Annotated in this window: 31 protein-coding genes and 3 pseudogenes; 15 read left to right on the forward strand and 19 right to left on the reverse strand. The window is 68.9% G+C overall.

Annotated elements, in window-relative coordinates:
• A partial coding sequence (locus tag MKK63_RS17650; protein ID WP_244004045.1) for a polysaccharide biosynthesis/export family protein occupies window positions 1-1,104 on the forward strand: 1,104 nt, incomplete at its 5' end.
• A gap of 135 nt (window positions 1,105-1,239) precedes the next feature.
• Here the strand turns inward: MKK63_RS17650 and MKK63_RS17655 are convergent.
• From MKK63_RS17655 to MKK63_RS17665, 3 genes are all read right to left on the reverse strand, one after another.
• A complete protein-coding gene (locus MKK63_RS17655) occupies window positions 1,240-2,607 on the reverse strand; it encodes an aminotransferase class I/II-fold pyridoxal phosphate-dependent enzyme (RefSeq protein ID WP_244004047.1) in 1,368 nt (455 codons plus the stop codon).
• Window positions 2,604-10,046 (reverse strand): type I polyketide synthase, encoded by a 7,443-nt coding sequence (locus MKK63_RS17660; RefSeq protein WP_244004049.1) that lies wholly within the window; start codon window positions 10,044-10,046, stop codon window positions 2,604-2,606. The genes MKK63_RS17655 and MKK63_RS17660 overlap by 4 nt, the downstream gene beginning before the upstream one ends.
• Window positions 10,047-10,384: 338 nt before the next feature.
• Window positions 10,385-11,728: a UDP-glucose dehydrogenase family protein gene (locus MKK63_RS17665; RefSeq protein WP_244004051.1), complete on the reverse strand. Its 1,344-nt coding sequence runs from the start codon at window positions 11,726-11,728 to the stop codon at window positions 10,385-10,387.
• A 353-nt stretch (window positions 11,729-12,081) separates the two neighbouring features.
• Between MKK63_RS17665 and argB the strand changes: the two genes are divergently transcribed.
• The 3 genes from argB (at window position 12,082) to rplS (ending at window position 14,414) form a co-directional block, all read left to right on the forward strand.
• Window positions 12,082-12,975 (forward strand): acetylglutamate kinase, encoded by an 894-nt coding sequence (argB, locus tag MKK63_RS17670; protein WP_244004053.1) that lies wholly within the window; start codon window positions 12,082-12,084, stop codon window positions 12,973-12,975.
• A gap of 151 nt (window positions 12,976-13,126) precedes the next feature.
• A complete protein-coding gene (locus MKK63_RS17675) occupies window positions 13,127-13,867 on the forward strand; it encodes a pyrimidine 5'-nucleotidase (protein WP_244004055.1) in 741 nt (246 codons plus the stop codon).
• A 145-nt stretch (window positions 13,868-14,012) separates the two neighbouring features.
• Window positions 14,013-14,414 carry a 50S ribosomal protein L19 gene (rplS, locus tag MKK63_RS17680; RefSeq protein WP_243927726.1) on the forward strand — a complete coding sequence of 134 codons (402 nt, stop codon included), beginning with the start codon at window positions 14,013-14,015 and terminating at the stop codon, window positions 14,412-14,414.
• A gap of 97 nt (window positions 14,415-14,511) precedes the next feature.
• Here rplS and MKK63_RS17685 read toward each other — a convergent pair whose 3' ends face one another.
• The 3 genes from MKK63_RS17685 to MKK63_RS17695 are packed head-to-tail and all read right to left on the reverse strand — an operon-like array spanning window position 14,512 to window position 16,553.
• Entirely contained in the window at window positions 14,512-15,288 is a 777-nt protein-coding gene (locus MKK63_RS17685; protein WP_244004058.1) for a hypothetical protein, read from the reverse strand.
• 18 nt (window positions 15,289-15,306) lie between these two features.
• Window positions 15,307-15,507 (reverse strand): hypothetical protein, encoded by a 201-nt coding sequence (locus MKK63_RS17690; protein ID WP_244004060.1) that lies wholly within the window; start codon window positions 15,505-15,507, stop codon window positions 15,307-15,309.
• Entirely contained in the window at window positions 15,504-16,553 is a 1,050-nt protein-coding gene (locus tag MKK63_RS17695) for a hydantoinase/oxoprolinase family protein (RefSeq protein ID WP_244004062.1), read from the reverse strand. Before MKK63_RS17695 ends, MKK63_RS17690 begins: the two co-directional genes overlap by 4 nt.
• 21 nt (window positions 16,554-16,574) lie before the next feature.
• Between MKK63_RS17695 and MKK63_RS17700 the strand changes: the two genes are divergently transcribed.
• Window positions 16,575-17,294, forward strand: a complete 720-nt coding sequence (locus MKK63_RS17700) for a HisA/HisF-related TIM barrel protein (RefSeq protein WP_244004064.1) — start codon at window positions 16,575-16,577, stop codon at window positions 17,292-17,294.
• A 68-nt stretch (window positions 17,295-17,362) separates the two neighbouring features.
• Window positions 17,363-17,965 carry a 3-isopropylmalate dehydratase small subunit gene (leuD, locus tag MKK63_RS17705; protein WP_244004067.1) on the forward strand — a complete coding sequence of 201 codons (603 nt, stop codon included), beginning with the start codon at window positions 17,363-17,365 and terminating at the stop codon, window positions 17,963-17,965.
• A gap of 384 nt (window positions 17,966-18,349) precedes the next feature.
• On the opposite strand, the gene MKK63_RS17710 is transcribed toward leuD, so the two are convergent.
• Window positions 18,350-20,017 (reverse strand): methyl-accepting chemotaxis protein, encoded by a 1,668-nt coding sequence (locus MKK63_RS17710; RefSeq protein ID WP_279574726.1) that lies wholly within the window; start codon window positions 20,015-20,017, stop codon window positions 18,350-18,352.
• A gap of 412 nt (window positions 20,018-20,429) precedes the next feature.
• Between MKK63_RS17710 and MKK63_RS17715 the strand changes: the two genes are divergently transcribed.
• Window positions 20,430-21,623 carry a lytic murein transglycosylase gene (locus tag MKK63_RS17715; RefSeq protein ID WP_244004071.1) on the forward strand — a complete coding sequence of 398 codons (1,194 nt, stop codon included), beginning with the start codon at window positions 20,430-20,432 and terminating at the stop codon, window positions 21,621-21,623.
• 302 nt (window positions 21,624-21,925) lie between these two features.
• Here MKK63_RS17715 and hpnH read toward each other — a convergent pair whose 3' ends face one another.
• Window positions 21,926-23,089: an adenosyl-hopene transferase HpnH gene (gene hpnH / locus MKK63_RS17720; RefSeq protein WP_243927709.1), complete on the reverse strand. Its 1,164-nt coding sequence runs from the start codon at window positions 23,087-23,089 to the stop codon at window positions 21,926-21,928.
• Between the two features lie 640 nt (window positions 23,090-23,729).
• On the opposite strand from hpnH, the gene MKK63_RS17725 reads away from it, so the two are divergent.
• Complete coding sequence (locus MKK63_RS17725) at window positions 23,730-26,396, forward strand: MMPL family transporter (protein WP_244004103.1); 2,667 nt, start codon at window positions 23,730-23,732, stop codon at window positions 26,394-26,396.
• 7 nt (window positions 26,397-26,403) lie between these two features.
• On the opposite strand, the pseudogene MKK63_RS17730 reads toward MKK63_RS17725, so the two are convergent.
• Window positions 26,404-26,886 (reverse strand): annotated as a pseudogene (locus MKK63_RS17730) (GNAT family N-acetyltransferase); the annotation flags it as partial.
• Window positions 26,887-26,911: 25 nt separating this feature from the next.
• On the opposite strand from MKK63_RS17730, the gene MKK63_RS17735 reads away from it, so the two are divergent.
• The gene (locus MKK63_RS17735) at window positions 26,912-27,178 is read left to right on the forward strand and encodes a type II toxin-antitoxin system Phd/YefM family antitoxin (RefSeq protein ID WP_244004073.1); all 267 of its coding nucleotides are present in this window, start codon (window positions 26,912-26,914) and stop codon (window positions 27,176-27,178) included.
• Window positions 27,175-27,561: a type II toxin-antitoxin system VapC family toxin gene (locus MKK63_RS17740; RefSeq protein WP_244004075.1), complete on the forward strand. Its 387-nt coding sequence runs from the start codon at window positions 27,175-27,177 to the stop codon at window positions 27,559-27,561. The genes MKK63_RS17735 and MKK63_RS17740 overlap by 4 nt, the downstream gene beginning before the upstream one ends.
• A 9-nt stretch (window positions 27,562-27,570) precedes the next feature.
• Here MKK63_RS17740 and hpnK read toward each other — a convergent pair whose 3' ends face one another.
• The 5 genes from hpnK to MKK63_RS17765 form a co-directional block, all read right to left on the reverse strand.
• Window positions 27,571-28,410, reverse strand: coding sequence for a hopanoid biosynthesis-associated protein HpnK (gene hpnK / locus MKK63_RS17745; RefSeq protein ID WP_244004105.1), 840 nt, complete (start codon window positions 28,408-28,410; stop codon window positions 27,571-27,573).
• Window positions 28,411-28,532: 122 nt separating this feature from the next.
• The gene (hpnJ, locus tag MKK63_RS17750; protein WP_244004077.1) at window positions 28,533-29,966 is read right to left on the reverse strand and encodes a hopanoid biosynthesis associated radical SAM protein HpnJ; all 1,434 of its coding nucleotides are present in this window, start codon (window positions 29,964-29,966) and stop codon (window positions 28,533-28,535) included.
• 56 nt (window positions 29,967-30,022) lie between these two features.
• Complete coding sequence (gene hpnI / locus MKK63_RS17755; RefSeq protein ID WP_244004080.1) at window positions 30,023-31,231, reverse strand: bacteriohopanetetrol glucosamine biosynthesis glycosyltransferase HpnI; 1,209 nt, start codon at window positions 31,229-31,231, stop codon at window positions 30,023-30,025.
• Between the two features lie 84 nt (window positions 31,232-31,315).
• Window positions 31,316-31,927, reverse strand: coding sequence for a phospholipid-binding protein MlaC (locus MKK63_RS17760; RefSeq protein WP_244004082.1), 612 nt, complete (start codon window positions 31,925-31,927; stop codon window positions 31,316-31,318).
• Entirely contained in the window at window positions 31,918-33,030 is a 1,113-nt protein-coding gene (locus MKK63_RS17765; protein WP_244004084.1) for an HpnL family protein, read from the reverse strand. Before MKK63_RS17765 ends, MKK63_RS17760 begins: the two co-directional genes overlap by 10 nt.
• A 210-nt stretch (window positions 33,031-33,240) precedes the next feature.
• Between MKK63_RS17765 and MKK63_RS17770 the strand changes: the two genes are divergently transcribed.
• Window positions 33,241-34,419, forward strand: coding sequence for an amidinotransferase (locus MKK63_RS17770; RefSeq protein ID WP_244004086.1), 1,179 nt, complete (start codon window positions 33,241-33,243; stop codon window positions 34,417-34,419).
• 219 nt (window positions 34,420-34,638) lie between these two features.
• On the opposite strand, the gene MKK63_RS17775 is transcribed toward MKK63_RS17770, so the two are convergent.
• From MKK63_RS17775 to MKK63_RS17785, 3 genes and pseudogenes are all read right to left on the reverse strand, one after another.
• Window positions 34,639-35,649, reverse strand: a complete 1,011-nt coding sequence (locus tag MKK63_RS17775) for an alpha/beta fold hydrolase (protein ID WP_244004088.1) — start codon at window positions 35,647-35,649, stop codon at window positions 34,639-34,641.
• Between the two features lie 124 nt (window positions 35,650-35,773).
• Window positions 35,774-36,310 (reverse strand): annotated as a pseudogene (locus MKK63_RS17780) (FkbM family methyltransferase); the annotation flags it as partial.
• A 39-nt stretch (window positions 36,311-36,349) separates the two neighbouring features.
• The gene (locus tag MKK63_RS17785) at window positions 36,350-36,559 is read right to left on the reverse strand and encodes a hypothetical protein (protein ID WP_244004090.1); all 210 of its coding nucleotides are present in this window, start codon (window positions 36,557-36,559) and stop codon (window positions 36,350-36,352) included.
• 332 nt (window positions 36,560-36,891) lie between these two features.
• Here MKK63_RS17785 and MKK63_RS17790 point away from each other — a divergent pair, with 332 nt between their 5' ends.
• Together MKK63_RS17790 and kdsA are read left to right on the forward strand one after the other, a co-directional pair.
• On the forward strand, window positions 36,892-37,383 hold the full coding sequence (locus MKK63_RS17790) for a hypothetical protein (RefSeq protein WP_244004092.1): 492 nt from the start codon (window positions 36,892-36,894) through the stop codon (window positions 37,381-37,383).
• A 9-nt stretch (window positions 37,384-37,392) separates the two neighbouring features.
• Complete coding sequence (gene kdsA, locus MKK63_RS17795) at window positions 37,393-38,247, forward strand: 3-deoxy-8-phosphooctulonate synthase (protein ID WP_244004094.1); 855 nt, start codon at window positions 37,393-37,395, stop codon at window positions 38,245-38,247.
• A 162-nt stretch (window positions 38,248-38,409) separates the two neighbouring features.
• On the opposite strand, the pseudogene MKK63_RS17800 reads toward kdsA, so the two are convergent.
• Window positions 38,410-39,081: pseudogene (locus MKK63_RS17800) on the reverse strand (class I SAM-dependent methyltransferase); the annotation flags it as partial.
• Window positions 39,082-39,409: 328 nt separating this feature from the next.
• Between MKK63_RS17800 and MKK63_RS17805 the strand changes: the two are divergent.
• Window positions 39,410-39,751: a hypothetical protein gene (locus tag MKK63_RS17805; RefSeq protein ID WP_243927689.1), complete on the forward strand. Its 342-nt coding sequence runs from the start codon at window positions 39,410-39,412 to the stop codon at window positions 39,749-39,751.
• Window positions 39,752-39,826: 75 nt separating this feature from the next.
• Here the strand turns inward: MKK63_RS17805 and queF are convergent, their stop codons facing one another.
• Window positions 39,827-40,279 (reverse strand): preQ(1) synthase, encoded by a 453-nt coding sequence (gene queF, locus MKK63_RS17810; protein WP_244004099.1) that lies wholly within the window; start codon window positions 40,277-40,279, stop codon window positions 39,827-39,829.
• A 297-nt stretch (window positions 40,280-40,576) separates the two neighbouring features.
• Between queF and eno the strand changes: the two genes are divergently transcribed.
• Window positions 40,577-41,866, forward strand: coding sequence for a phosphopyruvate hydratase (gene eno / locus MKK63_RS17815; RefSeq protein ID WP_244004101.1), 1,290 nt, complete (start codon window positions 40,577-40,579; stop codon window positions 41,864-41,866).
• The last annotated feature ends 423 nt before the right edge of the window (window positions 41,867-42,289 follow it).

Below are 42,289 nucleotides of genomic sequence, written 5' to 3' on the forward strand. Positions count from 1 at the left end.
GCGGGTCCGACGGCGAGCGCGATCCAGGCGGGCTCGGAGGTGGCTACCGCCGATGGCGGCCTGCTGGCCCGCTACGAGATCATCGACGTCAACCCCGCCGTCGTCGAGGCCCTGCGCGGTCGCCCGCTCGACAGCCTGCTCGCCTCCTTCGGCGATCACCGCCCCTCCGCCGAGCCGGTCATCGGCATCGGCGACATGGTCTCGGTCTCGATCTGGGAAGCCGGGTCCGGCGGCCTGTTCTCCGGTCCGCTGGTCGCCGACCGCTTCTCGGCCGGGTCCAAGTCCGCCCTCATCCCCGAGCAGCCGGTTGGGCGCGACGGCGCCATCTCGGTGCCCTACGCCGGCCGCATCAAGGTCGACGGCCGCAGGCCCCAGGACGTCCAGACGCTGATCGAGAGCGAGCTCGCCGGCAAGGCCATCCAGCCGCAGGTGCTCGTGTCGGTCACCCGCCCGATCAGCCAGGCCGTGACCATCACCGGCGAGGGCGCGGCCGGCGCCCGCCTGCCGCTCTCGGGCCACGGGGACCGCATCCTCGACGTCATCGCGGCCGCGGGCGGCAACCGCTCGCCGGTCTCGGAGACCTTCGTGCGGCTCTCCCGCGGGCCGGTGACCGCGACCGTGCCGCTGACCACGGTGGTGTCGAACCCCAAGGAAAACATCTACCTGCGGCCCAACGACGTGCTCACACTCGTACGCGACCCGCAGACCTTCCTGGCGGTGGGTGCGCTGGGACAAGCCACCGAGCTGCCGTTCCAGGCGGACGGGATCACGCTGGCGCAGGCGCTGGCCAAGGCGCGTGGCTTGTCGGACTTCGCCGCCGACCCGTCCGGGACGTTCATCTTCCGGTTCGAGCCGGCCAGCGTGGTGCGGCGGCTCAACCCGGGCTCGAAGCTGCTCGGCACGCCGCTGGTCCCGGTGGTCTACCGGATCGACATGCGCGACCCCAACAGCCTGTTCGTGTCCCAGGCGTTCCGGATGCGCAACCGCGACCTCGTCTACGTCTCGAACGCGCCGTTCACCGAGCTGTCGAAGGTGCTGACCGCCTTCAGCGGCGTCACCGGCCCGATCGCCTCCGTGGCCACGGCCTACGCCTACACGAAGTAGGCAAGGCGCCGGCCTCCGGGCCGGCGATCAGTCCGACAGATCCCGAACGAGAAGGGGGCGCGGATGATCTCCGCGCCCCCTTCTCGTTTTCAGCGAAGACCGATCGCGATCCGGGGCGCGCGGCCCCGGACGCATTCAGGCCCGCTTGGCCAGCAGCTGCTCGATCAGCGAGCCGCCCTTGTCGATCGCCGTCATCTCCTCGGCCACCGCGTTCACGGTGTCGCGGATCTGGTCGGCGGTATGCTCGGAGGTCAGGAAGAAGCGCAGGCGCGAGGCCCGCTCCGGCACCGCCGGGTGGATGATCGGCTGCACGTTGATGCCGCGCCGGAACAGACGGTCCGACAGGGTCACAGCCTTCAGCGAGTCGCCCACGATGATCGGCACCACCGCGAGACCCAGGCTGAAGCCGGTGTCGAGGCCGAGCTTCTTGGCGGTCGCCAGGAACAGGTTTCCGTTCTGGCGCAGGCGCTCGACCCGTTCCGGCTCGGCATGCATCACCGCAAGCGCCGCCTCGGCGGCAGCGGCGAGCGGCGGCGACATGCCGACGCTGTAGACGAAGCCGCCGGCCGAGTGCTTCAGGTACTCGATCAGCGCGATCGGGGCGCAGATATAGCCGCCGCAGGTCGAGAGCGTCTTCGACAGCGTGCCCATCCAGATGTCGACCTCCTTGGGGTCGACAACGCAATGCTCGAACAGGCCCGCGCCAGTCCGGCCGGTGACGCCGAGGCCGTGGGCCTCGTCGACCATCAGCCACGCATCGTAGCGCTTCTTGAGGGTGATCAGGCCGGCGAGGTCCGGCGCATCGCCATCCATGCTGTACAGGCCCTCGACCACGATCAGCGCCCGGCGGTGCTCGTGGCGGGTCGACTGGAGCAGGGTTTCCAGGGCGTCGAGATCGTTATGCGCGAAGGAGCGCCGCTGGGCGCCCGAGAGCTGCGCGCCGGTGACGATGCTGTTGTGGGACAGCGCATCGTGGAAGATCACGTCGCCGGCTTCGAGCAGGGCGCCGATGGTCGTCACGTTGGTGGCGTGCCCGCTCACCATCACGACGCAACCCTCGGTGTGGTAGTGCTTGGCCAGCGCCTGCTCCAGGCTGATATGACCCGGCCGCTCGCCGGCCACCACACGGCTCGCCGACGCGGAGGTGCCGTAGGCGTCGATCGCCTCGCGCGCCGCGTTGCTCACCCGCGGGTGACCGTTCAGGCCGAGGTAGTCGTACGACGAGAAGTTGGTGAAGCTCTTCTGGTCGATCCGGGTGGTCGCGCCGGCCTTGGCGTCGTGGACGCGGAAGAACGGGTTGCCCAGGCCGATCAGCTGCGCCGCCTGACGCTGGAGCTGCAATTCGCGGTAGCCCGGCAGGTTCTCGAAATTCTGCGCGGCGGACCGCCCGGCCGGGGAGGCCGCCTTGGCGGGTGCCGGGCGCGGCGTCGCGCGCCCGAGGCGGTTCGTCACGAAGCCGGCGAGCGCCGCGCGCCCGCCGTCAGGCCGTGCCGTATCGGTCATGTGTTGGTCTCTTTGATCGGGCTGGACGTCTGCTCGATGAGTTCCCGGAGCGGCGCCATCATCGCCGCATCGATCTCACCACCGATATGCTTCGAGACGAGGCTCATCGCGACACCGGCCGCCTCGTCCATGGGCGCGGAAACCGCCTGAATTAAGGACTCCGACAGCTCGTTGACGGTCATGCCCGAGGACAGGCCCGCGGGCGGCGCATCGAGGGCGAAGCGCTCCTGCAGGCTGGCGCCGAGCTCGACACCCATCAGCGAGTCGAGGCCGATCTCCGAGAGCTGGCGCACGCGGCTGATGTCGTCCTTCGGCAGGCGCAGGATCCGGGCGATGTCCTCGACGATCGCGTCCGACACGGTCTTGCGGACCGAGTCGAGGTCGCCGCCCTTGAGCAGCGCCCCGATGTTGATCGCCTGGACACCGCCGGCCTCGGCCTGCTGGTCGGAGCCCAGTTCGGCGTAGCTCGGCGAGCGCATGGTGGCCAGACGCTCGCGCGCCTTGCCCCAGTGCATCGCCGCGATGGCGATGACCGCCTCGTCGGGGGACGCACCCTGGTGCCCCAGTGCCTCGGCCATCAGGTCGAGACAGCGGCGGGCCTCCATCGGCGTGACGCCGACGCGACCGGCGAGGCCTTCCATGACCGCCTTGTTGCGGGCGAGCATGCCGACATCGCCGATCGCACCCCAGGCCACCGCCAGAGCGGGCAGGCCGCGACGGCGGCGCTGGCGGGCGAGGCCCTCCATGAAGCCGTTGGCGGCCACGTACGAGCCCTGACCGGGATTGCCGATGAAGGTCGTCGCCGAGGAGAACAGGACGAAGTAGTCGAGGCTCCGGTCGCGGGTCGCGGCGTCCAAGTGTTGAGCGCCCACCACCTTCGGACCGATCACGGCGTCGAGCGCAGCCGCGTCGATATTGGCGATCAGGCCGTCCTGAAGCACCGCCGCGGCGTGGAGCACGCCCGCGAGCTTTTTGCCGCCCTGCTCGATCCCGGCGATCAGGCGATCCACCGAGGCACGGCTGGTGATGTCGACGGCCTTGGCCTCGACGGTCACGCCCCGTGCCGTGAGTTCGGCGACGATCGCCTTGGCCTCGTCGGTGGCCGCGCCCTTGCGGCCGGCGAGCACGAGGTGTTTCGCACCCCGGTCGATCAGCCAGCGCGCCGCCTCCAGGCCGAAGCCTCCGAGGCCGCCGGTGAGCAGGTGGACGCCCGTCTCCGAGACCACGAACGGCTTAGCCGTATCCTTCATGATCGTGCCGGCCTTGGGCGGGCTGATCACGATCTTCCCGATATGGCCGGACTGCTGCATCAGCCGGAACGCGTCCGAAGTCTCGGCCGCCGTAAAGGGCTGATAGGGCAGGGGCTTCAAGCCGCCGTCGTTGAACAGGGCCATGACCTCGCGGAACATCCGCGCGCCGTCATCGCCCTGGTGCTGGATCACCTGATCGAGATCGACGCCGAAATAGCTGAGGTTCCGCCGGAACGGGCGCAGGCCAATATGGGTGTTGGCGACGTAATCGCGCTTGCCCAGCTCGACGAAGCGGCCGAACGGCCGCAGCGCGTTGAGCGAGCGCTCCATCGCCTCGCCGAACAGGCTGTTCAGCACGATGTCGACGCCGTCTCCGGTAATCGCCCGGATCTCGTCCACGAAGGCGAGGGAGCGGGAATCGAGCACATGCTCGGCGCCCAGCGCCTTGACCAACGCCCGCTTCTCGCGGGAGCCGGCCGTGGCGATCACCCGCGCACCCTTCAGCTTGGCGATCTGGAGCGCCGCCAAGCCGACGCCGCCAGCGCCACCATGGACCAGAACCCATTCGCCGCGCCGCATCCGGGCGCAGGAAACGAGTCCGTAATAGGCGGTGAGGAACGCCACCGGCACGGTGGCGGCCGCCATCGGGTCGAGGCCCGGCGGCATCGGCGCGACCACGAGGTCCGGCACCACGATGTGGGTGGCGAAGCCCGACTGGGCGAAGGCGACGACCGGATCGCCGACCTTGAAGCCCTTCACGCCCGGGCCGACCGCGGTGACGCGGCCAGCGCATTCAAGGCCGAGTCGCGGACCGGCGAAGCCGTCCTCCAGGATCTCCTCGGGGAGCATCGAGAGCGCCCAGAGCACGTCGCGGAAGTTGAGGCCGGTGGCCTCGACCGCGATCTCCATCTCGCCCTTGCCGGGGGCGCGGCGCTCGGCCGGACCCCAGACCATCTCGCTGAGACCACCGGTGTTGCTGCGCTCCAGGCGCGCGGCATCGGCCGGGATCAGATCCGCCGGATCCCGGTGCTGCGGCTTGCCGGCATGGAAGCGCACGACCTGGGTCTGCTCGTCGTCCAGCACGATCTCGGTCTCCGGAGTGCCGGAGAGGATGAGGTCACGCAGGCGCTCGGAGGCACGCTTCGACGACATCTCGGGGGAGAGGTCGATGCGGCGAACGTCAAGGTTTGGGGCCTCGTTGGCGAGCGTGCGGGAGAAGGCCCACACGCCGGCCTCGATGTTGGTGGTCTGGCCGCCGCGATCGCGGGTGGCGCCCGGCGCCACGACCCACAACCGGGTCTGGCGCGCGCCAAGGTGCTCGGTGCAGCGCTTCAGGCTGAGGCAGCGGTCGCGCAAGCGCTCGGACGCCTCGCCGCCGCGGGTGAAGGCGCCGGCCAGGAACACCACCGTGTCGGGGGTCTCCCGCTCCAGCTCCATCAGCGAGGTCTCGGAGTCGAGAATGATCGAGACATGCACGCCGCCCGCGACCAACAGGGTCGCCAGGGAGGAGGCGGTTTCGGCCGCGAACTCGTCGTCGGAGCCGATGATGAAGGCGAAGCTTTGGGCCGGGGCCGGGCCCGGGCGTACCGGGGCCTCGGCGGTCAGGAGCAGGTCGTCGCCGTTGGCGGAGGTCGACCGCTCGACCTCGACCTTGACGAGGCCGTGGGCGCTCAACGTGCGCTGCCAGCCCTCGATATCCTCCAGCCGGCCGACCGGCAGGCCGCCGACCGCCTCCTCGAACCAGCCTGAGGTCAGGCCGAACACGAGGTCGCGGAACAGGGACGATCCCGGCTCCACCGCCACCAGCAGGCCGCCGGTGGCGAGCGCCCCGGCGAGCTGGCCCGGCAGGGCCCGGTCACCACGATGCAGGCTGCCGGCCGCCAGGATCAGGTCGAAGCTGCCGGGCGCAAGTTCGTCAGCCGCCTCGATCACGGCAGCGGCGCGGCCCAGCGACAGGCGGGCACGCTCGGCCAGCCTGCGGTCGGTCTCGAACACGGTGAGCCGAGCCTCGGCCGCGGCCGCGAAGGTCGCGGTCTGGGCCGAGAGTGGGCCGAACCCGACTTGGAGCACGCGCAGCGCCCGCTCCTTGGGGAGCTGGCTCCGGCTGCGCTCGATCAGGCCGGCGACCACGTCGGCGCCGTGGCGCGCGGTGGCCGAGCGAAGCACGAAGGCGTCGATCGCTCCCTGCGGCAGGGCCGGCGCGTCGGTGAGCTTACCGGCGAGCAGACGGTCCACAAGGGCGCCGACATCGGCGATCAGCACCAGCTCGGCCGAGAGATCCGGATGGTCGCCCGCGATCCAGCGCATGATCTCGTCGGGGGCCGGCAGCGCGGAGCCGTCGCCCAACGTCCAGTTCTGGCCGGCGCGCTCGGCGAGCCCGCTGCTCTCCAGGGCGTAAAGGGCGTTCAGCAGCCAGGGGCGCAGGGCCTCGGGCACGCGCGGGTCCTGGGCCGAGACGGTCTCGCCCTGCGCCAGCCCGGCGGCGAGGCGGTAGGCCAGCGACGTCGCCCAGCCCTCCAGCAGGAGGTGCCCCGGCGACAGGGCGGCATCGGCCGGGCCCTTCGATTCGGCGGTCAGCGGTCGCAGCCGGGCGGCCACGCTCGGGCGGCGCTCCATCGGGATCGCCGTCGGCTCGGTGGCGAGTTCCGGCACCTGCGAGATCGCGAAGGCCGAGAGGTCACCGCCGGTCTTGGCGCGGAGGGCCTGGAACCGGCCCTCGCGGATCGTGGCGACGATCCCACCCTCGGCATCGAGCAGGGTGAAGTCGGCCAGGATCGAACGCTCGTTGCACCGGCGGGTCCGGATGATCGAGCGGGCGATCACGGCGCCCGGGGTCACCAGCCGGACCTCGCCGAAGCGCACCGGGATGTAGGCCTTGCCGCCATTCTCGCCGAGCAGGTCGGCGAAGAGCAGGATCAGCCCGTGGAAGCAGGCGTCGAGCCGGTTCGGCACCAGCCCGTAGCGGGTGTCGGGCTCGGCCGGCAGCAGGTCCGACACGATGGTGGCGTCGTCCAGCCGGGCGCTCATGGCGACCTGCTGGAAGCTCGGGCCGAAGGCGAGGCCGGAAGCCAGGGCCTTGGCGTAGAGCGCGTCGCCGGAGAGCACGTGCTCGCCGGCCGTGTCGAAGCTGAAACCGTTCAGGTCCGGGACCTTCGGCGCCGAGAAGGTGCCCTCGACGATCTTGGCCTGGGCGTGGAGCTGCCAGGGCGTCTGGGTCAGGCGCGGGCGGCTCAGCACCTGGATGCCGTTGCCGGAGCCCGACAGGCGCACCGCGACCTCGCGCAGCGCCTCCTCGGCAAACACCATCGGCGCCACGATCTCGAAGTCGGCGAGCACGACCTCGTCGTCGCGCATCGCTTCGCGAACGCAGGCGAGCGCCATCTCGACGAAGCCGGCGCCCGGCATGATCACCTGGCCGTCGACCTTGTGATCCTCCAGTTCGGGCACGGTCGCGGGATCGACGAAGCCGTTCCATTCCAGACCGTCGAAGGTCGTGCGGGAGCCGATCAGCGGGTGGTAGGGGCGGGCGCTCATCGCGCCGACGCCCTCGGTGGTGTCGGCGAGGCGGAACGGCCGGCGCTGCCAGGGATAGGTCGGCAGGCGCACGTCGCCCTTCGGCGCGTCGCCGAACAGCAGGGACTCGTCGACCTGCGCACCCTGGACCAGGGCGGCACTGACCGCCTTGGCGATCGGATCGCCGCCCGACGCCTTGCGGTGCATCACGCCGACCGTGGCGGTCTCGATGCCGAGCGGCTCGACCGCGTCGCCGACATGGGACATCAGGGTCGCGCGCGGGCCGACCTCGACGAACACGCGGGCGCCGCGGCGGGTGGCGTCCTGCACGGCCTCGGAGAAGCGGACCGGCTCGCGGATGTTGCGCCACCAGTAGCCGGCGCCGAAATGGGAACCGTCCAGCACCTCACCGGTGACAGTGGAGACCATCGCGGTGGTGCCGGCCTTGGCCTTCAGCCCGGCGAGGTCGCGCAGCAGCGGCTTCTCGGTCGGGTCCATCAGCCGGCCGTGGAAGGCGTAGGCGAGGTCGAGCTTGCGCCCGCGCCGGCGCTTGCGCGACAGGGCCTTCAGGGCGGCCTCGATATCGGCCACCGGCCCGGCGACCGTCACGGCCTTCGGGCTGTTGTAGGCGGCGATGTCGAGGGTCGGGAAATCCTTGAGGAAGGTCTCGACCTCCTCGGCCGGCATCAGCAGCACCGCCATGGTGCCCTGGCCGTGCGTCGTCTCCTGATGGTGGCTGCGGTAGTAGATGACCCGGACCGCATCCTCCAGGCTGAGGATCCCGGCAGCCTCGGCGGCGGCGATCTCGCCGACGCTGTGGCCCAGCACGTAGGACGGGATCAGGCCCTTGGCCTTGAGGGCGGCCGTGGAGGCGCTCTCGATCGCGAAGATCAGCGGCTGCGACACGCTGGTCAACGCGAGGCGCTCGTCGAGATCGTCGGCGTAGAGCGCGTCCTTCAGCGACCAGTCCGAATAGACCTGGAACAGGGTGTCGATCCGGTCGAAGGTCGCGCGGAAGCTCGCGTTCTCCTCGTAGGCCTCGCGGCCCATGCCGGCCCACTGGCTGCCGTTGCCCGAATAGATGAAGGCCACCTCGGCGACGCGGTCGACCGCGGTGCCGGTGAAGGCGTCCTGGGTGTCCTCGCCCTCGCCGATGGCGCGGAGCGCCGCGGCCACGTCGGTCTTGCCGTCCAGCGCGATGGCGAGGCGGGCCGGCATGCGCTCGCGGCGATGCGCGACGGCGGCCGCCACTTTCGGCACCTGAGCCGGCTCGGCCTCGAGACGCTCGGCGTAGTCCAGGGCGAGCTCGTTCAGGGCGGCCCGGGTCTGTGCCGAGAGCAACAGCACCTGGGCCTTTGGCTGCACGGTGGCGTCCACCTGCGTCGCCCAGGCCGGCGCGTCGGTGATGACCACGTGGGCGTTGGTGCCGCCGAAGCCGAAGGAGTTCACGCCCGCGAAGCGCTCGCGCGAACCGCGGCTGATCGGCATGGCCTCCTGCACGACGCGCAGGTTCAACTCGTCGAACGGGATGTCGGGATTCAGCTCCGCCGCATGCAGCGACGGCGGCACGAGATCGTGCTCCAGCGCAAGCGTCGCCTTCATCAGGCCGGCGAGGCCCGAGACCGGCTCGGTGTGGCCGATGTTGGTCTTGATCGAGCCGATCGGCAGCGGCGCCCGCCGGCCGCGGCCGAGCTTCGAGCCGATGGCCGAGGCCTCGATCGGGTCGCCCACCGGGGTACCGGTGCCGTGCGCTTCCATGAAGGCGAGGTCGTCGAGCCCGATCTCGGCCTCGCGGTAGACCTTCTCCAGCAGGGCGCCCTGAGCGTAGCCCGAGGGGAGCGAGATGCCGGTGGTGCGGCCGTCGGAGTTGATCCCCGAGGCCGACACCACGGCGCGGACCGTGGCGCCGTTGCGCCGCGCGGCCTCGGCCGATTGCAGCACGAACACCACGCCGCCCTCCGAGCGCACGTAGCCGTCGGCGTTCTTGGAGAACGCCTGGCACAGGCCGGTGCGCGAGAGCATCTGCGCGGTGGAGAAGCAGATGAAGTTGAACGGGCTCGCCAGCACGTTGACGCCGGCGACGACGGCCGTGTCGACGCGGCCCGACCGGATCGCCTGCACGGCGTTGTCGAAGGCGACGAGCGAGGACGAACAGGCCGTGTCGACCGTGAAGCTCGGACCCTTCAGGTCGAAGATGTAGGAGATGCGGTTCGAGATGATCGACAGCGTGTTGCCGGTGGCCGCGTAGGCGTCGCCCGAAGCCGCGTCGAGGATGCGCAGGTTGCCGTAATCGAGCGAGGAGGCGCCGACGAACACGCCGATATGGCTGCCGGCCACGCTCGACGGGCGCAGGCCCGCATCCTCGAGGGCTTCCCAGGTCAGCTCCAGCAGCATGCGCTGCTGCGGATCCATCTGCTCGGCCTCGCGGGGCGAGATGCCGAACACCGCCGGGTCGAACGACCATACGTCGTCGATGACGCCCGCCGACCAAGTGTAGCTCTTGCCACGCTCATGGGCGCGGGGATGCGCGAACCGCTCCAGGGAGAACCGGTCGGCCGGCACCTTGCTGACGGCGCAGCGCCCCTCGGAGAGGAGTGACCACAGCCCGTCCACACTGGGGGCCCCGGGCAGTCGGCATGCGCGTCCGACAATCGCAATATCTGTACGTTGTGTCACGTTCGGTTCGCACACGCTCGTTATCGGAAGTCGGCTCGGCTCGCGACGAGTGAGTACCCTCTCACCCCTTACTGTGGCACCATTGCGGTGTCCAACCAGCCCGGACGCGAGGTCATCCCCGTGCGGCGAAATTGCCCAAGGCTGTGACATGTATTCATCAGCGTCTTATCCAATCCCGGCGGTCAGAATGCCAAGTTTGGACCGGTCGACCGTCCGCGGAGACGCTGAAACGATCATCAGAAAGCCACAGTTTCGCCCCGCCTTCGGCAGCCCGTCTGACGGCAGCGCGCCGCGGCCGCCAGAAGATCTTCCGAAGTGATCTTCGGATCATCGCGAGGTCAGGACGGGTCCACCACGGCGCCCGCCCCGTTTCGCCCGACGCCGCAATAGCTAAAGCCGTGGCGTGCGGCGCTCTCGGGATCATAGATATTGCGCAGATCGACCAGGACGGGCGCCGATCCGCCGGACGCCATGGCCTCGCGCAGCCGGTCGAGATCGAGCGCCCGGAAGGCGTTCCATTCGGTGACGATCACCAGGGCATCCGCGCCCTCCGCGCAGGCATAGGCGTTCTCGGCGTAATCCACAGCCGGCATCAGCACCCGCGCATGCGCCATGCCCTCCGGATCGTAGGCGCGCACCGTCGCGCCCGCATCCTGAAGGCCCGCCGCGATCGCCAGCGACGGCGCGTCGCGCATGTCGTCCGTGTCGGGCTTGAAGGTCAGGCCGAGGAGCGCCACCGTCTTTCCCCGCACCGAACCGCCGCACGCCCTAATGATCTTGCGCGCCATGGCGCGCTTCCTCTGGTCGTTGACCGCCACCACGGTCTCGACCAGCCGTAACGGAGTGCCGGCGTCCTGGGCGGTCTTGACCAGCGCCAGGGTGTCCTTGGGGAAGCACGAGCCGCCATAGCCCGGGCCGGCATGCAGGAACTTGGTGCCGATCCGGTTGTCCAGCCCGATGCCCCGGGCGACCTGCTGCACGTCGGCGCCGACCTCCTCGCACAGGTCGGCGATCTCGTTGATGAAGGTGATCTTGGCAGCCAGGAAGGCGTTGGCGGCGTACTTGGTCAGCTCGGCGGTGCGGCGACTGGTCACGAGGATCGGCGCGGCGTTGAGATAGAGCGGGCGGTAGACCTCGCGCATCACCGCCTCGGCCCGGGCCTCCTCGGTGCCGACCACGATGCGGTCGGGGCGCTTGAAGTCCGAGATGGCCGCGCCCTCGCGCAGGAACTCGGGGTTGGAGACGACGGCGAAGTCCGCCGACGGGTTGGCCTCGCGGATGATGCGCTCGACCTCGTCGCCGGTTCCGACCGGGACCGTGGACTTGGTGACCACGACGGTGAACCCCGAGAGCGCGCCGGCGATCTCACGGGCCGCGTCGAACACGAAGCTGAGGTCGGCGAAGCCGTCGCCGCGGCGTGACGGGGTGCCGACCGCGATGAACACCGCGTCGGCCTCGGCCACGGCCTCGCGCATGATCGAGCGGAAGGCAAGCCGGCCCTGGCGGACGTTCTCGGCCACCAGCGCGTCGAGCCCCGGCTCATAGATCGGCATGCGGCCGGCGTTCAGGCTCGCGATCTTGTCCGGGTCGCGGTCGATGCAGACCACGCCGTGGCCGAAATCCGCCAGGCAGGCCCCGGATACCAGGCCGACATACCCGGCCCCAATCATCGCGATCCGCATCCGGTCCTCTCGGCAGCTCGGCCCCGACTTGCTGCAATGCAGCATGGTCCGGGCATCACGGGGGTGCAACCCGGTCCAGCCTGGATCGTCTCCAGCCTGTCGCCCGATTGCAACACACGGGAAGAGTGACTGTTTTTTGACGGTCCGGCCGCGGCGGCGAATCGGTCCTGCGCCGGCGCCGCGGTTTTCGGGCCGCATCGCCGCGCATCGCGCTTTCTTGCTCGCATTGGCGCAGGAGCGGCTTCGCAGTGCCGATGCCTTCCTGTAGAAGCGCCACCGCCCGACGGGCGCAGGCGCAATCCCGCCCTCAGGCCCTGACCCAAGTATCGGCGAAGGATCGGCGAAGGACCGCGATGACCGAACTCCCCAACGTCCACGTGCGCGCCGAGGTCCTGGCCCAGGCGCTGCCCCACATGCAGCGCTACGACCAAGAGATCGTGGTCATCAAGTATGGCGGCCACGCCATGGGCGACCGGTCCGCGGCCGAGGATTTCGCCGAGGACATCGTCCTTCTCGAGCAATCCGGGCTGAAGCCGATCGTCGTCCACGGCGGCGGGCCGCAGATCGGCAAGATGCTCGACCGGCTCGGCATCCAGTCCGAGTTCCGCAACGGCCTGCGCGTGACCGACGCGGCCACCGTCGAGGTGGTCGAGATGGTCCTGGCCGGCCTGATCAACAAGCAGATCGTCGGCTGGATCTCGGCCGAGGGCGGGCGGGCCATCGGCCTGTGCGGCAAGGACGGCAACATGGTCCGGGCCAAGCGGGCGATGAAGACCGTGGTCGATCCGGAAAGCCATCTGGAGCAGACCATCGACCTCGGCCTCGTCGGCGAGCCGGACCATGTCGAGCGCGGCGTCCTCGACGCGGTGCTCAAGGCCGAGCTGATTCCCGTGCTCGCGCCGGTCGCCTACGGGGCGGATGGGCAGACCTACAACGTCAACGCCGACACGTTCGCGGGTGCCATCGCGGGGGCGCTCCGGGCCAAGCGGCTGCTGCTGCTCACCGACGTTCCGGGCGTCCTCGACAAGGACAAGAAGCTGATCCCGGAACTCACCGTTGAGGATTGCCGCCGCCTGATCGCCGACGGCACCATCACGGGCGGGATGATCCCCAAGATCGAGACCTGCATGTACGCGATCGAGCGCGGCGTGGAGGCGGTCGTCATCCTCGACGGCAAGGTCAACCACGCGGTGCTGCTGGAGCTGTTCACCGATTACGGTGCCGGCACGCTGATCCGGCGGGGCTGAGCATCGGCCGCGGCAGGGAATCGTGCGGGGCGGCAACCTCCGTCCCGCACGCGCATTGTCCTGCTCCCGATCGGCCCGAATCGGCCAGGGTTGCGAGCTTGACCGCAACGGTCCAGACTTGCCTTCCAGGGGACGAATCCAAAGGGATACGGTGCATCACCCCGACAAGGCTCAGTTCACCACGCCCGGCGCGCGCGGGTTCAGCGATGTCGACACCTGGGTGTTCGACCTCGACAACACGCTCTACCCGAGCGACGCCCGGGTCTGGCCGCAGGTCGATGAGCGAATCACGCTCTACGTGATGGGGCTCTACGGGCTCGACGGGATCTCGGCCCGCGCCCTGCAGAAGTACTTCTATCATCGCTACGGCACGACGCTGAAGGCGCTGATGGTCGAGGACGGGGTCGATCCGCACGACTTCCTCGATTTCGCGCACGACATCGATCACTCGATGATCAAGCTCGACAAGGATCTCGGCGACGCGATCGAGCGGCTGCCGGGGCGCAAGCTGATCCTGACGAACGGCTCGCGCCGGCACGCCGAGAACGTGGCGGCCAAGCTCGGCATCCTCGATCATTTCGAGGACGTGTTCGACATCGCGGCGGCCGATTTCGTACCGAAGCCCGAGCGCTCGACCTACGAACGCTTCCTGAAGGCGCATGACGTCGAACCGACCCGCGCCGCGTTGTTCGAGGACATCGCCCGCAACCTCGCAGTGCCGCACGACCTCGGCATGGCGACCGTCCTGGTGGTGCCCAAGATCATCGATCCCTATCGAGAGGCGTTCGAGCAGGAGGCGGTGCGCGAGCCGCATATCGATCACATCACCGACGACCTCGCGACGTTCCTGTCGAACTGCGTGCTGCCCGAGGCCGGCGCCGTGCCGGCCTGACGGCCATCCCGCGTGGGCTTCGCAACGGCAATCGACAAGCCGGGGACGATCCTGTAGAGAGCCGGCCAACTCACAACAGGATCGCCGAAATCCTGGTGCCGGCCGCCCATGAGGGGCGTCACGGCGCGACGGCTGGAGCTATGCCATGAACATCATCGAGCAGCTGGAGCGCGAGGAAGTCGCGCGCCTGGCCAAGACCATTCCGGATTTCGAGCCGGGCGACACGCTCATCGTCAACGTCCGCGTGAAGGAAGGCGAGCGCACCCGCGTCCAGGCCTACGAAGGCGTCTGCATCGGTCGCCAGGGCGGCGGCCTCAACGAGAGCTTCACGGTCCGCAAGATCTCGTACGGCGAGGGCGTGGAGCGCGTCTTCCCGGTGCATTCCCCGATGATCGATTCGATCAAGGTGGTCCGCCGCGGCAAGGTGCGCCGCGCCAAGCTGTACTACCTGCGCGACCGGCGCGGGAAGTCGGCCCGTATCGTCGAGCGCACCGACCGCTACAAGACCAAGGAAGCCCCGGCCGCAGCGCCTGCCGCCGCCGAGTGATCGCGGCAGGGTCGGCCTTCACGGCTGGCCCTCCACCGCACGTCTTGGATCGAGGCCCGTTCCGATGCATCGGGGCGGGCCTTTTGTTTGCGCGCGATCACGCCGCCCGCAGATTCCGGTGCGCGAGCAGCCACGGCAGAACGCAGGCGGCCGACACCGCGATCGACAGGGTGTAGGCCAGCACCGGATCCATCGCCCCGAGCGTCGCGTGGACGACGATATAGAAGGCCAAGACGCCGAACGCCCCCTGGGCGCTGCCGCGCACCACGTCGAGCGAGGCACCAACCCCATCTTGCAGCCGGGCGAAGACGATGAGCGGCCAGGAGATGATCGGGATCGGCGCCAGGACGCCGCTCAGTCCCGGTCCGAGCAGGGGCGCCAGGGTCGAGACCAGCAGGACCAGCGTCGTGGCCGCCGCCAGCCGGGCCGGCATGTCCCAGCGCGGCGGCCGGCGGGCCGAAACACCGGACGCGGCGCGCCGCCGGCACAGGGCGACGACGAGCGCCATCGCCGGGAGGTCGATCGCCGTGGCGAGCCACAGGCCGGGCCGGACGAGCCCGTGCAGCACGGAGCCGCCCAGGACGAAAGCCGCCAGGGCGAGGCCGATGGACGCGACGGCGCCCATCCGCGGGGCGCAGAGGGCGTAGGCGAGGTAGCAGAGCGTCACCGCCCCCAACCCCTCCACCGAGCCGATGGCCGCCTCGGCGGCGAAGCGCTCGCCCTGCTCGACCGTGAGGTAGATCGAGATCGGCGCTGAGGTCAGCGGCAGCCCCGAGAGGACGCCGCCGACGAGGCTGCCCCAACGGCGCGCCGCCGCCGAGACTGCCCACATCAGCGTCGGGGTGATGGCGATCTTGGCGGCGATCAGGCTCATGACCGGTCTCGGGCCGGCTCAGGCCGCCGCGGGCGGGCCGTCATCCTCCGGCCCGGCGGGCGAGTTGAGGATGTCGTCCAGCTCATCGACCAGCCGGTCGATCTGCTCCTCGGTGGCGAGCACCTTCAGAACCTCGCCGGTCTCCGTCTCCACGGCCAGCTCGATATGCGGCCCGACCCGGGCGGTGAGGATCCGAGCCAGGATCTTGATGGCGCTCATGCGACTGTTTCCTCCGCGGCGATGAGGCCGATCGCCACCGCCGGCCCACAGGTCGAGATCCAGTCGCGCGGGCCGGCGATCCGGTCGTCCAGAAGATCCACCAGCGGCACGGCTCTGCGGCCGAGCCGGTCCGCGAGGCGCTCCCCCAGGAAGGCCCCGGCCCCGCAGGTGATCAGGGGGGCCGTCTCGGAACAATCCGGCCGGCCGAGCAGAATCGCGGCCGCGTCGTGCAGCAGGCGCAGCTGCGCCTCGGCGAAATACCCGGCCAGCGCTACCCAGGCCGAGCCCGGGGCCTCCGCCCTGTCGCGCCCGACAATCCGGGCGAGCCGGGTCCCGCTCTCGGCGACCGACTTGCCCTTGCGGTCGCCGCTCGTCTGCTGGTCTGCCCCCTCGGGGAGCAGGCCGAGGATCCGGTAGGCGTCCGCCATATGGGCGAAGGTCTCGGTCATCAGCCGGGTGCGCCGGCCGGCAAAGGGCGCGTGGTCGGCGAGCGCGATCACCGGCGTGCGGACCACGCCCGTGTAGACGAGTTCCCCCGTCTCCAGCCGCTCGGAATCGCTGTAGCCCGCTGCTGCCGGCCGCCCCCCCACGATCGGGATCAGGTCGGTGGTGGTCGAACCGATATCGACCAGCAGCGCGTCCGGGGCGATCCGGCCGGCGAGCGCCGCGGTGGCGTGCCAATTGGCCGAGGCCACCGCGGCGGCAACCTCCGCGGCCGCCTCCGGGGCGACGAAGCCGGAGCGGCCGGCATAGATCCGCGCGGGTCCATCGAGATGCGCCGCGGCCCAGCCTGCGAGCGCGGCCACGCCGGCCCGCCGATCGGCGAAGCAGTCGGTCAATTCGCCCGTCATGGTGACCGCGTGCCGGGCCTCCGTCCGGGCCCAGTCCGGAAGCCGCGCGAGGGCCTGATCGAGGGCCGGCAGCCCCTGCCAGAGGGGGCAGGGTACCTGGACGGCCGCGACCACGCGCCCGGCCTCCACCAGCGCGGCCTTGACGTGAACCCCGCCGAGGTCCCACCCGATCGTCTTCAGGGATGGTGAGAGCATGGGACCGCGATGAACGCCTCGATGGACCACGGATTCGGGCGCCCCGGCTTCGCGGTGATCCCGGTGCTCGATCTCCGGGGCGGCCGCGTGGTGCGGGCGCGCCGGGGCGAGCGCTCCTCCTATGCCCCGATCGAGACGCCGTTGGCAAAGGGGTCTGCGCCCGACGCGGTGGCGCGCGGCCTGTGTGACGCCTGGCCGGCCAAGATCCTCTACGTGGCGGATCTCGACGCGATCATCGACCACGCGCCGCCGGATCTGGTGGCGCTGACGGCGATCGCCCGCGCCTGCCCGGGCGTCGCCCTGTGGGTGGATGCGGGCTTCGCCGATCCGGAAGGCGTCGCGGACTTCCTGACGACCGGCCTCGGACGGCCGGTGATCGGCAGCGAGAGCCAGGCAGATGCCGGCCTGCCGGCGCGTTTCGGAGACCGCGCGGTGCTCTCCCTCGACACGCGTGGCGCTGAGCGCCTCGGCCCCGCGGCCCTCCACGACGACCCGTCGCTCTGGCCGCCCGAGGTGATCGCCATGACGCTGGCCCAGGTCGGCGCCGGCAGCGGCCCCGACCTCGCGGCGCTCGCGGCCCTGCAGGCGCGGGCCCCGGATCGCCGCCTCTATGCGGCTGGCGGCGTGCGCGGGCCGGACGACCTGCGGGCGTTGCGCGAAGCCGGGATCGCCGGCGCCCTGGTGGCCTCGGCGCTGCACGACGGCACCCTGTCACGGGCCGACGCAGCGAGTCTGGCCTGACGCTTCCGGCGGGCACGCGGCGCTGATAAACCCTCGGCCGACAGCCACATCGCGCGAGCGTGCAGACGATGGACAAATTCACGACCCTGGAGGGCGTCGCGGCGCCCATGCGGACGATCAACGTCGACACCGACCGGATCATCCCGGCCAAATACCTGAAGACGATCAAGCGGACGGGGCTCGGCAAGAGCCTGTTCGCCGAGATGCGCTTCCGCGAGGACGGTTCGGAGAACCCGGATTTCGTGCTGAACCAGCCGGCCTACCGGAACGCCAAGATCCTGGTCGTGGGCGACAATTTCGGCTGCGGCTCGTCCCGGGAGCACGCGCCCTGGGCGCTGGCCGATTTCGGCATCCGCTGCGTGATCTCCACGAGCTTCGCCGACATCTTCTTCAACAACTGCGCCAAGAACGGCATCCTGGCGATCACCGTCGCCCCGGAGGATCTGGAGAAGCTGTTCGAGGACGCCGAGCGCGGCGCCAACGCCACCCTGTCGATCGACCTGGACGCGCAGACCATCCGGGGGCCGGATGGCGGCAGCCTGCATTTCGAGATCGAAGCCGGACGCAAGCACAACCTCCTGAACGGACTCGACGAGATCGGCCTGACCCTGGAACGCGCCTCGGCGATCGACGCCTACGAGCAGAAGCTCGCACAGCGGGAATGGGCCTGAGCGGATGAGCCACGGGCCTCACCGTTCTCTGGCGAGGCCCGGCCCTTGAACTGTATCCTTGAAGAGATCCCAAAGGGCTCGGCCCAGCCCTTTTAAGGTGTTTGTGGGCGCATGGGGACAGAGGCCAAGCGCGCGCTCCTCCCCAGGCTTACCCGGGATCGCTCAAGCTTGTAGGGAGGCGTTTGGGATTTGCAGATCCCGGGTGGGGGTGGCGCAGACTGCACCGGGGCGCTCCATCCTGCACCACCCCCACCCCCGGGCCCTCCCCACAAGGGGGATGGGAAAAGACTCAGCTCTTTCAGTACGTTAGGGCCGATGATGGCGGCCTTTGCCGCCGGCCAAAACACCTTGAAAAGGCTGGGGCTCGACCTTTCGAAACCGTTGTCACGCCGCCTTCACATCGGCCAGGAAGGTCGCGACCGCGCGGCCCAGGTCGTTCGAGTACTGCGAGAGCCCCCGCGCCGCGCCGAGCACCTGGGAGGCCGCCGAGCCCGTCTCGCCGGCGGCGCGCTTGACCTCGCCGATGTTGCTGGTGACCTGACCCGTCCCCGAAGCGGCCTCCTGAACGTTGCGCGCGATCTCCTGGGTGGCGGCGCCCTGCTGCTCCATCGCGGCGGCGATCGCGGTCGAGCTGGTGGCGATCTCGGCCACCGTCCGGGCGATCGACTGGATCGCCCGGACCGCGTCGCCGGTCGCCGCCTGGATCTCGGCGATCTGCGCACCGATCTCGCCGGTGGCGCGGGTGGTCTGGGCGGCGAGTTCCTTGACCTCGGTGGCCACCACCGCGAAGCCGCGGCCCGCATCGCCGGCCCGCGCCGCCTCGATCGTGGCGTTGAGCGCCAGCAGGTTCGTCTGGCTGGCGATGTTGGAGATCAGGGCGATCACGCTGCCGATCTTCTCCGCGGTCTCGGCCAGGCTCTTGACCGCGCCGTCGGTCTGGACGGCCTCACGCGCCGCCGCGCCGGCGGCCGCGGCCGCGCGGGAGACTTGGCCGTTGATCTCACGGATCGAGCTCGACAGCTCCTCCGTCGCCGCCGCGACCGTGTTGACGTTCGTCGAGGCCTGCTCGGCCGCGCTCGCGACCGCAAGGGCCTGCACGTCGGTCTCCTCGGCGACCCCGGTCATCGACTGGGCCGTCGCCTCGAGTTCCGTGGCGGCGCCGGCCAGCGCCTGCGTCAGCCCCGAAACCTGCGACTCGAAGCCCTTGAGCGTCGCGTCGAGATGCGCGACGCGGCGTGCCTTGGCCTCGCTCTCCTGTGCGGCCGCCGCATCGGCTGCCCGCTTGGCGATCAGCGCCTGCTTGAACACCTCGACCGCCGCCGCCATGCGGCCGATCTCGTCGGTGCGGTCGCGACTCGGCACCGCGACGTCGAGCTTGTCGTTGGCCAGGTCGCCCATCACGTCGGTCATCCGGCGCGTCGGGATGGCGATCAGGCGGGTCAGCGCGTACGCGCTGCCGACGGCGCTGCCGAGCAGGACCAGGAAGATGATCACCATCGACAGGTAGGAGACCGAGAACGCCTCGGCCGCATCGGCCTGACGCGTCTTCAGCAGGGCGCGCTCCGTCGCGTCGCTCTCCGCGACCTCGGCCCGGATGCCGTCCATGAAGGTCTTGCCGCCGCCGGCAGCCGCACGGGCCCGCGCCTCCGCCTGCGTGGCCGCCTGCCCCATCAGACCGATCTCCGGATCCGCGACCTCCGCCTGCCAGCGGCGCGCCAGGTCCTCGATGCGTCCGACACGCGCCTGCTGGGCCGCGTTGTCGGCCGTCAGGGTCCGCTGGCGCTGCGCGGCCGCCGCGAAGGCCTGGGCGCCCTTCTCCACCGGTTCGAGGAACTTGCGGTCGCCCGATATCAGGTAGCCCCGCACACCGGTCTCGCGATCGATCATGCTGGAGAGCAGGAGCGCGTTCACGCTCAGAACGTCGTAGGTGTGCTCCGACCATTCAATCGATTTTTCGATAAATGACAGCTTTCTATAGTTAAGAGCGCTACCAATTACTGTAATAAAGATCAATATCGCGAAGCAGGCGATGATTTTTTTGACGATCGACATCACTAATGTCCGGATTTGAAGATATGATTCGGTTGCCCAGATACGAAGTTTGCATCTATAAATGAACAAAATTCCCGAGTCCAAAAAAAATCAGATGCGTTTTAATTGGAAACGCCGCCGTGGCGCGGGCGCTCAAATCAATGTCTCGGGATCGTGCCGCCTCTGCTGCGCGGTGCGGGCCGGGACTCTGCGCCGATCGACGACGCCACCTGTTCAAGGATCGATGCCCGGGACTGTGGACACGCGTCTTCCGGCGCTGGAGACGTGCATCAAGACTTTCCTGTGCATCCCGCGTGCGGACCGAAACGGCCCGGTCGCGTGTCCGCCCAACGTGAGCTGCGCTAACGCGCGGTTAACCCTGGTGCTGCCTGATTCGGCCGCTACACCAGGGGCGACATACGGGAACGCCAGGATGCGCCATCAGTGCTTCGGGCCGGGCCTCGCGCTCGGGTTCGGTCTCCTCGCCGTGAGCCAGCCGGCGCGGGCGGATTTCGACGGTTGCCTCGCCGGTATCCAGGCCCAGGCGGCAGCCGCCGGCGTGTCCGCCCAGACCTTCCGGTCGGCCACCAGCGGCATCAGCTACGACGACAAGGTGATCGAGCTGTCCCAGGCGCAGCCCGAATTCAAGACGCCGATCTGGGACTACATGGCGGCCCTGGTCGATGACGAGCGTGTCGAGGACGGGCGGGCGGCGATGCGCCAGAACGCGGCCGCCCTGGCGCAGGCCGAGGCGCGCTACGGCGTCGATCGCTACACGATCACGGCGGTCTGGGGGGTCGAGTCGAACTTCGGCAAGAACCTCGGCAAGATGCCGCTGGTCCAGTCGCTCGCGACCCTCGCCTGCTCCGGCAACCGCCGCCGCGACTTCTTCCGCGGCGAATTGATTGCCACGCTGCGGATCATCGAGCGCGGCGACATCGCGCCGGAACGGCTCACCGGCTCCTGGGCGGGGGCCTTCGGCCAGACCCAGTTCATGCCGACCACCTATCACCGCCTCGCTGTCGACGGTGACGGCGACGGGCGGCGCGACGTGGTCGATTCGGTGGCCGACGCGGTCGCGTCCACGGCGAACTTCTTGCACGTCGCCAAGTGGCAGAACGGGCAGGTCTGGGGCTACGAGGTGAAGCTGCCGCGCGGCTTCAGCGTCGCGTCCGCCGGGCGCAAGAACAAGAAACCGGTCGCCCATTGGGCCTCGCTGGGCGTGACCCGCATGGACGGCCGCCCGCTCTCGGGGGAGGGGCCCGCCGGGATCATCGCGCCGGCCGGGATCGATGGTCCGGCCTTCCTGGTCACCAAGAACTTCGACGCGATCTACTCGTACAACGCCGCCGAATCCTACGGCCTCGCCATCGCGGTTCTGTCGGACCGGCTGCGCGGGAAGGCGGGTGTCCAGGCGGCGTGGCCGACCGACGATCCGCCCCTGTCCCGGGCCGAGCGGCGCGATCTCCAGACCCGGCTGGCTGCCCGCGGCTACGATGTCGGCGAGCCGGACGGCAAGGTCGGCCAGAAGACCCGCGACGCGATCAAGGACGTGGAGCGCCGCCTCGGCATGACCCCGACCGGCCGCCCCGGCGGCAAAGTTCTGGAAGCGCTGCGCGGCAGCTGATGGCTTCCAAGCTCCGGTCAGCCCACGCCCCGGACCCTTTCCCGGGCGCAGGCCGCGTAAGCCGAATGCGAGACCCGGGACCCAGCACAAGACGTCGCGAAGCGTCCGCCTGGATCAACGCGGGCCGCTTGCGCTGCGCTTCCTGCGCCAGGTCCCGAATCAGGTTCCGCTGGCGCTCCACCTGTCCGGGAAAGGTGGGGCGCGTCAGCTAAGAGCATACCGCAAACTCGGCCCGACACCCCGAAAAAGTAGAACCCGCGGCCTTTCGGCCGCGGGTTCGAATTCCGTCCGTGCCGGGCCGATCAGGCGGCAGTGCGCTTGCGGGCTTCCTGCTTGGTGTCGACGCCGGCCGCTTTGATCTCGGACAACTTCTGCGCGACGTTGCGCGAGAACACGAACTCGGCGGGGCGCTGGTTCTCCAGGCTGACCTCGGGGGCCATCGCGCCGTCGGTCTTGATGCCGCGAATCGCATGCACCAGCGGCTTCCACGGCTTGCGGACCGAATCGACCACCGAAGAGGCCTCGTAGCCCGAATGGACCATGCAGTCGGCGCACTTTTCGTAGTTGCCCGTGCCGTAGGAATCCCAGTCGGTCTCCTCCATCAGCTCCTTGAAGGTCGCCGCGTAGCCCTCGCCGAGCAGGTAGCAGGGCTTCTGCCAGCCGAACACGGTGCGGGTCGGGTTGCCCCACGGGGTGCAATGGTAGGTCTGGTTGCCGGCCAGGAAGTCGAGGAACAGGCCCGACTGCTGGAAGGTCCACTTCTCGCGGCCCTTCTCCTTGCCGTGCCGGAACACGCCGCGGAACAGATCCTTGGTCGCCTTGCGGTTCAGGAAGTGCTTCTGGTCCGGCGCGCGCTCGTAGGCGTAGCCCGGGGAGACGGTGATGCCGTCGATGCCCATGCGGGTCACGCTGTCGAAGAAGTCGGCGATCTTCTCCGGCTGGGAATTGTTGAAGAAGGTGCAGTTGATGGTGACGCGGAAGCCCATCTCCTTGGCCTTCGCGATCGCCGCCACCGCCTTGTCGTAGACGCCGCGCTGGCACACCGACTGGTCGTGCATCTCCTTGTCGCCGTCCAGATGGATCGACCACGTGAAGTACGGGCTGGGCTTGTACTCCTTGATCTTCTTTTCAAGGAGCAGCGCGTTCGTGCACACGATCGCGAACTTCTTCTGGGCGATGATGCCCTCGACGATCTGCGGCAGATCCTTGTGCAGGAGCGGCTCGCCGCCGGCGATCACCACCACGGGGGCGCCGCACTCGCGTACCGACTCGAGCGCGTCAGCGACCGGCAGCCGCTTGTTCAGGATCTCGTCCGGGTAATCGATCTTCCCGCAGCCGGCGCAAGCGAGATTGCAGCGGAACAGCGGCTCCATCATCATCACGAGCGGGTAGCGTTTGCGACCCGTCAGGTGCTGTTTCAGGATATAGCCGCCGATCTTCGCGACGTACCGGAGGGGGATACCCAAGATAGCGGCTCCTTCACTTCGTCGGCCCCGGAGGCATCGGGGTGCTTAACACGAAAAAAAACGCGATTTCCAGCGATCTAGCTTGGAACTAATCTCAATCGGCCCTGTTTCGGCGGCACGATGACATCTTATTCCGCGCCTGACGCAACGGTGCCACATGAGCCGCCTAGGGCGACCGCGTGGGCGGGGACATTCAGACGTTGAGGACAGCACGTGCATTGCGTCGGCAATGCGACCGGACATCCGGAATTCCGGCCGCGATGCAACTGACGCCGTGCGCCAGCGCACATATCATCCCCGGCGGCCGGACCGGCTCGGCCGCGTTGCAATCTGGCACCACCCTCTTTACTGAACCTCGGGGCAGCGATGCAAGCCGTGGCCCGAGCCGTGGCCTCTGGTGGATGGCGGCGCCGCGATCCATTTCGGCCGCGATCGGCGCGTGGACGCGTGTCGTGCGTCCGGGGCGGACCACGCGGCCTTCCTCGACCCCGGTCCGCATCCGAACGGATTGCGGGGCGATCGGCACGCGGGCACTGAGCCCTGCCGGAGCCGGTCTCCGGGATCCCGAGGCGTTCGATATGTTCGATGGTATGTGTCGGCCGCGCCGTGTGCGTGTCCGGGGCGAACAGGCAGGGTGCTCGTGATCGAAAGTCTCGTCGCGTTCTCGGTACGGTATCGGTGGATCGTGATCGCCCTGGTGGCGTTCGTCACGGTCGCGAGCGCCGGAGTCGCGGCGCATCTGTTCCGGATCAACACCGATGTCGAGCGCCTGATCGATCCGAAGGAGCCCTGGCGCCAGGACGAGATCAATTTCGAGCAGGCCTTCCCGCAGCGGTCGAACACCATCGTGGCGGTCATCGACGGGCAGACGCCCGAGGAGACCGAGGAGGCGGCTGCCAACCTCGCCAAGGCGCTGACCGCTCATAAGAATCTGATCGAGACGGTCTATCGGCCGGATGGCGGCCCGTTCTTCGACAAGAACGGCTTGCTGCTGATGTCGCAGGCGGATCTCGACAAGACCCTCGAATCGCTGACCCAGCAGCAGGGGCTGCTCGGCCCGCTCGCCGCCGACCCGTCGCTGCGCGGCGTGATGCGGGTTCTGACGCTGGGCGCCCGCGGCGTGAAGACCGGAGACGCCAAGCTCGAGGATCTCGAGAAGCCCATGGGGCAGATCGATGCCACCCTGAAGAAGGTGCTGGCCGGGCAGCCGGCGCGGATGTCGTGGCAGGAGCTGCTCTCCAACGGACAGAGCAGCGTCACCGACAAGATGAAGTTCGTGGTCATCCAGCCGGTGCTGGACTTCAACGCCCTGGAGCCCGGCTACCAGGCGACCAAGCTGATCCGGAACGTCGCCCAGGATCTCAGGATCGATTCCGAGCACGGCCTGCGCATGCGGCTGACCGGCACGGTGGCGGTGGCCGACGAGGAATTCGCGACGCTCTCGGAGGATGCGGGCGTCAATTACAGCGTCACGGTCGGCGCGATCGTCCTGTTCATCTGGCTCGCCCTACGCTCCGCCCCCCTGGTTTCGGCCGTGCTGATCACGACCTTTGCGGGTCTGATCGTCACCGCGGGCCTCGGATTGGCGATGGTCGGCGAGCTCAACCCGATCTCGGTGGCCTTCGCGGCGCTGTTCGTGGGGCTCGGCATCGATTTCGGCATCCAGTTCGCCGTGCGCTACCGGGCCGACCGCTTCGAGCAGCCCGAGATCGGCGCCGCGCTCCGGGCCGCAGCCCGCGGCGTCGGCTGGTCGCTGACGCTGGCGGCCATCTCGCTGCTGGCCGGTTTCTTCGCCTTCCTGCCGACGGCCTTCCGCGGCGTCTCCGAACTGGGCCTCATCGCCGGCGTCGGCATGATCGTGGCCTACCTGTTCGCCCTGACGCTGCTCCCGGCCCTGATCGCCGTGTTCAATCCGAAGGCCGAGAAGGCCGCGGTGCAGACCGACTGGCTGGTCGGCGTCGATCCCTGGATCATCGAGCATCGCAAGCCGATCCTGATCGCGGTCGGCCTGATCACGCTCGCGGGCGCGCCGCTGCTCTGGCACCTGCCGTTCGATTCCAACCCGATGCACCTGCGCAGCGCGAAGACGCAGTCGATCGCGACCTATCTCGATCTGATCAAGAACCCCGAGACCAGCCCGAACTTCATCGACGTGCTGGCACCGAGCGTCGAAGCCGTCCCGGGCCTGTCGAAGACGCTGATGGGGCTGCCGGTCACGGCCTCGGTCAACAGCATCGACACCTTCGTGCCGCGCGACCAGGACAAGAAGCTCGCGCAGATCGCCGACACGGCGCAGCTTCTCGATCCGGTGCTCAACCCTGGACGTCGGCCGCCACCGCCTACCGATGCCGATAACGTCAAGGCGCTCAAGGATGCCGCCACGGCGCTGAACGGGATCTCGAACGATGCCAAGGGGGACCAGACGGGGGCGCAGGCCGCCAAGGAGCTCGCCGGCACCCTCGACAAGCTCGCCTCCGGCCCGGTGACGCAGCGCGAGGCGGCCTCCGTGGCGCTGACCAAGGATCTCGGGCCGCTGCTGGCACACCTGCGCGACCTGCTGCACCCGGAAAAAATCACCCTGGACAACCTGCCGCCGCAGTTGAAGGCCGACTGGGTGGCAGCCGATGGGCGCGCGCGTATCGAGGTCCATCCGAAGGGCGATTCGAACGACGATGCCGTGCTGCGCCGCTTCTCGGATGAGGTTCTGAAGGTCGCCCCGCACGCCACAGGCGCGCCGGTGGCCACGACTCAGTCGAGCTACACGATCCTGGGCGCCTTCGTTCAGGCGGCGGTGACGGCCCTCGTGCTGATCTTCGTCATCCTGTCGGTCGCGCTGCGCAAGCCGTGGGACGTGGCGATGACGCTGGGTCCGCTGGTGATCGCGACCCTCTGGACGCTGATGGCGATGCGCATCGTCGGCATGCCACTCAACTTCGCCAACATCATCGCGCTGCCGCTGATGCTGGCAGTCGGCGTGGCGTTCCACATCTACTACGTGATCGCGTGGCGGGCCGGCGTGACCGACATGCTCGCTTCCAGCCTGACCCGGGCGATCTTCTTCTCGGCGCTGACCACCGGCAGCGCCTTCGGGTCGCTGGTCCTGTCGAGCCATCCGGGCACGGCGAGCATGGGCAAGCTGCTCGCGCTGTCGCTGTTCTTCACCCTGGTGGCGGCTTTCTTCGTGGTGCCGGCAACGCTGGGCGAACCGCCGGCTCAGCCCGATGAGGATCGTCCCGAGGCCGAGAAGGCCGCCGGCGCGGCGTTGCGGAAGAGCACCGGGTTGAAGGATCCGGTGCCGGCCAAGTAGGCCTCGGTTAGAGGGTCTTCTCGAAGAAGTGGTCCGGGTAGGGGTCGTCGTTGAAGCGGTCGATCTCGACCCAGCCCGCCTTCCGGTAGAGCGCGAGCGCTTCGGGAAGGGCGCTGTTGGTGTCGAGACGCAGCGTCCGGATGCCGAGGTCGCGAGCCGCTGTCTCGGCCGCCTGCATCAGACGCTGGGCGAGGCCGAGGCCCCGGGCGGCGGGGTCGATCCAGAGCCGCTTGATCTCCGCCACCGGGCCGCCGTTGCCCTTCAAGCCGACGCAGCCGACCGGGAGGCCGCCCGCGACGGCGAGCAGGAAGGTGCCGCGGGGCCGCATCATGGCGGCGGCCTCCGGATCGCAGGACAGGGCGACGTCGAAGCCGCCGACGAAGCGGGTCGCCAGTTCGGCGTAGTAGGCGGCGAGGCAGGCGCGGGCGGGCTCACTGGTGGGATCGACGTCCGCGATCGTCATAGGGACCAAGCCGGATCTTCCCATCGCGCGCCGCGCATCCTAACCTCTTGGCATGACGACGATCGCTCTGGAAGAAGCAGCCCCGACCCTCGCGGAACTGGCTGCGCGTGTCGAAGGCGGTGAGACCATCGTCGTGACGCGCAACGGTCGACCGGTGCTCGACCTTGTACCGCATCGCCGGAAGGGTGGGCTCAACCTGGAGGCGGGCGCAGCATTCCTGCGCGCCCACGGGATCACAGATCCGTTTCCGTCCATACCCGATGACTTTGACGATCCATTGCCGGAGGATTTTCTGATTCGGCCGCTGCCCGAGCCATGAAATTCCTATTCGACACGCATATTCTGCTCGCCGTGATCGGTCGACGCTTGCATTTACGGAGTCCGAAGATTGCCCGGTTGCTGAGCCAAGACGACAGCGATCCCTATGCAAGCGTAGCGAGCCTTTGGGAGATTGCGATCAAGACACGCCTTGGTAAGCTCAATCCAAGGATGTCATTGGCTCTGCTGCCTTCGGCGTTGCAAGCTTTGGAGATCGGGATCGTGCCCATCACGCAAGCTCACGCCCTCGTTTCTGTTGAGTCACTCCCGCCGACGAAGGATCCGTTCGATCGCATGTTGCTCGCGCAATGTCAGGTCGAGGGCTGTCTTTTGGTTACGGTCGACGGCGCTCTGCACGATCATCCGCTTGCGGCGCGAATTTAAGCTGAAACGCTACGCGAAATCCGAGAACCCGCCCGTAACAGTCCCAAACGCCTCGACGGCCGCGATCGACGCTGGCGCTATCAGCGCGTCACGTTCCTGCGTGTACCGGTAACCCGGCGCCTCGCCCGGAAATCCACCCGCCGTAGCCGGATGCGTGTAGAGTTCGGTCAGCCCATCCGGGAGATGCCGCAAGAGAGCCGCCACCCGGGCCGGCGTCATGGCGCCGGACCATGCGAGCCCGAAGGTCCGGTCCGGGATCAGCAGGCCGGCCTGCCGGGCGCGGACGGCGAGCAAAGCCGCCCAGGGCGCGATGTCGAGGGCCGGGCGGGGGCGGGCGCCGGGCTCGGCGCGGCGCAGGATCTCCCGCGGCTCCCGGGGCACCCGCAGGGCACGCATCCCGAAGGCGCGGCCGATGCGCAGCACCGCACCCGCGATCAGCGGGTGGACGTGGAAATGCTTGTGGGCGTTGACGTGGTCCAGCGGCAGGCCGGTCGCGCGATAGGCCTCGAACTGCGCCCTGATCTCGGCGGCGAGCTGGCGCCGGGCCGCGGGCCTGCGGGCGAAGTCGAGGCCGAGCTTGGCCATGTCGGCCCGCATCAGGCCGGCCGCATCGGTCAGGTCAGGCAGCTCGGCGGCCGGTAGGGTCGGCCACGCCTCCACGAGGACGAGGTGCAGCCCGACCTGCAGGGACGGCATCCGCTTCGCCCGCGCCACCGCATCGGCGGCGGCCGGCGCCGAGACCATCAGGCTCGCCGCCGTGAGGATCCCGTCGCGATGGGCCTGCTCGACGGCCTCGTTGACCTCAGGGCTCAGCCCGAAATCATCCGCGGTGACGACCAGACGCTTCACGGTTACCTCGGTCATGGGTGTCGAGAGGGCAAGCCCTCTCGCGGGTCCAGGGCGGAGCCCTGGGAAGAGGGGCGGGGCTCTGCCCCGCTCCCCGCCGGGGCCGCGGGCCCCGGACCCCTGACTTACGCCGCTTTCGCGGTGCCCTGGCGCTCCTTGAGGAAGCGGTAGAACTCGACGCCCTCGCGCAGGCGGCGCTTCATCATGTCGGGCGAGCGCACCATCTCGCCCACGATGGAGGCGATCTTCGGCGCCCGGAAGTAGAACTTCTTGTAGAACTCCTCCACCGACGTGAAGATCTCAGTATGCGAGAGGTGCGGGTAGTGCAGCGGCGCGACCTGCACGCCGTTCTCGTCGACCAGTTCGGCGTTCTCGATGTCGAGCCAGCCGTTCTCCACCGCCTGCTTGTACAGGAAGGTGCCCGGGTAGGGCGCCGCCAGCGAGACCTGGATCGTGTGCGGGTTGATCCGCTTGGCGAAGGCGATCGTCTCCTGGATCGTCTCCCGGGTCTCGCCCGGCAGGCCGAGGATGAACGTGCCGTGGATGGCGATGCCCAGGTCGTGGCAATCCTGGGTGAACTTCTCGGCGACCTCGACCCGCATGCCCTTCTTGATGTTGTGCAGGATGGTCTGATTGCCGGACTCGTAGCCGACCAGCAGCAGGCGCAGGCCGTTCTCCTTGAGAACCTTCAGGGTCTCACGCGGCACGTTCGCCTTGGCGTTGCACGACCACGTGACGCCGAGCTTGCCGAGCTCGCGGGCGATCTCCTCGGCGCGCGGCAGGTTGTCGGTGAAGGTGTCGTCGTCGAAGAAGAACTCCTTGGTCTGGGGGAACTCCTTCAGGCAGTACTTGATCTCCTCGATCACGTGGGCGACCGAGCGGGTGCGGTAGGTGTGGCCGCCGACCGTCTGCGGCCAGAGGCAGAAGGTGCAGCGGCTCTTGCAGCCCCGGCCCGAGTAGAACGAGATGTAGGGGTGCTTCAGGTAGCCGATGAAGTACTTCTCCATCTCCAGGTCGCGCTTGTAGACGCTGGTGACGAAGGGCAGCTGGTCCATGTCGGTCATGATCTCGCGGTCCTCGTTGTGGACCACGACACCGTTGGCATCGCGATAGGACAGACCCTTGATCTGCGCCATCGGCACGCCGTCGGCGACTTCCTTGACGGTGAAGTCGAACTCGTTGCGGGCGCAGAAATCGACCACCGGGGCCTGGGCCATGGCGCCGGCGGCGTCGACCGCGACCTTGGCGCCGATCAGGCCGGCGATCAGCTTCGGGTTGGCGGCCTTGAGCGCCTCGATCGTCTTCACGTCGGACTTGAACGACGGCACCGAGGTGTGGAGCACGACGAGGTCGAAATCGTTGGCCTGCGCCACGATCTCGGGGAGTTTGATGTTGTGCGGCGGCGCGTCGATCAGCTTCGAGTTCGGCACCAGGGCGGCCGGCTGGGCCAGCCAGGTCGGGTACCAGAACGACTTGATCTCGCGCTTGGCCTGGTAACGGGAGCCGGCACCGCCGTCGAAACCGTCAAAGGTGGGGGCCTGGAGGAAGAGCGTGCGCATGGGGTTCAAGGCCTCAGGGCAATGCGGGGGAGGGGGCGGAGGAGAATTGGGTGCGTTCAGCGGAGCGGCGCGCCGGCGTCGCTGCCGAGCTCCGCGTCGGGGATCAGGGTGCCATCCGCAACCACGTGATAATCATGACCTTTCCATGTCACCGCCCCCGACACGAAGGCCCAGGCGAAGTTCAGGAAGGACAGGCTGTCGCGAATCGGCAACAGTCCGTAGGGATGCGGGGCGAGGTTGAAGGCCCGCTCCAGCTGCCGGCAGAGGAGGATGCGGCTCGCCAGAGCCAGGACCGCCACCCCGAGGGCGACCGGGCTTCCGCCGGACAGCAGGGCGCCCAGGACGGCGAGCGGGAAGGCGTGGGTGACGATCGAGCCGGCATAGCCCGCCGGGTCGACGGTGCGGATGGTGCGGTTCCAGCGCAGTTCGTGCCGCCACAGGCCGCCGAGATCGGTATCCACGCTGGTATGGCCGATGGTGAAGCTCGGGATCGACACCCGGCCGCCGAGGCCGCGCAGCGCCGCGCCGATCGCGTAATCGTCGGCGAGGTCGTTGCGGAAGGTGCGGAAGCCGCCCACCGCCTCCAGGCTCGCCCGGGTGAAGGCGACCGTGGAGCCGAAGCAGGGCTTGGCCAGCCCGAGGCTCAGGCCCATCACGACGTTGGGCAGGAAGTGGGTGTCGATCGCCAGCGTCGAGAGCCGGTCGTAGAGGCCCCGGAAGGCCGGCACCCCGTGGTAGAGGCAGGTGACTCCGGTGACCCCGTCCTGCGACAGCTCGGCGACCAGGCGCTCCAGATAATCGGGACCGACCACCATGTCGCTGTCGGCCAATACCACCACATCGTGGGCAATCCGCTCGGACATGTTGATGAGGTTCGAGACCTTGCGGTTCGAGCCGTGCTGGCGGGCGTCGATCACGAGGTCGATGCGCGCCGCCGGATAAGCCTGTTTCAGTTGCTCCACCACGCCGATCGCAGGATCGGTGGCCTTCTGGACGCCGAACACGATCTGGACCGGGCCGGCATAATCCTGGCGCAGGACACTCTCGAGATTCCCGTAGAGCGATGGCTCCAGCCCGCACAGGGGCTTGAGCACCGTCACGGAGGGCCGGGGGGCGCCGGGCGTCAGGGCGGGGACGGGTCGGGCCGCGTAACGGCCGGCGCAGAAGGCGGCCGCCAGCCCGTAGAGGCAGCCCCCCGCCGCCAGGATCAGGCAGAGCAGCGCGAGCCACGAGAGGGCGTTCAACGTCAGGGCGGTAACATCCATCCGATCGGGTCCGTGCGATCGTCCCGCCGCCTCAGGCAGCGATGGCCGCGAACGGCCGGTTCATGGCGGCACTCTCGGCGGCGTTCACGGCGTGGGCTTGGCGGCGAGCATGCCGTCGGCCCGCTGGCGCAGGAACTTCACGGCGCCGTCCGCGCCGCCTGACTTCAGCGGCGCCGACAAAGCGGTCCGCTGCGCCGCGACCTCGCTCACGTCGCCGTTGAGCAGGACGTCCTGGATACGGTTATTGGCATTCACGACGAAGTCGACCGCGGAATCGTCGCCGTCCGCCGCAGTCACCCGGGTCGCCACCACCCGCTGGGCGCCGCGCTCCTCGACCTGCGGGGTCACGTCGAACTTGCCGCCGGCCGCGCGGGCGAGGCGGTTGGCGTAGGTGACGGTCAAGCTGCGCTTGAACGCGTCGGTGATCGCTTCCTGCTGTTCCGGGGTGAAGCTCGACCATTTCGAACCGACGGCGATGCGCGCCATGGCGGGGAAATCGAAGGCCTTATCCATCGCCGGACCCACGGCTTCGACGCGCACGGGCAGGGGGGCCGGGCCGTCCTTCAGGGCGGCCGTGAAGGCAGCGTAGAGGTCGCGCACCGTCTGAACGGCGGGATCATCCGCGGCCCAGGCCGGAACCGGAACGAGCAGGGGAACGGCGATCAGGGCGGCCGCGAGCCGTCGGGTCAGGCGCACTTCTTCAACTCCTCGCCCTCGCCGAGCCGCGCGCCCATGCGGGGCGGGGCGTAGCTGTAGAACGGCCCGAGCGTCGCGGCCTGCGGCACCCGCTTGGCGCTGCGTGCGGTGTCCACCTCCGCCTCGCGCTCCTCGTCCTCCGGCGCTTCCGCGCGCAGCTTGGTCTCGATCCGGTGCCAGAGCAGCAGGCTCGGAAGGCCGACCCCGAGATCGGCGAAGCGCTTGACCAGCGAGAGGGCCAGCGCCGCCTCGGCCGGGATGTTGAACAGGCCGCACAGGGCGATCAGGCCACCCTCCTGGGCCCCCAGGGCGCCGGGCACCGCGAAGGCCGCGCCGCGCACTGCCTGGGCCAAGCTCTCGATCATCAGAGCCTGCGCAAAGTCGATCGGGTAGCCCATGAAGTGCAGGCAGACGTAGACTTCGAGCGTCCCGATCACCCAACCGATCAGGTGGACGCCCAGCGCGGCGGCGAAGCGGCCATGATTGGCGTAGAGGCGGCGCAGGCTGTCGTAGAGCTGGTCGATCGCCCCGAAGGCGCGCCACTCGCGGCCCGATGCGAAGCGGCTGAGAAGGCCCTGGATCAGGCGGTGCCCCGCCCGGCGCTGGATCAGGTAGAAGGCCCCGAGCGCCGGCACCGCAAGGGCGAGACCGCCCGCAACCGTCCGCGCGATCGGCCCGTCGCCGCAGATCACGATCAGCAGGGCGAGGCCGAGCACGGTGAACAGGAGCTGCGTCAGCGCCTGGGTCATCAGGTCGACGAACATGCTCGCCCCCGCGAGCGCGCCCGGCACGCCGCGCTTCGACAGGAGGCGCGCGCCGACGAAATCGCCGCCGACGGTGGCCACCGGCAGCAGCGTATTGATACCCTCGCGCACGAAGCGCAGCGACACGCAATCGACGAGCTTGGCGGTGCCCCTGGGGAACACGACGTGCCAGCCGAGCCCCGCCCAGGCGACGGCCACGATGCGGGCCAGCACCACCAGGGCGGTACCCCAGCCGGCAGAGACGACGGCGGCCGAAACATCCTCAAGACCGGAGGACATGAACAGGCCGACGACCGTGCAGAGACCGGCGATCGAGGCCAAGGTCGTCAGGCGCTTCATTGTCGTCTTTCAAGCTCGCAAAAGGCTTGATGCGGGAAATCGGCCACGGTCGCGGCAGAAATAGGTCCGACGGGCCGAGAACGTTTCTGCCACGTTGCAGCACGGATGAGCGCTGTCTATCACCCGTTTAACACACCGGGGGCCAAAGCGGCGGCGGCGCTGAAGCGCCTGCGTAGAAGGCCGCGGCACGTCGCAGAAGGGGCACACGTCATGGAGCGCGAATCACCGATCACGGCCCTCGAGGCCGTGAGCGACGACACGCATGCCGGCCATTATGCGGGTGGTGGAGCGGCGCCGGGCGTGCCGGCCCCGCACGCGCCCGTGATGGCGTGGAACGAGTGGGATCCGCTGGAGGAGGTGATCGTCGGCTCGCTCGACGGCGCCACGATCCCGACCCACCACCTGACGGTAATCTTCAATCTGCCGCGCGCCGCGCAGCCGTTCTACCGGCTTGCGAGCGGCTGGAAGTATCCGGGGTTCATGAAGAAGCTCGCCCAGGCCGAGCTCGACAACTTCATCACCATCCTGGCCGGCGAGGGCGTGAAGGTCCGCCGCCCCGACACGGTGGACTTCTCCAAGAAGTTCAAGGCGCCGCGCTGGTCCTCCCGGGGCTTCTGCGTGGCCTGCCCGCGTGACCCGTACCTCGTCATCGGCGACGAGATCATCGAGAGCCCGATGTGCTGGCGCTCGCGCTACTTCGAGGGCGACGCCTACCGGTCGCTGTTCAAGGAGTATTTTCGCGCCGGCGCCCGTTGGACCTCGGCACCGCGTCCGCAGCTGACCGACGACCTCTACAACTACGATTACCGGGTGCCGAACCTGAAGGCCGGCGAGCCCATGCAGTTCACGGTCAACGAGTTCGAGCCGGTCTTCGACGCCGCCGACTTCGTCCGCTGCGGCCGGGACCTGTTCGTCACCCGCTCGAACGTGACCAACCTGATGGGCATCGAGTGGCTGCGCCGCCACCTCGGCCCGGGCTTCCGCATCCACGAGATCGAGAGCCGCTGCCCGCAGCCGATGCACATCGACTCGTCGTTCATGCCGCTGGCCCCCGGCAAGGTGCTGGTGAACCCCGACTACGTCGACGTCGAGAAGCTGCCGGCCGTGCTCAAGAAGTGGGACGTGCTGATCGCCCCGCGCCCCGACCCGGTCGAGGGCTTCATGAGCAAGATCTCGATGTGCTCGCCCTGGACCTCGATCAACGTGCTCGCGATCACCGAGAAGAAGATCGTCGTCGACCAGAGCCAGCCGACGCTGATCAAGGCGCTCAAGGATTGGGGCTTCGATCCGATCCCGGCGCCGTTCCTGAGCTACGGGCCGTTCGGCGGCTCGTTCCACTGCGCGACCCTCGACGTGCGCCGCCGGGGTGTGCTGAAGTCGTATTTTTGATAGTCGAGCGGGCCGCTTCTCACAGAGGAGCTCTCCTCCCCCTTGTGGGGAGGAGCCGGAGGTGGGGGTGGTGCAGGATCGAGCGATTGGGTGCCTTCTGCACCACCCCCACCCCTAACCTCTGCCCGCAAGGGGTAGGGGAAAAGTGCCCATCGCTCACGACGTCGGCGTCAGACTAAGAAGTATACATCTGCCGCCCGCGGCAGCGACCATCCGCGCTCACCGCGCCCCGATCCCCTCGATCAGCGCCTTGTTGAAGCCCTCCGGGTCGGACATCTGCGGCGCGTGGCCGAGATCCGGGAACTCGACGAGCCGCGCACCCGGGATCGCCTGCGCGGCCGCCCGGCCCAATTCGGGATAGTGGCCGAGACTCGCCCGCACCTCCGGCGGAGCGAGGTCCTTGCCGATCGCCGTGTTGTCCTTCTGGCCGATCATCAGCAGCGTCGGCACCGCGATTTGCGGGAACCGGTAGACCACCGGCTCGGTGACGATCATGTCGTAGACGAGCGCCGAGTCCCAAGCGACCGCCTCCTTGCCGGGCCCGGTGTTGAGTCCGGCCAGCATCGTCACCCAGGGCTCGTAGCGGGGCTCCCACTGACCCGCGTAGTAGGTCGCGGTCTCGTAGGCGCGGATCGATTCCGCCGAGGTCTTCAGCTCCCGCTGATACCACTGCGCCACGGAGATCGGCGGCAGGCCCTTGGCGTTCCAGTCCTCCAAGCCGACGGGATTGACCAGCACGAGCCGCTCCACCGCCTTCGGGTAGAGCAGGGCGTAATGGGCGGCCAGCATGCCGCCCGTCGAGTGGCCGACCAGAATGGGGCGCTCGACCCCGAGCTGCGCCAGCAGTGCGTGCGTATTTTCGGCGAGTTGCCGGAAGGTGAACTGGTAGGCGGCGGGCTTGCTCGATTTGCAGAAGCCGATCTGATCGGGCGCGATCACACGGTAGCCGGCCGCGCTGAGCGCGCGGATCTGGCTCTCCCAGGTGGCGGCGCAGAAGTTCTTGCCGTGGAGCAGCACGGCGGTGCGGCCGTTCGGCGTCTCGGCCGGCACGTCGAGATAGGCCATCTGGAGCGTCTGGCGCTGCGATGGGAAGGTGAAGCGCTTGACCGGGAAGGGATAGTCGAACCCTTCCAGCTCCGGTCCAAAGGCCGGGGTGGCGACACGATCCGCCGTCGCCGCGCCGGGGGAGGCCAGCGCGAGGAGCGCGGCGGCGAGGATGGGTCGGAGCATGGCCGCCTCGTGTGCCAGCGGCGTCAGGCGCCGCGTCGCCGGCACAGATCGGGCATTCGAAGGGCGCTGTCCATGATGCGGGCCCGGTCCGTCAGCCACCGGGCCCGGACAGCGCGGAGCAACCTCAAGCCGCGGCCGGCTGCGCCACGGCAGCCTGATCGCGCTTGGTGTACCAGGCGTCGGACATGGAGAACGACGCGAACCGGCGCTCGTACCCGTTCCGGGTCATAAGTTCGGCGAGCGCTTCGTTCTGCTGCGGATCGGTATGCGCGACGCTGAGCAGCGTCACATCGTGTTCGGCAAAATCGAAGCCCTCCAGAAGGTCGAGCGTATCCTCCTTGGCGTTGATGCTCAGGAAGTCGATCGTGCGCGGCGCATTCGCCGCCTGCAGAAGACTGCGCAGCGTGACGGTCTCGACCTCGTACCTTCTTCCACTCCGCCGCGTGCCCGTCCCCGGAGCGGTTCCGGCCGACGCATCCTCGGCACTGTCCGGGTCGTTGAACAGGATCTTCAAGCCATCGTCGGTGTAGACGAACTTGTTCGTGACGTAGCAGGTCCGGTCGGCGCGCAGCTTCTCGTGCCGGCTGCGTGCCGGTTCCGCGATGGCCCCCTGCCAGCCATAGAGTTTCTCGAGCAGGCGCGTGGTGCTGGCACCCCGATCGTCCGCGGCACCGAACTCGACGAAATAGCCGTTCCGCTTCTATCCGAGTTCGAACAGGACCCAGAGATCCTGCAGGAGCGGCGCGCTGGAGAGCGCCGCACGCCGGGCCGCGAAGGTGAGGAAGTCGATCGCTTCGGCGTGAGCCTCCTGGCCCGGACCGACGAGGCTCTTGATCTCCGCGATCGATCCTTCGAGCGTCTCTCGGACACTCAAAACCGTCCTGAAGACGATGCCAAGCTCATTTTCCACGATCAACTCCTCTACATACGCGTCCGAGCGATCGGTCCGCCGCGGATTTCCGGAACCTTCCAGGCCTATACTCATCGATCAGCGTGGCATTCCGCCTGTCCCGCCCAGGCCGCTGCCCGGACGACTCGCTGATAAACAGCACCAGATAAGAACTATCCACCTCGGATGAAGTCATCCAAAACAAAATACAGAGGCCGCATTCAGGACAACCCAATATTATTCTGCATGTATCGACGGATAAGATCGATTCAAGCAAATCATAACGCGGTATATTTTGTCCTTCTTGCGGCCAAGCCTATGACGAGCTTTTGCAAAGGATTAGGAACAAGTCAATGACACGAACCACGAAAACGATCTTAACGCTTGCTATCCTGACCGGCCTCAGCACAGCTCCGGTCCTTGCCGCGGATGCGTGCGATCGCCTGGCCGCCCGGGTGATCCACGACACCGGCGTTTCACTCGCCGGCCGGGCCGGCCCCTACGCGGTGTTCCGCGCAGAGGACGCGGAGCGGATGAGCCTCGATTGCCGGGCGCCCGCGCGGATCACCGTGGCCTCCCGGGATCGGGAGCCGTCCCAGGCCTATTTCATTCTGGTCGGCCGCGCGGCCCGGGCCCTGGCCGGGGCGGATCCCGCCGCCGCCGAGGTGCTGGCGCTCAACCTGCATCAGGCCAGCCTCCTGGCCAACGCCCCGCGCCGCGGCAGCTCCGGTCGCGTGGTGATGCTGTGCGAGACCGGCCCGCGGACCGATGGCCTCCGGGAGGATCTCACGGTCTGCCGGGTCGCGCCCCGCACCGGGCTTTCGCGGATCCGCCGTGCGGGCTAGACCGCACCCATGTCGAATCCCGAACACCCCGGTCCCATCGTCCAAGTGGGCCAAACGCGCTTCGCCAACCACTTGCCGCTCGCGCTGATCGCAGGCCCGTGCCAGCTGGAGGGGCGAAACCAGGCCCTGGAGATCGCCGCAGCCCTCAAGGAGATGACGGCGCGCGCCGGGATCGGACTCGTGTTCAAGACCTCGTTCGACAAGGCCAACCGCACCTCGGGCAGCGCCGCCCGCGGCGTCGGCCTGGACGAGGCGCTGCCGGTCTTCGCAGAGATCCGCGAATCCCTGGGCTTGCCGGTGCTGACCGACGTGCACGCGGCCGAGCACTGCGCCCGGGCCGCCGAGGCGGTGGACGTGCTCCAGATCCCGGCCTTCCTGTGCCGCCAGACCGACCTGCTCCTGGCGGCGGCCGCGACCGGCCGGGCGGTCAACATCAAGAAGGGCCAGTTCCTCGCGCCCTGGGACATGAAGCACGTGGCCGCCAAGGTGACGGAGGCCGGCAATCCCAATGTCATCGTCACCGAGCGGGGCGCCTCGTTCGGCTACAACACCCTGGTCTCGGACATGCGCAGCCTGCCGATCATGGCGCAGGTGACGGGCGGCGCGCCGGTGGTGTTCGACGCGACCCATTCCGTGCAGCAGCCGGGCGGCCAGGGCGCGAGTTCCGGCGGCCAGCGCGAATTCGTCGCCGTGCTGGCCCGGGCCGCCGTGGCGGTGGGGGTGGCGGGGGTGTTCATCGAGACCCATCCCGACCCCGACCGGGCGCCCTCCGATGGCCCCAACATGGTCGCGCTGAAGGACATGCCGGCGCTGCTCGCCGAACTCATCGCCTTCGATAAGCTGGCCAAGGCCCGCGCCGCGTAGACGGGGATCCCAAAGGGCGAGCCCTTTGGTGGGTCGTCAGGGCAAAGCCCTGACTGAGTTCCAAGGCTCCCTGAGTCCCAAGGCTCCCTGAGTCCCAAGGCTCCCTGAGTCCCAAGGCTCCGCCCTGGACCCGCGAAAGGGCTCGCCCTTTCGAAACCCCGATCAGGGACGCGCCAGCACCTGGATCCGCAGGGGTTGGACGAGGCCGTAGCGGCCATCCGCCTCGCGTTCGGCCGCCGTCTCGAACGCCGCCTCCACGACGGGGCGCCGGGCCTCGACCGTCGCCGCACGGGCGGGGTCCACGGCGCAGACCCGCGTCAGGAAGGCGTCGAGGGACGCGAAGCTCTCCCGCCGCTCGACCGTGACGTCGCGACGGCACGCGAACGTGCCCCGGGACAGGGCTGCCGCGATCGCATCCTGCGCGGACGCGCGCACCGTAGTTTCGTCCTCGATGGGCTGAAGGGCATCGAAGAAGCTACCCGCCGCGAGCGGTTCCACCACCACGAGCGACCCGCCCGGGACGAGCACGCGCGCCGCCTCGACGAGGGCGGCGGCGGGGTCGGGCACGTGGTGCAGGGCGTTGAGCAGGACGGCCCCGTCGAAACTGGCATCGGGGAAGGGCAGGGCTTCGCCCGAGGCGGCCTCGAACTGCGCCTCCGGGACGGCGGCCCGGGCCTGCGCAAGCGCCGCATCGCCCGGGTCGATGCCGGTCACCGCAGCACCGTCCTCGCTCAGGCGCTTCGCAAGCGTTCCGCCGCCACACCCGATGTCGAGGATCCGCTTGCGGGACAGCGGCGCGAAGGTCTCGCGGATCAGAGTCAGGGCATCCATGCGGTCAGTCCTCCAAGTCTGCCATCATACGGGCCGCACTGGGCGGAGGCGATCTCGGCGTGCTTCGCGCTGAGCCGGTCCCTGCCGTCGCGGATTGGCGACCCGCTTGGGCGGAGATGCGCGCGCATCGGAATATTTTCGCAAGGTTTCGGATCGGACGCTCTTCGGAACGGCGAGCAGCGCCGTACGGCCGAGGCATCGCGCATGATGAACCGCGGTTCATAAAACCGACTGTGTGCGGAGCCGCACGCCAAGACCTGTGAGAACTTGGAACTGTCCCGCTGTGGCTACGTTATTGGGCAGGTTCGATCGAGGATCGAGAAGGAACATCATGCGCAAGATCGGTATCATCGCCACCGCCGCCGCTCTGGCCCTCGGCAGCGTTGCCGCCACGTCCAGCGCCGAGGCACGTCCCTACGGCTACCATGGCGGCTACGGCGGCTACGGTCACGGCGGCTACTACCGCGGCGGCCGTCGCGGCATCGGCACTGGCGCCGCCATCGGCCTCGGCATCGCCGGCCTCGCGGCTGGTGCAATCGCCGCCGGCGCGGCCCGTGACAGCTACTACGGCGGCGGCTACGGCTATGCCCCGTCCTATGGCTACGGCTACGCGCCCGTCTACGGCGGCGGCTACGCGGCCCCGGGCTACGGCTACTACGGCTACGGCTACTGAGATCGGGCAACCGTCAGGGAAGGGGCGACCGGCGAGAGCCGGTCGCCCTTTTCGTTTGGCGGGGTCCGCGGCCCATCATCGGCCGCGATAGGGCGGGACTCCGGGATCGGGCAGCCAGGCGTTCTTGGGCACATCGCCCGTCTGCCAGAACACGTCGATCGGGATGCCGCCGCGGGGATACCAGAACCCGCCGATGCGCAGGTAGCGCGGCTCCAAGAGGTCGCGCAGCCGCTTGCCGATCGCCACCGTGCAGTCCTCGTGGAACGCGCCGTGGTTGCGGAACGCGCCGAGGTAGAGCTTCAGCGACTTCGACTCCACCAGCCAGTCCCCCGGCACGTAATCGATCACCAGGATGGCGAAGTCCGGCTGGCCGGTGACGGGGCAGATCGAGGTGAATTCGGGCGCGGTGAAGCGGGCTACGTAGTCGGTATCCGTGTGCGGATTCGGGACCCGGTCGAGCCGTGCCTCCTCGGGGGAGGTCGGGAACGGCGTCGGCTGGCCGAGTTGGAGCGTCTCTGGTGCGGTCATGGCAGCGGTATAGATCCGGAGAGTTCTGGATTCAAAAGGGCTGAGCCCTTTTGCGGGTCCGGGGCAGAGCCCTGGTCCATGGGGGCTCTGCCCCCAAACCCCGGCCAAAGGGCTAGCCCTTTGGGATCCCGCTACCGGGCGCTCTCCCGTTCGGGACGCCTGTCACGACACGTGCACAGGCCTGGCCTACGCCGGTGCTTGCCGCCGAACGCGGCTTGACGGATAAGCCGCCGCGATGCGCCGCACCCCGAATCGGGGCTGCCGCCGCCGACAAGCGGCCCCGCGAGAGGACGTTCCATGACCGCGATCACCAATATCAGCGCCCGCGAGATTCTCGACAGCCGCGGTAATCCCACGGTCGAGGTCGACGTCATCCTGGAGGACGGCTCGTTCGGTCGCGCCGCGGTCCCCTCGGGCGCCTCCACGGGCGCCCACGAGGCGGTGGAGCTGCGCGACGGCGACACGAACCGCTTCCTCGGCAAGGGCGTGCTGAAGGCGGTCGAGGCGGCACAGACCGAGATCCTCGACGCGATCGGCGGCATGGAGGCCGAGGAACAGGTCGCGATCGACGAGGCGATGATCGAGCTCGACGGCACGCCCAACAAGGCGCGGCTCGGCGCGAACGCGATCCTGGGCGTGTCCCTGGCGGTGGCGAAGGCCGCGGCCGAGGCCTCCGGCCTGCCGCTCTACCGCTACGTCGGCGGCGTGCAGGGCCGGGTTCTGCCGGTGCCGATGATGAACATCATCAACGGCGGCGCGCATGCCGACAACCCGATCGACTTCCAGGAATTCATGATCCTGCCGGTGGGCGCCGATTCGCTCGCCGAGGCCGTGCGCATGGGCTCCGAGGTGTTCCACACCCTCAAGAGCAAGCTGAAGAAGGCCGGCCACAACACCAATGTCGGCGATGAGGGCGGTTTCGCCCCGAATCTTCCGTCCGCTGAGGCCGCCCTCGATTTCGTGATGGACGCGATCAGCGCCGCCGGCTTCAAGCCCGGCCAGGACATGGCGCTCGCCCTCGACTGCGCCGCCACCGAGTTCTTCAAGAACGGCGCCTACGCGTACGAGGGCGAGGGCACGAGCCGGACCATCGAGGCGCAGGTCGACTACCTCGCCCAGCTGGTCGACGCCTACCCGATCGTCTCGATCGAGGACGGCATGTCGGAGGACGACTGGGCCGGCTGGAAGCTGCTGACCGAGAAGATCGGTGACCGGTGCCAGCTCGTGGGCGACGACCTGTTCGTCACCAATGTCGAGCGCCTGTCGCGCGGCATCGCGGAGGGTACGGCGAACTCGATCCTGATCAAGGTCAACCAGATCGGCACGCTCACCGAGACCCTGGCGGCGGTCGATATGGCCCAGCGCGCCGGCTACACCGCGGTGATGTCGCACCGCTCGGGCGAGACCGAGGATTCGACCATCGCCGACCTAGCGGTCGCCACCAATTGCGGGCAGATCAAGACCGGCTCGCTCGCCCGCTCGGACAGACTGGCCAAGTACAACCAGCTGATCCGCATCGAGGAGGGCCTCGGCCCGCAGGCGCTCTACGCCGGCCCGTCGGCGCTGAAGCAGCTCGCCCGTCGCTGAATCCGGCGGATCGGTTCTGGGTTCCTTCCGCGGGGTAGGGGCCGGGCTGGGACGTCTGCGACGGCACCGGCAAGACACCCCGTCGCCGCGATGCGCGCTCCCTCCCCCCTCTGCGGGGGAGGGTGGCCCCCGAAGGAGGCCGGGAGAGGGGAGCGACGGCACAGGACGACGCTGTCGCCTTCAAACCTGCTCCACCCAATCCGGAAGCCGGGTTCCCCTCGCCCGACCCCTGCTCACGCAGGGGCCACCCTCCCCCGCAGAGGGGGGGGGGAAAGGCGCGGAAGGCCCATCCTGCACCGGAAAATCCGGTCCCGCCTAGGTCTCCCCCGGCACGCTCCAGACCCGCATCGGCCGCGACAGGCCCCGCAACTCGATCGTGCCGACCGGCCCCAAGCGCCGCGCGCACCGCTCGCCAAAGGAACC

The sequence above is a fragment of the Methylobacterium sp. J-088 genome, assembly GCF_022829295.1.
GTDB lineage: Bacteria > Pseudomonadota > Alphaproteobacteria > Rhizobiales > Beijerinckiaceae > Methylobacterium.

What these genes read in the sequence shown, in the direction of transcription:
- MKK63_RS17655 (WP_244004047.1), bottom strand. Translation starts at nt 2,607, where the DNA reads ATGACCGATACGGCACGGCCTGACGGCGGGCGCGCGGCGCTCGCCGGC.
- MKK63_RS17665 (WP_244004051.1), bottom strand. Translation starts at nt 11,728, where the DNA reads ATGCGGATCGCGATGATTGGGGCCGGGTATGTCGGCCTGGTATCCGGG.
- argB (WP_244004053.1), top strand. Translation starts at nt 12,082, where the DNA reads ATGACCGAACTCCCCAACGTCCACGTGCGCGCCGAGGTCCTGGCCCAG.
- rplS (WP_243927726.1), top strand. Translation starts at nt 14,013, where the DNA reads ATGAACATCATCGAGCAGCTGGAGCGCGAGGAAGTCGCGCGCCTGGCC.
- MKK63_RS17685 (WP_244004058.1), bottom strand. Translation starts at nt 15,288, where the DNA reads ATGAGCCTGATCGCCGCCAAGATCGCCATCACCCCGACGCTGATGTGG.
- MKK63_RS17690 (WP_244004060.1), bottom strand. Translation starts at nt 15,507, where the DNA reads ATGAGCGCCATCAAGATCCTGGCTCGGATCCTCACCGCCCGGGTCGGG.
- MKK63_RS17695 (WP_244004062.1), bottom strand. Translation starts at nt 16,553, where the DNA reads ATGCTCTCACCATCCCTGAAGACGATCGGGTGGGACCTCGGCGGGGTT.
- MKK63_RS17700 (WP_244004064.1), top strand. Translation starts at nt 16,575, where the DNA reads ATGGACCACGGATTCGGGCGCCCCGGCTTCGCGGTGATCCCGGTGCTC.
- leuD (WP_244004067.1), top strand. Translation starts at nt 17,363, where the DNA reads ATGGACAAATTCACGACCCTGGAGGGCGTCGCGGCGCCCATGCGGACG.
- MKK63_RS17710 (WP_279574726.1), bottom strand. Translation starts at nt 20,017, where the DNA reads ATGTCGATCGTCAAAAAAATCATCGCCTGCTTCGCGATATTGATCTTT.
- MKK63_RS17715 (WP_244004071.1), top strand. Translation starts at nt 20,430, where the DNA reads ATGCGCCATCAGTGCTTCGGGCCGGGCCTCGCGCTCGGGTTCGGTCTC.
- MKK63_RS17735 (WP_244004073.1), top strand. Translation starts at nt 26,912, where the DNA reads ATGACGACGATCGCTCTGGAAGAAGCAGCCCCGACCCTCGCGGAACTG.
- MKK63_RS17740 (WP_244004075.1), top strand. Translation starts at nt 27,175, where the DNA reads ATGAAATTCCTATTCGACACGCATATTCTGCTCGCCGTGATCGGTCGA.
- hpnJ (WP_244004077.1), bottom strand. Translation starts at nt 29,966, where the DNA reads ATGCGCACGCTCTTCCTCCAGGCCCCCACCTTTGACGGTTTCGACGGC.
- hpnI (WP_244004080.1), bottom strand. Translation starts at nt 31,231, where the DNA reads ATGGATGTTACCGCCCTGACGTTGAACGCCCTCTCGTGGCTCGCGCTG.
- MKK63_RS17765 (WP_244004084.1), bottom strand. Translation starts at nt 33,030, where the DNA reads ATGAAGCGCCTGACGACCTTGGCCTCGATCGCCGGTCTCTGCACGGTC.
- MKK63_RS17770 (WP_244004086.1), top strand. Translation starts at nt 33,241, where the DNA reads ATGGAGCGCGAATCACCGATCACGGCCCTCGAGGCCGTGAGCGACGAC.
- MKK63_RS17775 (WP_244004088.1), bottom strand. Translation starts at nt 35,649, where the DNA reads ATGCTCCGACCCATCCTCGCCGCCGCGCTCCTCGCGCTGGCCTCCCCC.
- MKK63_RS17790 (WP_244004092.1), top strand. Translation starts at nt 36,892, where the DNA reads ATGACACGAACCACGAAAACGATCTTAACGCTTGCTATCCTGACCGGC.
- kdsA (WP_244004094.1), top strand. Translation starts at nt 37,393, where the DNA reads ATGTCGAATCCCGAACACCCCGGTCCCATCGTCCAAGTGGGCCAAACG.
- MKK63_RS17805 (WP_243927689.1), top strand. Translation starts at nt 39,410, where the DNA reads ATGCGCAAGATCGGTATCATCGCCACCGCCGCCGCTCTGGCCCTCGGC.
- queF (WP_244004099.1), bottom strand. Translation starts at nt 40,279, where the DNA reads ATGACCGCACCAGAGACGCTCCAACTCGGCCAGCCGACGCCGTTCCCG.
- eno (WP_244004101.1), top strand. Translation starts at nt 40,577, where the DNA reads ATGACCGCGATCACCAATATCAGCGCCCGCGAGATTCTCGACAGCCGC.